This window comes from Shewanella sp. 10N.261.52.F9, assembly GCF_041471165.1.
Lineage (GTDB): Bacteria > Pseudomonadota > Gammaproteobacteria > Enterobacterales > Shewanellaceae > Shewanella > Shewanella marinintestina.
This window is the reverse complement of record NZ_JBFRNX010000005.1, coordinates 17,609-74,911: the sequence shown is the minus strand read 5'-3', so window position 1 is coordinate 74,911 and position 57,303 is coordinate 17,609. Positions and strand designations below refer to the sequence as shown.

Annotated in this window: 51 protein-coding genes and 1 tRNA gene (1 of these 52 running past the window's edge); 33 read left to right on the top strand and 19 right to left on the bottom strand. The window is 44.0% G+C overall.

What is annotated here, in order from left to right; all coding sequences use genetic code 11:
• On the top strand, positions 1-2,331 hold the 3' portion of the coding sequence (locus tag AB4298_RS04570) for a putative bifunctional diguanylate cyclase/phosphodiesterase (RefSeq protein WP_371985864.1). 249 nt of this gene lie to the left of the window's left edge; the window shows 2,331 of its 2,580 coding nt (coding positions 250-2,580); its start codon lies beyond the left edge, outside the window; it ends in the stop codon at positions 2,329-2,331.
• 124 nt (positions 2,332-2,455) lie between these two features.
• Entirely contained in the window at positions 2,456-3,259 is an 804-nt protein-coding gene (locus AB4298_RS04565) for an SDR family oxidoreductase (protein ID WP_248999447.1), read from the top strand.
• Between the two features lie 15 nt (positions 3,260-3,274).
• Here the strand turns inward: AB4298_RS04565 and AB4298_RS04560 are convergent, their stop codons facing one another.
• The 3 genes from AB4298_RS04560 to purH form a co-directional block, all read right to left on the bottom strand.
• Entirely contained in the window at positions 3,275-3,493 is a 219-nt protein-coding gene (locus AB4298_RS04560; protein WP_248999448.1) for a hypothetical protein, read from the bottom strand.
• A 498-nt stretch (positions 3,494-3,991) separates the two neighbouring features.
• Positions 3,992-5,293 carry a phosphoribosylamine--glycine ligase gene (gene purD / locus AB4298_RS04555; RefSeq protein ID WP_371985863.1) on the bottom strand — a complete coding sequence of 434 codons (1,302 nt, stop codon included), beginning with the start codon at positions 5,291-5,293 and terminating at the stop codon, positions 3,992-3,994.
• Between the two features lie 169 nt (positions 5,294-5,462).
• Entirely contained in the window at positions 5,463-7,052 is a 1,590-nt protein-coding gene (purH, locus tag AB4298_RS04550; protein ID WP_220782031.1) for a bifunctional phosphoribosylaminoimidazolecarboxamide formyltransferase/IMP cyclohydrolase, read from the bottom strand.
• 370 nt (positions 7,053-7,422) lie between these two features.
• Between purH and zntR the strand changes: the two genes are divergently transcribed.
• From zntR to selB, 10 genes are all read left to right on the top strand, one after another.
• Positions 7,423-7,899 carry a Zn(2+)-responsive transcriptional regulator gene (gene zntR, locus AB4298_RS04545; protein WP_248999451.1) on the top strand — a complete coding sequence of 159 codons (477 nt, stop codon included), beginning with the start codon at positions 7,423-7,425 and terminating at the stop codon, positions 7,897-7,899.
• Between the two features lie 102 nt (positions 7,900-8,001).
• The gene (locus AB4298_RS04540; RefSeq protein ID WP_371985862.1) at positions 8,002-9,402 is read left to right on the top strand and encodes an SO_0444 family Cu/Zn efflux transporter; all 1,401 of its coding nucleotides are present in this window, start codon (positions 8,002-8,004) and stop codon (positions 9,400-9,402) included.
• A gap of 207 nt (positions 9,403-9,609) precedes the next feature.
• Entirely contained in the window at positions 9,610-10,266 is a 657-nt protein-coding gene (locus AB4298_RS04535) for a thiol:disulfide interchange protein DsbA/DsbL (protein WP_371985861.1), read from the top strand.
• Between the two features lie 41 nt (positions 10,267-10,307).
• A complete protein-coding gene (locus AB4298_RS04530; protein ID WP_371985860.1) occupies positions 10,308-10,778 on the top strand; it encodes a thiol-disulfide oxidoreductase DCC family protein in 471 nt (156 codons plus the stop codon).
• A gap of 783 nt (positions 10,779-11,561) precedes the next feature.
• The gene (gene fdnG, locus AB4298_RS04525; RefSeq protein ID WP_371985859.1) at positions 11,562-14,582 is read left to right on the top strand and encodes a formate dehydrogenase-N subunit alpha; all 3,021 of its coding nucleotides are present in this window, start codon (positions 11,562-11,564) and stop codon (positions 14,580-14,582) included.
• Between the two features lie 2 nt (positions 14,583-14,584).
• Positions 14,585-15,487 (top strand): formate dehydrogenase subunit beta, encoded by a 903-nt coding sequence (gene fdxH, locus AB4298_RS04520; RefSeq protein ID WP_220782036.1) that lies wholly within the window; start codon positions 14,585-14,587, stop codon positions 15,485-15,487.
• Between the two features lie 5 nt (positions 15,488-15,492).
• Complete coding sequence (locus AB4298_RS04515) at positions 15,493-16,137, top strand: formate dehydrogenase subunit gamma (RefSeq protein ID WP_299808794.1); 645 nt, start codon at positions 15,493-15,495, stop codon at positions 16,135-16,137.
• Between the two features lie 2 nt (positions 16,138-16,139).
• On the top strand, positions 16,140-17,111 hold the full coding sequence (fdhE, locus tag AB4298_RS04510; protein WP_371985858.1) for a formate dehydrogenase accessory protein FdhE: 972 nt from the start codon (positions 16,140-16,142) through the stop codon (positions 17,109-17,111).
• Between the two features lie 123 nt (positions 17,112-17,234).
• Positions 17,235-18,740 (top strand): L-seryl-tRNA(Sec) selenium transferase, encoded by a 1,506-nt coding sequence (gene selA, locus AB4298_RS04505; RefSeq protein ID WP_371985857.1) that lies wholly within the window; start codon positions 17,235-17,237, stop codon positions 18,738-18,740.
• Positions 18,737-20,644 (top strand): selenocysteine-specific translation elongation factor, encoded by a 1,908-nt coding sequence (selB, locus tag AB4298_RS04500; RefSeq protein ID WP_371985856.1) that lies wholly within the window; start codon positions 18,737-18,739, stop codon positions 20,642-20,644. The genes selA and selB overlap by 4 nt, the downstream gene beginning before the upstream one ends.
• Here the strand turns inward: selB and AB4298_RS04495 are convergent.
• Positions 20,622-20,716 (bottom strand) — tRNA-Sec (locus AB4298_RS04495). The two genes, selB and AB4298_RS04495, sit on opposite strands and share 23 nt — an antisense overlap.
• Positions 20,717-21,001: 285 nt before the next feature.
• Here AB4298_RS04495 and fdhD point away from each other — a divergent pair.
• The 3 genes from fdhD (at position 21,002) to yedF (ending at position 23,582) form a co-directional block, all read left to right on the top strand.
• The gene (gene fdhD, locus AB4298_RS04490) at positions 21,002-21,865 is read left to right on the top strand and encodes a formate dehydrogenase accessory sulfurtransferase FdhD (RefSeq protein ID WP_248999461.1); all 864 of its coding nucleotides are present in this window, start codon (positions 21,002-21,004) and stop codon (positions 21,863-21,865) included.
• A 141-nt stretch (positions 21,866-22,006) separates the two neighbouring features.
• Positions 22,007-23,257: a selenium metabolism membrane protein YedE/FdhT gene (gene yedE / locus AB4298_RS04485; RefSeq protein ID WP_371985855.1), complete on the top strand. Its 1,251-nt coding sequence runs from the start codon at positions 22,007-22,009 to the stop codon at positions 23,255-23,257.
• An 88-nt stretch (positions 23,258-23,345) separates the two neighbouring features.
• Positions 23,346-23,582 (top strand): sulfurtransferase-like selenium metabolism protein YedF, encoded by a 237-nt coding sequence (gene yedF, locus AB4298_RS04480; protein ID WP_012153712.1) that lies wholly within the window; start codon positions 23,346-23,348, stop codon positions 23,580-23,582.
• A gap of 130 nt (positions 23,583-23,712) precedes the next feature.
• Here yedF and AB4298_RS04475 read toward each other — a convergent pair whose 3' ends face one another.
• Together AB4298_RS04475 and AB4298_RS04470 are read right to left on the bottom strand one after the other, a co-directional pair.
• Positions 23,713-24,441 carry a YebC/PmpR family DNA-binding transcriptional regulator gene (locus AB4298_RS04475; protein WP_220782043.1) on the bottom strand — a complete coding sequence of 243 codons (729 nt, stop codon included), beginning with the start codon at positions 24,439-24,441 and terminating at the stop codon, positions 23,713-23,715.
• 164 nt (positions 24,442-24,605) lie between these two features.
• Positions 24,606-25,538: a LysR family transcriptional regulator gene (locus AB4298_RS04470; protein WP_371985854.1), complete on the bottom strand. Its 933-nt coding sequence runs from the start codon at positions 25,536-25,538 to the stop codon at positions 24,606-24,608.
• Positions 25,539-25,682: 144 nt separating this feature from the next.
• Between AB4298_RS04470 and AB4298_RS04465 the strand changes: the two genes are divergently transcribed.
• Together AB4298_RS04465 and AB4298_RS04460 are read left to right on the top strand one after the other, a co-directional pair.
• Positions 25,683-26,048: an isochorismatase gene (locus AB4298_RS04465; RefSeq protein WP_371985853.1), complete on the top strand. Its 366-nt coding sequence runs from the start codon at positions 25,683-25,685 to the stop codon at positions 26,046-26,048.
• A 458-nt stretch (positions 26,049-26,506) separates the two neighbouring features.
• The gene (locus AB4298_RS04460; RefSeq protein ID WP_371985852.1) at positions 26,507-28,345 is read left to right on the top strand and encodes a multiheme c-type cytochrome; all 1,839 of its coding nucleotides are present in this window, start codon (positions 26,507-26,509) and stop codon (positions 28,343-28,345) included.
• Between the two features lie 77 nt (positions 28,346-28,422).
• Here AB4298_RS04460 and AB4298_RS04455 read toward each other — a convergent pair whose 3' ends face one another.
• A complete protein-coding gene (locus AB4298_RS04455) occupies positions 28,423-29,367 on the bottom strand; it encodes a LysR family transcriptional regulator (RefSeq protein WP_371985851.1) in 945 nt (314 codons plus the stop codon).
• Positions 29,368-29,461: 94 nt separating this feature from the next.
• Between AB4298_RS04455 and AB4298_RS04450 the strand changes: the two genes are divergently transcribed.
• The 3 genes from AB4298_RS04450 to AB4298_RS04440 all read left to right on the top strand — a co-directional run bounded on the left by AB4298_RS04450 (position 29,462) and on the right by AB4298_RS04440 (position 32,723).
• Complete coding sequence (locus AB4298_RS04450; RefSeq protein WP_371985850.1) at positions 29,462-30,535, top strand: HlyD family secretion protein; 1,074 nt, start codon at positions 29,462-29,464, stop codon at positions 30,533-30,535.
• Positions 30,535-32,142 (top strand): DHA2 family efflux MFS transporter permease subunit, encoded by a 1,608-nt coding sequence (locus tag AB4298_RS04445; RefSeq protein ID WP_248999468.1) that lies wholly within the window; start codon positions 30,535-30,537, stop codon positions 32,140-32,142. Before AB4298_RS04450 ends, AB4298_RS04445 begins: the two co-directional genes overlap by 1 nt.
• Positions 32,143-32,261: 119 nt before the next feature.
• Positions 32,262-32,723, top strand: coding sequence for a GNAT family N-acetyltransferase (locus AB4298_RS04440; RefSeq protein WP_248999469.1), 462 nt, complete (start codon positions 32,262-32,264; stop codon positions 32,721-32,723).
• Positions 32,724-32,802: 79 nt separating this feature from the next.
• Here AB4298_RS04440 and AB4298_RS04435 read toward each other — a convergent pair whose 3' ends face one another.
• Positions 32,803-33,066 carry a hypothetical protein gene (locus tag AB4298_RS04435; protein WP_371985849.1) on the bottom strand — a complete coding sequence of 88 codons (264 nt, stop codon included), beginning with the start codon at positions 33,064-33,066 and terminating at the stop codon, positions 32,803-32,805.
• 145 nt (positions 33,067-33,211) lie between these two features.
• On the opposite strand from AB4298_RS04435, the gene AB4298_RS04430 reads away from it, so the two are divergent.
• Complete coding sequence (locus AB4298_RS04430; protein ID WP_371985848.1) at positions 33,212-34,096, top strand: radical SAM protein; 885 nt, start codon at positions 33,212-33,214, stop codon at positions 34,094-34,096.
• A gap of 11 nt (positions 34,097-34,107) precedes the next feature.
• On the opposite strand, the gene AB4298_RS04425 is transcribed toward AB4298_RS04430, so the two are convergent.
• From AB4298_RS04425 to AB4298_RS04410, 4 genes are all read right to left on the bottom strand, one after another.
• Complete coding sequence (locus AB4298_RS04425) at positions 34,108-35,046, bottom strand: LysR family transcriptional regulator (RefSeq protein ID WP_371985847.1); 939 nt, start codon at positions 35,044-35,046, stop codon at positions 34,108-34,110.
• Positions 35,046-35,975: a LysR family transcriptional regulator gene (locus tag AB4298_RS04420; RefSeq protein WP_371985846.1), complete on the bottom strand. Its 930-nt coding sequence runs from the start codon at positions 35,973-35,975 to the stop codon at positions 35,046-35,048. Before AB4298_RS04420 ends, AB4298_RS04425 begins: the two co-directional genes overlap by 1 nt.
• Positions 35,976-36,143: 168 nt before the next feature.
• Positions 36,144-37,184, bottom strand: coding sequence for an outer membrane beta-barrel protein (locus tag AB4298_RS04415; RefSeq protein WP_371985845.1), 1,041 nt, complete (start codon positions 37,182-37,184; stop codon positions 36,144-36,146).
• A gap of 238 nt (positions 37,185-37,422) precedes the next feature.
• Positions 37,423-38,259 carry a mechanosensitive ion channel family protein gene (locus AB4298_RS04410; RefSeq protein WP_248999475.1) on the bottom strand — a complete coding sequence of 279 codons (837 nt, stop codon included), beginning with the start codon at positions 38,257-38,259 and terminating at the stop codon, positions 37,423-37,425.
• Positions 38,260-38,472: 213 nt separating this feature from the next.
• Here AB4298_RS04410 and AB4298_RS04405 point away from each other — a divergent pair, with 213 nt between their 5' ends.
• Positions 38,473-38,931, top strand: a complete 459-nt coding sequence (locus AB4298_RS04405; protein WP_248999476.1) for a hypothetical protein — start codon at positions 38,473-38,475, stop codon at positions 38,929-38,931.
• 64 nt (positions 38,932-38,995) lie between these two features.
• Here the strand turns inward: AB4298_RS04405 and AB4298_RS04400 are convergent, their stop codons facing one another.
• Positions 38,996-39,211: an HP1242/YdcH family protein gene (locus AB4298_RS04400; protein WP_248999477.1), complete on the bottom strand. Its 216-nt coding sequence runs from the start codon at positions 39,209-39,211 to the stop codon at positions 38,996-38,998.
• Positions 39,212-39,703: 492 nt separating this feature from the next.
• Between AB4298_RS04400 and udp the strand changes: the two genes are divergently transcribed.
• Entirely contained in the window at positions 39,704-40,462 is a 759-nt protein-coding gene (gene udp / locus AB4298_RS04395; RefSeq protein ID WP_248999478.1) for a uridine phosphorylase, read from the top strand.
• A 78-nt stretch (positions 40,463-40,540) separates the two neighbouring features.
• Here udp and AB4298_RS04390 read toward each other — a convergent pair whose 3' ends face one another.
• On the bottom strand, positions 40,541-41,293 hold the full coding sequence (locus AB4298_RS04390) for an outer membrane protein OmpK (protein ID WP_248999479.1): 753 nt from the start codon (positions 41,291-41,293) through the stop codon (positions 40,541-40,543).
• 395 nt (positions 41,294-41,688) lie between these two features.
• Here AB4298_RS04390 and AB4298_RS04385 point away from each other — a divergent pair, with 395 nt between their 5' ends.
• The 4 genes from AB4298_RS04385 (at position 41,689) to AB4298_RS04370 (ending at position 44,610) form a co-directional block, all read left to right on the top strand.
• Positions 41,689-42,171: an NfeD family protein gene (locus tag AB4298_RS04385; RefSeq protein ID WP_248999480.1), complete on the top strand. Its 483-nt coding sequence runs from the start codon at positions 41,689-41,691 to the stop codon at positions 42,169-42,171.
• A gap of 28 nt (positions 42,172-42,199) precedes the next feature.
• Positions 42,200-43,129 carry an SPFH domain-containing protein gene (locus AB4298_RS04380; protein ID WP_248999481.1) on the top strand — a complete coding sequence of 310 codons (930 nt, stop codon included), beginning with the start codon at positions 42,200-42,202 and terminating at the stop codon, positions 43,127-43,129.
• Positions 43,129-44,067 carry an SPFH domain-containing protein gene (locus AB4298_RS04375; RefSeq protein WP_248999482.1) on the top strand — a complete coding sequence of 313 codons (939 nt, stop codon included), beginning with the start codon at positions 43,129-43,131 and terminating at the stop codon, positions 44,065-44,067. The genes AB4298_RS04380 and AB4298_RS04375 overlap by 1 nt, the downstream gene beginning before the upstream one ends.
• A gap of 129 nt (positions 44,068-44,196) precedes the next feature.
• Positions 44,197-44,610 carry an NUDIX domain-containing protein gene (locus tag AB4298_RS04370; RefSeq protein ID WP_248999483.1) on the top strand — a complete coding sequence of 138 codons (414 nt, stop codon included), beginning with the start codon at positions 44,197-44,199 and terminating at the stop codon, positions 44,608-44,610.
• Between the two features lie 53 nt (positions 44,611-44,663).
• Here AB4298_RS04370 and AB4298_RS04365 read toward each other — a convergent pair whose 3' ends face one another.
• Together AB4298_RS04365 and AB4298_RS04360 are read right to left on the bottom strand one after the other, a co-directional pair.
• Complete coding sequence (locus tag AB4298_RS04365; RefSeq protein WP_371985844.1) at positions 44,664-46,748, bottom strand: sensor domain-containing protein; 2,085 nt, start codon at positions 46,746-46,748, stop codon at positions 44,664-44,666.
• 22 nt (positions 46,749-46,770) lie between these two features.
• Entirely contained in the window at positions 46,771-46,965 is a 195-nt protein-coding gene (locus AB4298_RS04360) for a hypothetical protein (protein ID WP_371985843.1), read from the bottom strand.
• A 215-nt stretch (positions 46,966-47,180) separates the two neighbouring features.
• Between AB4298_RS04360 and AB4298_RS04355 the strand changes: the two genes are divergently transcribed.
• The 4 genes from AB4298_RS04355 to AB4298_RS04340 all read left to right on the top strand — a co-directional run bounded on the left by AB4298_RS04355 (position 47,181) and on the right by AB4298_RS04340 (position 51,773).
• A complete protein-coding gene (locus tag AB4298_RS04355) occupies positions 47,181-47,534 on the top strand; it encodes a RidA family protein (protein WP_248999486.1) in 354 nt (117 codons plus the stop codon).
• A 115-nt stretch (positions 47,535-47,649) separates the two neighbouring features.
• A complete protein-coding gene (gene uvrD / locus AB4298_RS04350) occupies positions 47,650-49,815 on the top strand; it encodes a DNA helicase II (RefSeq protein ID WP_220780504.1) in 2,166 nt (721 codons plus the stop codon).
• A gap of 207 nt (positions 49,816-50,022) precedes the next feature.
• Entirely contained in the window at positions 50,023-50,889 is an 867-nt protein-coding gene (gene ubiA, locus AB4298_RS04345) for a 4-hydroxybenzoate octaprenyltransferase (protein ID WP_248999488.1), read from the top strand.
• A gap of 359 nt (positions 50,890-51,248) precedes the next feature.
• Positions 51,249-51,773 carry a hypothetical protein gene (locus tag AB4298_RS04340; RefSeq protein WP_371985842.1) on the top strand — a complete coding sequence of 175 codons (525 nt, stop codon included), beginning with the start codon at positions 51,249-51,251 and terminating at the stop codon, positions 51,771-51,773.
• A 40-nt stretch (positions 51,774-51,813) separates the two neighbouring features.
• Here the strand turns inward: AB4298_RS04340 and AB4298_RS04335 are convergent, their stop codons facing one another.
• Positions 51,814-52,830 (bottom strand): alpha/beta hydrolase, encoded by a 1,017-nt coding sequence (locus AB4298_RS04335; protein ID WP_371985841.1) that lies wholly within the window; start codon positions 52,828-52,830, stop codon positions 51,814-51,816.
• Positions 52,831-53,047: 217 nt separating this feature from the next.
• On the opposite strand from AB4298_RS04335, the gene AB4298_RS04330 reads away from it, so the two are divergent.
• Complete coding sequence (locus tag AB4298_RS04330) at positions 53,048-54,124, top strand: hypothetical protein (RefSeq protein WP_371985840.1); 1,077 nt, start codon at positions 53,048-53,050, stop codon at positions 54,122-54,124.
• 69 nt (positions 54,125-54,193) lie between these two features.
• Here the strand turns inward: AB4298_RS04330 and AB4298_RS04325 are convergent, their stop codons facing one another.
• Together AB4298_RS04325 and AB4298_RS04320 are read right to left on the bottom strand one after the other, a co-directional pair.
• Positions 54,194-54,772: a nucleoside triphosphate pyrophosphohydrolase family protein gene (locus AB4298_RS04325; protein WP_248999492.1), complete on the bottom strand. Its 579-nt coding sequence runs from the start codon at positions 54,770-54,772 to the stop codon at positions 54,194-54,196.
• Between the two features lie 160 nt (positions 54,773-54,932).
• On the bottom strand, positions 54,933-55,154 hold the full coding sequence (locus AB4298_RS04320; protein WP_248999493.1) for a hypothetical protein: 222 nt from the start codon (positions 55,152-55,154) through the stop codon (positions 54,933-54,935).
• A gap of 405 nt (positions 55,155-55,559) precedes the next feature.
• On the opposite strand from AB4298_RS04320, the gene nhaC reads away from it, so the two are divergent.
• Complete coding sequence (gene nhaC / locus AB4298_RS04315; RefSeq protein ID WP_371985839.1) at positions 55,560-57,086, top strand: Na+/H+ antiporter NhaC; 1,527 nt, start codon at positions 55,560-55,562, stop codon at positions 57,084-57,086.
• The last annotated feature ends 217 nt before the right edge of the window (positions 57,087-57,303 follow it).

The following is a 57,303-nucleotide window of genomic DNA, read 5'->3' as shown; positions in this document are numbered from 1 at the left end:
CTTGAAGGCACTATCTTGCCAATAGATAAGCTGGCACAAATTGGTCTAAATTTACCGGAGCCTTTGCTGTCTAGTGCCCGAGCGAGCGTGTATTTTGATGCTAAGCAGCAACAAGCTTATTTTATCAACATTAATCTAAAGACGATCGATACACAGCCAGAGACTTTGGTGCTAGTTACTCCAATAACTGATGACTATTTGGCTCATATAGGAAGTCTTGAGTTCGCAACTCAAGTTAAGGTTATTACAGGTAAAGCAAAGGCTGGTATTGTTCTGTCTGATAACGTAATCAACGCACAACTTGATGTTCCAACGCTATTTTCTCAGGCGCCGATCTATTTATCTGTGACCTTTTCAGATCAACTGTTTTCTCGAATTGGCTGGCACTTTTCCTTAGTGGTTTTAGCACTGTTTGCGGTGATGATGGGTTTATTATCATTAGCCTATATGTGGATTCGACTGGCAGTAGCAAAGCCGTTGCAGGGCTTTTTTTCTCAGCTTTCAGCTATGGAGTCTCAAGTTGAAGAGCGGAGCTGTAATAAGCTTGATGTTAAAAACTTAGCTTTAGTATCACAGGCAGGTTCTAGTGGATCTTTGAATTCTCAAGACATGGGAGTAAAGCTACTTACTGACAATATTAATCAATTACTTGCGAGTAATTACAACCAGCATCGTCAATCCAAAATGATTTTAGAGTCAATTGCTGAAGCTGTGATTATGATAGATCTCAACGGCAATGTGAGTGATATAAATCCTTACGCAGAGCGATTACTACAACAAAATTTGCAGCAAGCTCAGGGCCAACCAATACATGAGTTACTGCGGAGCTCTAAAGCATTAACGGCAAAAGTCAGTCAATTTATGCAAATTGGCTGTGTGACCCCAAAAGCAACGACATTGAAGCTTAATCTTGATACTTCAATCGTGATGACTGGGACACTAACAAACCTGTTAAATGCTAAAGGCGAGGTTATTGCCGCGTTATTGGTATTGAAAGATATCACTCGGGAGAACTCCTTAAACCAACAAGTTGAACGCCATAATCATTTCGATTGGATTACTGGGGTATTAAATCGAACAGCCTTTGAAACGCAGTTAGTCGATTATGTTAGTGCCAGCCAATCGATTGCGGTTGTATATTTTGACTTAGAACAGTTTAAATTAATTAACGACGCTTGTGGCCATAGCGTTGGCGATAAGATGCTTGCTAAAGTCGCTAAAGCAATCTCTGCTAGCATTCCCTCTGGAAGCTTACTTGGCCGCTTAGGTGGCGATGAGTTTGCTTTAGTCGTAAAAGATCTTTCAGCTCTAGATACGGTGAGATTAGTAAAAGCGGTTATTTCAAAGGTAAGTGCTCAATCAATTTTAAATAAGGGTATTTGCTATCGCGTGGGGCTAAGTGCTGGTGTCGCCCTTAGTCAGGCAAACCAAAAGATTGAAGTATTTGAGCTACTTAAAGATGCTGATATTGCCTGTGATGCCGCTAAGCGTAAAGGTAACAATCAAGTTCATCTATATGATAGCCGCGATAAAGATTTAAGTTATCAACGTAATGCGCCTAAATGGGCGGTTCGAATAGTTGAAGCGATTGAAAATAATGAACTGATTCTTTACTACCAAAAAATCGCAAAGCTATCGTCTCACGGGTATCGTCAACGAATGGAATTGCTATTACGCATTCAAGATCCTAGTGGGCGTCTTTTATCTCCTGCACAATTTATTGCTGCAGCAGAACGTTTCAAGCTAATTGTTGAAGTCGATAAAGAGGTTATTAGAAAGGCTTTCTTGTGGCTGTCACTTAATCAGCAAGTTTGGGAAGACCATTGTTTGTCGATTAACTTGTCAGGTAATAGCTTAGGTGCAGAGGGCATGGTTAATTATATTCTGCGTCAACAAGAGCGCTTTGCTATTCCAAGTTGTTGTATTTGTTTTGAGATAACAGAGACTAGTGCGATACAAAATCATAGCCGAGCAATGAAGATGCTAACAACATTGCGTAAGCGTGGCTTTTCTTTTGCTCTGGATGATTTTGGCAGTGGATTTGCGTCTTATGGTTACTTAAAAGAGATGCCTGTCGACTATGTGAAAATCGATGGCTGCTTTGTAAAAAATATTGCTAATAATGCTAAAGATTACGCTATCGTTAAGTCGGTTAATGATGTTTGCCGTGTTATGGGAATTGAAACCGTTGCTGAGTTTGTCGAAAACCAAGAGATTATCGATAAGCTTGAAATCATAGGGGTTAACTATGCCCAAGGTTATGCAATCGGGCGGCCACAGGCTTTAGACACGTACAAAGTAGAGCCTAGAAATACTCAGCGCACAGCGTAATTGTTAGGGTTTACTAATGGCTGCCTGCAGCTATGCCTATACTGTAACGGTTTAATATTTGCGATGGTTGCATTTATATGTGAGTTTAACTAACACATTCAAATAGTTTGATGAGTTAGATGCTATGGGACTCTTTAACGATAAAGTCATTATCATTACCGGTGCGTCAGAAGGGATCGGGCGTGCATTAGCGTTAAAGCTAGCGGCTCATAAGTGCCGGTTGGTGATTAGTGGACGTAACATGCAGCGTTTACAGAGCCTAAGCTCTGAACTTACAGATCTTGGTTGTGAGGCAATCGTGCATGTTGCTGATATCGCTAATCAAACTGAATGTACTGGGCTTGTTGAAGTGTGTGTCGAGCACTATGGGCGACTTGATATCTTAATCAATAATGCCGGTATGACCATGTGGTCGCGCTTTGATGAGCTTGAAGACTTAAGTGTTTTATCGCAAATCATGCAGGTTAACTATTTAGGTCCAGCCTATCTTACTCACGCCGCTATTCCTTACCTTAAGCAGACCCAAGGCCAAATCGTAGCAGTAGCCTCATTAACAGGTATGACAGGTGTACCAACTCGCTCTGGATACGCAGCGTCTAAACATGCAGTGATTGGTTTTTTTGATTCACTACGGATTGAACTTAGTGATGACAATGTAGCGGTAACCGTTATTTGTCCAGACTTTGTGGTGACTCAAACTCACAAGCGGGCTCTGAATGCACAAGGAAAGCCTTTAGGCGAAACTCCCATGCAAGAAAGTAAAATAATGACTGCTGAGGAATGTGCACAGATGATGTTACCTGTAATCGCTAAGCGGCAGCGCTTATTAGTTACTTCATTACGAGGGCGAGTTGGGCGTTGGTTTAAGATTATCGCCCCCGGCTTAATTGATAAGATAGCGCGTAGGGCGATAGATTCTGGCCGTTAACCTATAAGTTATCGACTATTTATTTAGGTGTTTGACGATAGTTTCTGCGGCTTCAGCTTTAGTGGCTTTTTCTGCCGATGGCTCAATATGTGCAGTCGCACTATGGCCCGTCATATCTTCGGCGATATGTAGCCAATCAGGATGCCAGTAAAAAGATGAGCCCGATAGTGTGTCCCAGTTATGTACACCAGATGTCTCGCCTTGGTAGATAAGATCGCTTACTGAATATTTCATTGTCTAACCCCAGTTTGTTAAGTTTAATTCTTGGCAATTTATCGATCCACTCTGTTTAATATTTATCTTTTTAATTTGCGTGGATCTATTGCTGCTGGATTCAGCATGCACTTTCAAGTCACGCTTTTGTGCTACATAGATCACAAAAAACATGATTGCTTGATATTGGTTTACAAGCTGAAGGCACAAACCAGAGGTTATAAATGAAAAATCGCAGTCACAACCTCAGCTGCTTGATGTATGAGTATGTGACTTGAGGCCAATTGACAGGCATAAAAAGCTCGGAGTTAACTAAGCTTTTTAAACTAGAACTAATTTTGTTTAACCTGTGGGGGTTTCACGGACACATATTACACGGTAAGTGATGTCATTACGGCTAAGTAATAACCCTTGTTATACCAATATTTTTTTATGGATTAGCCTATAAGTTAATATAGTAGGCATAAAAAAGCCCTGAATTAACAGGGCTTCTAGATTAACTCGCTAATAAAGAGTCATTTAGCCTTCGCCATTTTCACGAGCGATTGCGCGGTAAGCAATATCGGTTCTAAAGTAGACGTCATCCCAATGGATAGCATCAACTAGACCGTAAGCTGCTTGCTGTGCTTCGGTAACAGTATTGCCAAGTGCAGTAGCGCATAATACGCGGCCGCCGTTAGTCACCACATGGCCATCTTGCATGCTAGTTCCTGCATGGAACACTTTCGCGTTGTTATCACCAAGAGACAGACCGTCAATCACATCGTGTTTACGATACGCCTCTGGATAACCGCCTGCAGCTAGAACCACGCCTACAGCAGCGCGTGCATCAAACTCAGCTGTCACTTGGTCTAGTTCACCACGAGTCGATGCTAGGCATAGCTCAACCAGATCAGACTGAAGACGCATCATAATAGGTTGAGTCTCTGGGTCACCAAAGCGGCAGTTGTACTCAAGTACTTTGGCGCTGCCATCTGGTGAAATCATCAAGCCTGCGTATAAGAAGCCTGTGTAAACATTGCCTTCAGCAGCCATGCCATCAACGGTTGGACGAATAACATGTTCAATAGTCCAGTCGTGAACTGCTTGGGTTACAACTGGCGCTGGCGAGTAGGCACCCATACCGCCAGTGTTTGGACCATGATCGCCGTTATCACGCGCTTTATGATCTTGGCTAGTGGCCATAGCAAGAATGTTCTTACCATCTACCATGACAATGAAGCTGGCTTCTTCGCCAGTAAGGAACTCTTCGACAACCACGCGAGAGCCCGCTTCACCAAACTTGTTGCCCGCCAGCATATCTTCAATCGCTGCATCAGCTTCGCTTTGATCTGCCGCGATAATCACGCCTTTACCCGCCGCTAAGCCGTCGGCTTTAATGACGATAGGGAAACCCGTTAAGCCAGTCACTTGCTTAACATAAGCTTTAGCAGGCTCAATCTCAGTAAAGTTTGAGTAAGCAGCAGTAGGAATGTCGTGACGAGCTAAAAAGTCTTTAGTGAAAGCTTTAGAAGACTCTAACTGCGCAGCGCCTTTGGTTGGACCAAAGATAGGCAGGCCTGCTTCATTAAACGCATCAACTACGCCCAACGCTAATGGCACTTCTGGGCCTACGATGGTGATAGCCACTTTTTGCTCTTCGGCAAATGCCACTAACGCTGAGATCTCTTCAACATTAATCGCCACGTTTTCAAGCTTTGGTTCTAGTGCTGTACCAGCATTACCTGGAGCCACAAAAACCGTTTCAACTTGCGCCGATTGCGCCGCTTTCCACGCCAATGCATGTTCGCGACCGCCGCCACCTATAATCAATACTCTCATATCTTTACCTTTTATAGCTGCGCCATTCTTCCTATCTCTGCATCAAGTATGCTCACGTATTGGCATACGCTGCGCGTGCTTTCTTTGACCTAGAAAAAATGGCTTGCTCTAAACGTTAAATATTAATTTTGTTAATGCGCGAATAAAGCCCTTTATTCGCGCAAACCAATTAATGACGGAAGTGACGCATACCGGTAAATACCATTGCCATGCCGTGCTCGTCTGCCGCTGCAATGATCTCTTCATCGCGGATAGAGCCGCCTGGCTGGATGATACAACTGATGCCAGCAGCTGCGGCAGCGTCGATACCATCACGGAATGGGAAGAATGCATCTGATGCCATGACAGAGTCTTGTACTTCTAGACCTTCGTCTGCGGCTTTAATGCCAGCAACTTTAGCACTGTAAACGCGGCTCATCTGGCCTGCGCCTACACCGATAGTCATGCTGTTCTTGGCGTAAACAATCGCGTTTGATTTAACAAACTTGGCTACTTTCCAGCAGAACATTAAGTCTTTCATCTCTTCAGCTGTTGGCTGACGCTTAGAAACAACTTTTACGTCTTCAAGACCAACCATGCCTTGGTCGCGATCTTGCAGTAATAAGCCGCCGTTTACGCGCTTGTAATCTAGGCTGGTGGTCTTAGCTGCCCACTCACCACATTCAAGTAAGCGTACGTTAGCTTTAGCGGCAACAATATCGCGGGCTGCTTGGCTAACTTTAGGGGCAATGATCACTTCAACAAACTGGCGTTCAACAATCGCGCTTGCCGTTGCAGCATCTAATTCGCCGTTAAAGGCGATGATGCCGCCAAAAGCTGACGTTGGGTCAGTTTGGAATGCACGGTTATAAGCTTCAAGTAAGTTTTCACCAATCGCTACGCCACATGGGTTAGCGTGCTTCACGATGACACAAGCTGGCTCGTCGAACTCTTTAACGCACTCAAGTGCAGAGTCAGTATCGGCGATGTTGTTGTATGACAGTGCCTTACCTTGCAGCTGGACAGCTGTAGCAACAGAGGCTTCATCAAGGTTAGTGTCAACGTAGAAAGCAGCTGTCTGATGGCTGTTTTCGCCATAGCGCAGGTCTTGCTTCTTAACTAGTTGGGTATTGTAAGTACGTGGGAACTTAGAATCTGCATGACACTCATCTTTGCTATGTGCAGGCACTTTAGTACCGAAGTAGTTAGCAATCATGCCATCGTAAGCAGCTGTGTGCTCAAATGCGGCAATTGCTAAATCAAAACGAGTTTCAAGGGTAGTGCTACCTTCGTTCGCTTGCATCTCGGCAATTACGCGGCCGTAGTCGTTAGCGTTAACGATGATAGTAGTGTCTTTGTGGTTTTTAGCAGTAGAGCGCACCATAGTTGGGCCGCCGATATCGATGTTTTCGATAGCGTCTGCAAGGGTGCAACCTTCTTGAGCGACAGTTGCAGCGAATGGGTACAAGTTAACAGCTACCAAGTCGATAGGCTTGATATTGTTTTGTTCCATTACGATTTCGTCTATACCACGACGCGCTAAAATGCCGCCATGCACTTTAGGGTGCAGGGTTTTAACGCGACCATCCATGATCTCTGGGTGGCCAGTATAGTCTGACACTTCAATGACAGGCACACCATTATCAGCCAGAAGGCGTGCGGTGCCACCAGTAGAAAGTAGTTCAACACCTTGAGCATGCAACGCTTGTGCAAACTCTAGGATTCCGGTTTTATCTGAAACGCTTAACAGCGCGCGACGAATAGGTCTGGCATTATTCATTGTAGGTACAGGGTCCAGTAGTTATTTTTAAGGATCTTTCGGAAAACAGAACAGTCTCACGCGATAAACGTCTACACTGCTTTCCAAAAGTCCCTCAAGTTTTTTACTCTCCCGTCACGGCGCGCATATTTTACCGTAAATTTACCTCTGGCGGTGTTTTTTTCTGCGCGATTTCACAATACGTTCAGCAGAACAAGCTTTGTTATCCATTTAGGTGCAGAATAACTCTTGACCTTGGATACAACTCCAAGGTTTATACTCTCATCATTACAGTGGCAAAATCCTGTTGTTTTTGTCGGTTTTACCACTGGCTAATGTTTGAGTTTAAAACTGAATAGTAAACAGAATTTAGATTGATTGGGAGCTAGGCATGTATCGAATTGGTGAACTTGCAAAGCAGTGTGAGGTAAAGGCTGACACCCTAAGGTTTTATGAAAAACATGGGTTGCTAGCGCCATCTTCACGTACCGATTCCGGTTACCGCATTTATACCGAGGCTGACGCTGAACGCTTGCGCTTTATTCTGCGCGCCAAAGCGGTGGGGTTTACGCTTGCTGAGATCACCGAGCTGTTGTCGATTGAGCTTGATAAATCCAATTGGGCCTGCGCCGATGTCAAAGGCATGGTTGATGATAAGTTGGCGCACGTCGAAGCGAAAATCGCCGAGTTAAATCATTTTCAGTTGTCTCTGCAGCGCCTGTCTCAAGCTTGTTGTGGCGGCCCAGAAAGTGCTGAACATTGCTCGATTCTCGAAGCATTAGAATCAAATACTGACAGCATTCGCTGTGAAAATGATAAGCATAGTTACGGTGAACACGAGTTCACTAAAGCCTGCACAGATAAATAGCAAGTTAAGCTCGAGAGCAAGATCGGTTACAGGATCGGGATCTGAATCGAGAGCTGGATCAAAAACGAATTAGATACTTAAGAATAGACGTGAGAAGTCGCTATGTTATTAGAAAACTTTATTGAGTTGTTTCTAGAGTCAGCCCCCTGGCTTCTGCTTGGCTTAGTGCTGGCAGGTATGTTGAAAATGTTTGTGCCTATGGCTTGGATGCAAAAGCAGTTAGGCGGTCACGGTGTTAAAACAGTGGTCAAAGCGGCGGTACTAGGTGCACCTTTACCCTTGTGTTCTTGCGGTGTAATTCCGGCAGCAGTGGGGCTGCGTCGTAGTGGTGCCTCTAAAGCAGCGACGACCTCATTCTTAGTTTCGACTCCTGAAACTGGTGTTGACTCAGTAACTGTGTCTTATGTATTGCTTGGTCCTTTTATGGCGATTGTCAGACCGATAGCAGCGGTGATGAGTGCGATTGTGGCGGGTTTATTAGTCGGTCGTGATGACGATGACGGCAAGCCTGCTGTTAGCGAGCAAGCTAAGTCTGCTTCAGAAGGCAAACCTGAGCCCGTTGCGTCTTGTTGTAGCAGTAAGAAATCAGCACCCAAAGTTGAGCCGCTAGCTTCTTGTTGTAGCAGTAAAAAATCTGCACCTAAAGTAGAGCCTAAGGCTGAAAAGTCTTGCTGTTCAAGCAATAAGGCGACAGATGTGAGCATGAAACCTGTAGCTGATACGAGCGTTATGGCGATGAAAGCACCTGAAGTAGCGGTAAAACCTGCATCTTCTAGCTGCTGCTCAACTAACAAAGAAGTCCTTGCTGAAAAGTCAGCATCTTGCTGCAGCAGTAAAAAAACGACAACTTCTGGCCATGTTCATGCAGACGGTGAAGCTGAAAGTTGCTGTGAGTCGACCAAAGATGTGGCGACTGAATTAAAAGGTACCTCTATTATTAGCCGTATTGGCAAAGGCCTACACTACGCAGCGACAGATTTAGTCCGTGATACCACCATTTGGTTGTTGATTGGTTTGTTCTTTGCCGCACTGGTACAAACCTATGTGCCAGCCGATTTTATGGCTAAGTGGGGCGATGGTATTTTGGCCATGTTAGTCATGGTGCTTATCTCAATCCCTATGTACATCTGCGCCACGGCATCTACGCCAATAGCTGCAGGTTTACTATTAGCGGGTGTATCACCGGGGGCGGTATTGGTGTTTATGCTGGCAGGACCAGCAACAAACATCGCCACCTTAGGCGTAGTGACTAAAGAGCTCGGTAAGCGCGCCTTGTATGGTTATTTAGGTGGCGTGTTAGGTGTGGCGTTAGTGTCGGGCATCTTGGTTAACTATCTCGTTGATACCTTCGGTTTTGTGGTTATGCCGCAAATTGGTGAGCAGCATGAGCTATTACCAGCGAGTATCGTTTACACCTCAGGTGTGGTGCTTGCAATATTAATGGCTAAAGTTTTCTTAGATAAACTCCCTAAAAACTGGTGGCGTCGAGATTGCTGCTCTTAAGCTCTAGCTTGGTAGGACTTAGCTTTTACAGCTAGCTTCTAGCAAATTTAAAGGCACTCATCTGAGTGCCTTTTTTATTTTTAGCGTGTAATACTCTATAACTAATATGAAGTTAGTTAGGCTTAGTTGAGTTGTTGCTGTACTTTAGTTGGAAAATTTCTAACTCTAATTACTGCAGATTAATAATGACAAAAAAAGGGACCTGTCATGAAAAAAATCCTCGCTATATTGTGTTTTACGCTGGCCGTTGCTGGTTGCTCTGACTCCTTCAATTTGGATGCTGATGGAAACTATGTCGAAGGTGTGCATTACCGTGAACTCGCTGCGCCTATTGCTGCTAGCAGTAACAATATTTCTGTGACAGAGTTCTTTTGGTATGGCTGCCCACACTGTGAGTTGTTTGAAAAGCCATTACACAAATGGCAGCAAACCTTAACTGATGGCGTAGTGCTAGTGCAGTCTCCAGCGGTGTGGAATGAAGCGATGAAACTGCATGCTAAGGTATTTTTTATTGCGCAGCAGATGCCGGATAAGCAAAAAATCCATGCGGCATTGTTCCAAGAAATTATTGGGTTACGGGAAATAACCGACCTTAATATCCAGCAAGCTAAGCTGGCAGAGTTTTTAGCGGACTACGGCCTAAGTGAGCAAGAGTTTAACGACAAGCTTAACTCCGCCGATATTATCTCTAAGCTTAAGCAAGCCATGTTGCTTATGTCGTCGGCAGAGATCCAAGGCACGCCAACTCTATTAGTTAATGGTCGCTATATTATTCTCAATGAGTCAGCCAGTTCGGTTGAGCAGGTAATGGATATCGCAAGCTATTTGGTTGAGTTAGAAAAGACTAGATTATCGAATCCATAGGGCTCTCCAATTAGCGATTTTTCTTTATATGAGGATGGTTAATGTCTGATATGCAAGCGGTAGTGATATTTGATGGTGCTTGTAACTTATGTGATGGCGCAGTGAGTGTTATTACAAGGCATGATCAGCATAACGAATTTGAGCTAGTGGCGTTGCAATCGTTACAAGGACAAAGCTTATTAAGGCAATATCAGTTAACCGATATTGCCTTGGATAGCGTGATCCTGATTAAGTCGGGTCGCTATTATTTACGCAGCGATGCAGTGATAGAGATTGCCAAGTCATTGAGCTCACCTGCTAGCGGGTTACGATACTTGGCTTACTTGCCTAAAGCGCTGCGTAACAGTGGTTATAACCTGGTTGCAAAATATCGTTATCGTTTGTTTGGCCAAAAGGCCCTATGCCGCCTACCTGAACACAAAGTCCAGCATCAAACTGGCACTGAAGCTCGTTCCAGCGCAAATTCCAATTCCAGCTCTAATTCGAAGAGCAAACCAAAACCTCACGGCTAAATAACGTACCCATTTCAAATACCAATACTGCTCACTTTATTGAGTTGTAATTAAGGGGACGATTAGGCTTATTTGATGCAAATCTCATCGATATCTTTGTTTGATGCTAGGACATATTGGTCGCAAATGGCTTAGTGGTCTATTTTGGTACAACGGCAAATCATTCTATTTTTAGGCTGTGAAGAGCTTTGCAAGATGATTGTTCAGCGTTCTGATGTGCCATATTGTCTAAAGCCCTGTGCTCTAACATCGCTAAAGTCATAGCGTTAAGCAGCGGTTAAATGTTCTTATGGGCTGTAAACGCATGGCTGGCTTGCTATCAAGCTCCTTGTAACTTGCCATTCTCACTTTCTCCTACGATACATTTAACATCTTACCTCTAATGTTTTTGCGACATAATGTCCTTTCTATGTTGGTCATAAAGTCCTTTTGGTGTTATCGCGGCTACTTTGGTGTTTTAATCTTCGCTATTGCTATTTTTATTGTTTTTATTCTTCCGCTTACGCTACTTTGCGCGCTCAATTGGTTTTTTATTCTGTTGTGGTTTTAGTGTGATTTAGATCGTATGTTATAAATTGTTCGTTTAGCTGACTTTGGGGATAATCGTTTCGCGTTAATTAGTCTTTGTTTAGGTCATTTGCTGTAGGTCATCTTGGTTGCAATAAACATGATGAGCTCCTTTTAATGATCACAATGTGAGATTCGATTATCGAAAACCAAAACTACGGCGCCGAGATGAGAAAGTCGGTTCTAAGTAGAAAATACTAATTGTGTGAGGGTGATATGGACAGACGACAGTTTTTTAAACTGTGTGCCTGCGGAGCGACCACATCGGCAATATCAGCGTTGGGATTAATGCCCGGCACTGCGATGGCTGCGCCTCGTGAGTATAAGTTGTTGAAAGCAAAAGAAACCCGCAATAACTGCTGTTATTGCTCTGTGGGTTGTGGCTTGTTGATGTACAGCCATGGCAGCAACGGTAAAAACGCTGAAAAAGCGATTTTCCACATTGAAGGCGACGCTGACCATCCGGTTAACCGCGGCGCATTGTGTCCTAAAGGTGCCGGTCTAGTTGACTATGTAAATAGCCCTAACCGTAACCATTTCCCTGAAGTACGCGAGCCAGGCACTAACGAGTGGAAGCGTATCAGTTGGAACGACGCATTTAGTCGTATCGCCCGTCTGATGAAAGACGATCGCGATGAAAACTTTATTGAAAAAAATAGTGATGGCACCACAGTAAACCGTTGGTTGAGTACCGGCATGATGACTTCATCTGCACAGCCAAACGAAGGTGGTTTTATCACTCACAAGTTTGCTCGTTCTCTTGGCCTAGTGGCCATCGACACTATTGCGCGTAACTGACACTCCCCAACGGTAGCAAGTCTTGCTCCAACATTTGGGCGCGGTGCCATGACCAACCACTGGATCGATATTAAGAACTCTAATGTCGTGGTGATCATGGGCGGTAATGCCGCTGAAGCACATCCTGTCGGTTTCGGTTGGGTAACGGAGGCTATGGAACACAATAACGCCAAGTTGGTAGTTGTGGATCCACGCTTTAACCGCAGTGCAGCATTAGCTGACTGCTATGCACCACTTCGTAGTGGTACTGATATCGCATTCCTTTTAGGTCTAAGTCGATACCTCATTGAGACTAAACAAGTTAACTACGAGTATGTCAAAGCGTACACCAACGCTAGCTACATTATTCGTGAAGATTTCGAATTCAATGAAGGCCTATTTAGTGGTTTTGATGACAAGAGTCGTACTTACGACAAGGATTCTTGGTACTACGAATTAGATGAAGATGGTTATGCCAAAGTCGATGAAACTTATGAGCACCCACGTTGTGTGTGGAACTTATTAAAGCATCACGTTGACCGTTACGACTTTGAAACCGTAAGCAATATTACCGGAACGCCAGTTGAAGATTATGAAAAAGTTTGTGCGCTTATTGGTAGCACACACGTTCATGATAAAGCGGCGACTTTCATGTATGCATTGGGCTGGACTCACCACACTAAAGGCGCACAGAACATCCGTTCTATGGCATTAGTGCAGTTGCTACTGGGTAATATCGGCGTATTGGGTGGTGGTGTTAACGCACTACGTGGTCACTCAAACGTACAGGGCGCAACCGATATGGGTCTGCTATGTCAGAACCTACCGGGTTACTTAAAGCTACCAAATGATAACGATACAGATTTAAGCACATATTTAGACAACTATACGCCTAAGGCATTGCGTCCGGGCCAAACTAACTATTGGTCAAATTACCCTAAGTTCTTTATCTCACAGATGAAGAGTTTCTGGGGAGAGAACGCAACTGCGGCTAATAGCTTTGGTTATGACTGGTTACCTAAGTGGGACTTACAGTACGACTTCACCAAGCACATCGACATGATGTACAAGGGCCAAGTTAACGGTTATTTCGTGCAAGGGGTTAACGCAATTAACTCTATGCCAAACCGTAACAAGACTTTAGCGGCATTATGCAAGTTGAAGTACCTAGTGGTGATGGACCCGTTAGCGACAGAAACATCAGTATTCTGGCAAAAAGCCGGTGAGTTTAACGACGTGCAACCAAGCGACATTCAAACAGAAGTGTTCCGTTTACCGACAACATTATTTGCTGAAGAAGAAGGCTGTATTGTTAACTCAGGTCGCTGGATGCAGTGGCACTGGAAGGGCGCGAATCCACCAGGTGAGTCTAAGCCAGATGCAGAGATCCTATCTGGGATCTTAATGAAGTTACGTGAGCTGTATAAAGCTGAAGGTGGCGTGCTGCCTGAGCCGATTGAAGCAGTTAACTGGGCTGGCTACCACAATCCATACTTCCCACATGGTGAAGAAGTGGCAAAAGAGCTTAACGGTATCGATCTTAAAACCGGCAAACAGCTTGATAGCTTTAGCCAGCTAAAAGATGACGGCAGTACGTCATGTGGTTGCTGGATCTACTCTGGTAGCTGGACCGAAGACGGCAACATGATGGCGCGTCGTGATAACTCTGATACGTCAGGTAAAGGTATCACTCCAGGTTGGGCATTCTCGTGGCCACAAAACCGCCGCGTACTATACAACCGCGCATCGTGTGACGTTAACGGTAAGCCATGGGATCCAAAACGTGTAATCGTTGAGTGGAACCACGGTAAGTGGCACGGCATCGATGTGGGTGACTTCAATATGACGTTACCACCAAAAGAGTCGGCGCATCCGTTCATTATGCAGCCTGAAGGTGTGGGTCGTTTCTTCTCGCTAAAACTACTGGCAGAAGGTCCGTTCCCTGAGCATTACGAGCCGATGGAGTCACCAATTGGAACTAACCCATTACACCCTAATGTGATTAGTAACCCTGCGGTACGTTTGTTAGAGGGCGTGGAAGAGACATTGGGTTCACATACTGAATTCCCATATGTGTGTACCACTTACTCGCTAACCGAGCACTTTAACTTCTGGACGATTCATTGTCGTTTAGCAGCGATTTCTATGCCGGAAACTTTCGTTGAATTAGACGAAATTCTTGCAGAGAAGAAAGGCATTGCGAATGGCGATTGGGTCAAGGTGAGTTCTAAGCGCGGTAGCTTGTTAACTAAAGCGTTAGTGACTAAGCGTCTGCAGCCACTGAAAGTTCACGGCCAGATGGTACACACAGTGGGCTTACCACGTCATGGTGGCCATAACGGTCTTACACGTAGAAGTTATAGCTGTAACGTACTGACCACGGAAGTGGGCGATGCGAATACCCAGGTACCTGAATTTAAGGCGTTCCTAGTGGATATCGCTAAGGCTGAGGGAGTTTAATCATGTCTGCTCAAGATATCATTTTAAGCTCTGGCACATCAGAGCTCACTCCTGCAGCGCAGGTACGACGTAAGTTAAGTAAGGTGGCTAAGTTATTCGACGCCACTAAGTGTAATGGCTGTAAAGCATGTCAGGTGTCGTGTTCTGAATGGAACGACCTGCGCGCACCAGTGGGTAGCTTCCAAGGTTCTTACCAGAACCCAATGGACTTGTCTTCTGAGTGTTGGACGCTGATGAAGTACCAAGAAGTTGAGCGAGATAACAAGCTAAATTGGCGTTTTGCCCATAGCGCATGTATGCACTGTGACGATCCAGCTTGTTTAACCGCTTGTTCGACTAAAGGTGCCATTGTGCAGCGTGCAAATGGTGTGGTGGATTTTGATTCTGATAAGTGTACTGGTTGTGGCTACTGCGTGTCGGCTTGTCCGTTCGATGTACCAAGGCTCGATCCTATCGATCAAAAAGCTTACAAGTGCACCATGTGTTCAGACCGGATCCAAGTCGGCCAAGAGCCAGCTTGTGTGAAGTCTTGTATCACAGGCGCACTGAAGTACGGCACCCGTGAAGACATGCTGTTTATTGCCGACTTACGGATTAAAGAACTGCGTAAGCGTGGCTATGTTAATGCAGGCCTATACAACCCAGAAGGTGTGGGTGGTACAGGCATGATCATGATTTTGCATGACATTAATAAGCCGCAAGACTATGGCTTACCAGCGGATCCGAAAACGAGTGTGCCAGTTAAGTTATGGCAAGACGTGGTTAAACCATTGGGTGCGGCGGGCATCATGGCAACAGTTGCTGTTGCGTGTTTACACCGTATCACAGTGGGTCGCAACCTTGTTGAAGAGGACGAGCCTGCACAGTTCGACCACACTCACTCAGATAAGTCAGATAAGGAGTAACGCTCATGCATAAGCAGAATATGATTTTGCGCCATAAGTTGTTCGACCGCATCTGTCACTGGTTTGTGGTCGCAGCAGGTTTGGTGACATTCCTCACCGGCTTTGCTTTCTTCTTCCCATCATTTCAATGGTTGGGATCGATTGCAGGTACGCCACAGATGGCGCGCTTTGTTCACCCAATTGCCGGCTTGCTGATGTGTCTGCCGTTAATGGTGATGCTAGTTCGCTATTACCACCATAACAAGTGGGAAAAGAATGACCTGACATGGATGTTAGCTATCAAGGATGTGATGTTCGAAAACGAGGACAAGATCCCCGCTATCGGCCATTACAACCCAGGTCAAAAAGTGCTGTTCCGTACCTTCGTGGTGACCTCAATCGCATTGACGATTACCGGCATCATGATGTGGCAGCCTTACTTTGCCCCTTACTTTGAAGCAATTGCTATTCAGTGGGCCATTTTGATCCACGCAATCTGCGCCGTGATCATGTTGATCTTCGTGATTGTGCACTTTTGGATGGCAACGTGGGTAGAAGGATCGGTTGCTGGCATGTTGTACGGCTATGTGTCGCGGGCTTGGTGCAAGAAGCATCACCCTAACATGCTAAACGATCCTGAATTAAAGACTAATAAGCAGGAAAAACACTAATTATGAGCACAGCAATACTCGACGCTGAAAAGATCCCTGGTCAGTCATTGGACATTAAAACCGTGATCGCAGCTGATCCAAAAGCCGTTTATCAATTTCGCGCTAAGCGACTTGCAGAGCTTGCCGAAGAATCTGGATTAGCAGAATACTTTGGCCTACTTGAGCAATTAGTTGGCGCGCAAGAAAAGGTATCGGCTCTATATGGTGAGGCGGCAAAGAGCTGCTTTGGCCCTCAGCCAAAGTTAGATCTAAGCCAAAGCCAGCCGATGGCGCAGCAGCATTTTGAGTGGGGCAATTATTGGCAGTCGGTATTGCTGGAGCTGATTAGTGAGCTTATGCCTAAAGTCAGTACAGACTTGCATGTAGTACTAAAGGAACTGGCTAAAGCCAAGGCTGATGTACTGCAAGGTTATGCCCAGTCTATGCTTGGCGGCCGCTTTGCCGAAGTCCCTGCACAGTACAGCCTGTTTATTTGGGCGGCGCTGTCAGTGTACTGGTCACATTGGGCGGTTGATGTTGCACAGGCTTTGGCTGATAAGGCAGAGGCACATAAGCGCTTATGCCCAGTGTGTGGCAGCCACCCAGTAGGGAGCGTGATCAAGGAAGAGCCACGTGTTGGCCTGCGCTACTTACATTGCAGCTTGTGTGAAACCGAGTGGCATGAAGTGCGCGCGGAGTGTACATCATGCGGCGAAAGCAAGGGCGTGTTCTTGTGGGCTGAAACCGAAACTAATGCCGCGATTCGGGTAGAAAGCTGTGACACCTGTCAGGGTTATACCAAGATGTTCTTTACCGACATCAACCCAAGACTAGAAGTAGCAGCCGACGACTTGGCGACCTTAGTGATGGACAGCCATTTGGTTGAGCAAGGATATAGCGCAACTACGGTGAACCCATTGCTACTTGCTCATGAGCAAGAAGTAGAGCCTCAGCTAAGTAAAGAGCCTCAGGTAAAAGTTGGTGATATCCACTAGCCAGCGGTAATCAACAGGCACGAAGCAACTTTTAAGTTTATTAGTAAGCAAGAGCCGCATTTCGCTGCGGCTCTTTTATTAACCTTAATTTCCAAAATTACTCAAACAATTAGACGAAGACTTATGACTCAAGCTATCAACTCCACTCAAGCCCTATACCGTTGTTTACCAGCAATGGACAGCTTGCTGCTGATACCTCAAGTGATAGGTTTTATCGACCAACAGGGTAAGCCCTGGATTAAATCCTTATTGGCGCAAATGCTTGACGATGCACGTCAGCAAATCGCTGAGCGACAAAGCTTGCCAAGCTGGTGCTTAGATATAAGCAATATTACAACCGAGTTAGCCAGCCGTATTAGCAAAGCTCAGCGTCAAAGCATGACGCCAGTGATTAACTTAACAGGCACCATATTGCACACCAACCTCGGGCGCTCGCAGATGTGTGAGGCCGCAATCGATGCGGTTACCCAAGTAATGCGCAGCCCTGTGCCACTTGAGTTCGATATGGGCCAAGGTAAACGTGGCCACCGTGACAGCGCCATATCGACACTTATTCATGAGCTAACCGGTGCAGACAGTTGCTGCATCGTCAATAACAACGCCGCCGCAGTTTTATTGATGCTGGCCGCCACTTCTGCCGGTAAAGAGGTGATAGTTTCTCGCGGTGAGCTGGTGGAGATTGGCGGCGCGTTTCGTATCCCAGATATTATGGCGCAGGCGGGTTGTAAGCTGGTGGAAGTAGGCTGCACTAACCGGACTCATCTTAAAGATTACGCCGCCGCGATTACTGACAACACCGCGGCAATTATGAAGGTGCACACCAGTAATTATCATATTAGTGGTTTTACTAAGGTCACCGAAGAGGCTGAGCTTGGGGCTTTATGTAAAGACAAAGGCATCGCACTGATCTCCGATCTTGGCAGCGGCGCGCTCACCGACTTGTCTCGCTTTGGTTTATCAAAAGAACCCATGCCGCAGCAGATGCTAAAAGATGGCGTTAATCTGGTGAGTTTTTCTGGCGACAAACTGCTCGGCGGTCCGCAAGCAGGTTTAGTGGTTGGTGATGCGGAGCTGATTGCTAAGCTACAAGCGCATCCACTAAAGCGGGCACTGCGCTGCGATAAAATGACGCTAGCGGCGCTTGAAGCAACCTTGATGCAGTATCGTAATCCCGAGGCGTTAGATGGCCAATTACCTATCTTTAGAAAGCTGTCTCGTCCCTTAGCAGAGCTAGAGCAGCTTGCACAAACACTGCAGCAGAAATTAGCCGATAGCGTCAATAGCAGCCTATTTGATGTAACAATTCAAGCTTGCCAAACCCAAGTGGGTAGCGGCTCGCAACCTGATGTGCTGCTTGATTCTGTCGCGCTGTGTTTTGCTGTTAATACTAACGCTAGCAAACATAAGAACTCTCCAAGCGTGTTGCAGTTGGATAAGCATTTTACAGCTGCCAGCTTGCCAATTATTGGCCGGATTACCGCTAATCAGTTGTGGTTAGATTTGCGCGGCGCTGACAGTGACAGCCAGCTTATCGAAGTACTGACAACAAGCCTACTTAGCTTTCATAGAAAAATTGGCTTTCATAGAGAGATTGGCTTTGAGGTGAAAACCGTGGAGGCCGCATCATGATTATTGTTACCGCAGGTCATGTGGATCACGGCAAAACCAGCCTTATTCAAGCACTAACAGGTACCGATGCCGACCGTTTACCGGAAGAAAAACAGCGCGGCATGACTATCGAGCTGGGTTACGCCTTTATGGATTTAACGGATGGCGAGCGCCTAGCCTTTGTCGATGTGCCGGGCCACAGCAAGTTTATTAATACCATGTTGGCTGGGGTGAGCTGTGCCAAACATGCACTATTGATTATCGCCTGTGATGACGGGGTGATGCCGCAAACTCATGAACATTTAGGGATTCTGCAACTGCTAAATCTAGAGCACTTAATTGTGGTGCTCACCAAGCAAGATAAAGTCGATGCTGTCAGGGTCGATGAAGTTAAAGAGCAAGTGAGTGAGCTATTGGCGCAGCACCAAAGGCAAAGCCAAATCTTTGTGGTGTCGGCGCAAACAGGCCTTGGTATCGACGGATTAAAGCAGGCGATTACAGAACTTGCGCAGTCGCAGATCCAAGCGTTAAGTAAGAACGCTGAGCAAGCCAGCTTTCGCATGGCAATCGACCGCACCTTTAGCGTAAAAGGTGCGGGTCTAGTGGTGACAGGTACCGTGATTAGCGGCCAAGTCAGTCAAGGGCAAAGTCTGTATTTATCCGGCCAACGTAAACCGGTAAAAGTGAGAACCTTACATAGCCAAGGCCGAGTGAGTGAGCGCGCACAACATTGTCAGCGGGTGGCGCTCAACATTACCGGGGTCGATCAACATCGCGGCGCTGAGCGCGGTGATTGGCTAACAGCTCTGGAGCCTGCGGCTGAAGCGCCCAAAGTGATTAGTGGGGTATTTGAATCTTGCCTGCCGTTTAAGCACTGGCAAAGTGTGCAGCTGCATTTAGGTAATCGTCACACCACGGCGCGCTTAGGATTACTGCAGACATTAGCCGATGGCACAGCCTTAGTTGAGCTGCAGAGTGAGCAATCACTTGGTTGCGTGGAGCAAGACAGAATCATCGTGCGCGATGCCGCGGCGAAAACCACACTGGGTGCGCTGCGAGTATTAGATATTAACCCACCGAAACGCGCAAAACGGAGCGCCGAGCGTTTAGCTTATTTAGAGAGGCTAAAGCAGTGCCGATCACTGGAAGCGATTTTACAAGCACAAGCGCAAACTCATTGTGTTGAAAAGTCGGCCTTTATGTGGGCCAATCAGTTAACTGAGCCCGCTGCAATATTGGTGAGTGAGCAAGTGTTAACGCTCGATGGTTACTTAGTCTCTTCGGAGCTGAAAAGTCAGATACAAGCACAGCTATTAAGCTTAATCGAGGAGTATCACCAAGCCTCGCCAGAGCTGTTAGGTCTAAGCATTAATCGTCTGCAGCGAATGACCCACAACCAATATCCACTAACCGTATTGCTTAAACTCACTGATAGCCTCAGAGAACAAAAGCAACTACAAAGCACGCGCGGTTTATTGCACCTTCCAAGACATAGTCTTGCGCTATCGGATACTGAGCAGCAGCTGTGGTCACAGATAAAGCAGCAAATGCTTAGCGCTAATTGCCCATTATGGTCGTCAGACTTAGCTCAAGCGCTCAACCTTGAGCTGACAGTCGTTCGCGCCTTGTGCCGTAAGCTGATTCAGCTAGGGTATCTATCGGCGATTATTAAAGACCGCTTTATGCTCACCGAAAGCCTGTATTTCTATGCCGATGTGATCCGCAAACAGATCGATGTGACGGGTGAGATAAAGACAGCAGATTTTAATTCGATTATTAAATTAGGCCGTAAAGCGAGTATTCAGTTATTGGAGTTTTATGACCGCAGTGGGCTGACGTGGCGTAAGAAGAAAGATAACTCGAGAGTGATACGCGACAGCAGTATTTTTATCGCAAGTGATTTGGCGGAAGAACATAGGAGTTGAACCTACCCGGGACTGCTGGCAGCCCCACCTGGATTTGAAATCCAGACGTTTCACCGGAAACGACGTTCTTCCGTATCACTTGCGGCGAATAATAGGTAATTGTATTTGGCTAAACAATAGCAGTAATAAGCAAACTTTATTAACTGTGAGTCTACATGTCATTTATCGATATTAATTCCTGTGAGTGGGACATTATTTACCAGATGTAAACAATACGCTGATGATTAAACCATGAATTTAAAACGATATTAATCGACTTATATGTTTATTAAGTGTGAATTCTATTTACCTTTATCCACTTTTCGATATTGAATCCTTGAGTGGGACATTATTTACCATTAGAAATGGAACTGATATATGACGGAACTTGTGTGTGGCTTAAATAATATTACTGAGCAAACTTCAGTCACGTGTTTTCGTAATGATAGAGAGCAGGCATTAATAGAAACAGTCGCAAAAGAAGTTAGAGTTGCGCTGATTTATAATGGTATTTCTCATGTGGTAATGATGGCCTGCCCAACGGCATTAAAAGAGTTTGCTATCGGCTTTAGTTTGTCTGAGTCGATTATTGAAAGCGTACGCGATATCCGTTCGATTGAGATAGAAACTATCGCTACTGGAGTCTTGGTGCATATTGAGGTTTCTCAGCGCTGCTTTATGCAGTTAAAAGAGCATCGCCGCAGCCTAGCGGGGCGCACAGGCTGTGGCCTTTGTGGTGTAGAGCAGATAGAGCAAACGGTTAAACCGATTGTAAAAGTCACAGATACTGCAAAGTTCGATTTAAATAGCTTGAAGTTGGCATTATCTAACCTACACAAGCATCAAAATGCATTTAATTTGACCGGTGCCACACATGCTGCTGCCATGTTGTCAGTAGAAGGTGATATTATGTGCTGCTTCGAAGATGTGGGTCGTCATGTCGCACTCGATAAGTTAATTGGTCATATCAGCTGTGAGAATCAGGTTCGCCATTCGGCGTTGTTATTAACCAGTCGAGCCAGTTTTGAAATGGTGCAAAAAGCAGCTGTTGCAAATATTAGTATTATATTTGCAATCTCTTCAGCCACTTCGTTAGCGATTGATATCGCAAACAAATCGAATATTACCTTGGTGGGATTTTGTCGCGAGAATAGAGTAACAATCTATACCCATCCTGAAAGGTTGTATTTATGTAATAAAACGCTAGGTGATGTTGAAAATAATAACTTAGCTGTAATGTAACTAGGTTTATCTTTTTAGACTGAAAAGTTAGTTTCTAGATTTAAGCCTTAATTTTAGTTCTTAACCTAAGCCTTGATGAGTTTGAACTATTCACTCAAAGGTTTAGTTTAAGTATTTAATGAGAGTTGGTAAGTTTTAAATATGTGGTTAACGTTTAAAAATCAGTTTTTTATTAAATTCTGGTCGCCTTTTGCTGCCGTTATTGCGGCGGGAATATTGTCGACCTATTTTTTTGGTCTTACCGGTTCACTTTGGGCGGTAACCGGCGAATTTACGCGCTGGGGTGGCCATGTATTGCAGTGGTTCGGCGCTGAGCCGGAAACCTGGCAGTACTTTAAAATCATTGGCCTTAATGGCACACCGCTGGACCGTGTTGGTGGCGTGATGATTATTGGTATGTTTGGTGGTTGTATGGCGGCGGTGCTGTGGGCAAACAACCTAAAGCTGCGTATGCCGAGTTCTAAAAAGCGTATTGCACAGGCACTGATTGGCGGCATGATTGCCGGCTTTGGTGCGCGTCTTGCTATGGGCTGTAACTTGGCGGCTTTCTTTACCGGTATTCCGCAGTTTACCTTGCATGCGTGGATCTTCGCCTTTGCTGCTGCGGCAGGTACTTATATCGGCGCTAAGATCACCTTGTTACCGTTTTTCCGTTCAACTGCCACGCTAAAAGCAGGCGGCTTGAAAAAAATCGCTAAACCTAATCCGAATCAAGTGCAAAACCGTTTTCGCCTAGGCTGGGTGGTATTTGCGGCTATGATTGGCTTGTCGCTGTATGTGATGCAAAGCTCGACTAAGCTTGGTATCGCCATGTTTATGGGGATGATGTTTGGTCTATTGATTGAGCGTGCGCAGATCTGCTTTACCTCAGCGTTTAGAGATATGTGGATCACTGGCCGTACTCATATGGCTAAGGCGATTATCTTAGGTATGGCGGTTAGCGTGATCGGCATTTATAGCTATGTGCAGCTAGGTATGACACCGAAAACCCTATGGGCTGGCCCGAATGCGGTGATTGGCGGCTTACTGTTTGGTATCGGTATCGTTATCGCGGGTGGCTGTGAGACTGGCTGGATGTACCGCGCATTAGAAGGCCAAGTACATTTTTGGTGGGTCGGCATTGGTAATATCATTGGCGCGACAATTTTAGCCTATTACTGGGACGTGATTGCTGAGCCTATGGCGACAAGTTGGGATAAAGTGAACCTATTGGATGTATTTGGCCCACTTGGCGGAGTCGGTGTCACTTATCTACTGCTGGGTTTATCTTTTGTACTGATTTTAATGTGGGAACAGCACTTTTTTAAAAAGCAAAAGGCTGAGCAGCAACAACTCGCGGCAAAGCTTGCTGAATTAAAAGTTGCTCCAGCGGCTACAGCAACACAAGCTTAAAGACCTGTTGTTAGAAGTAACGAATTGATTTATATGTTTTGTATTCGGCTCAAGCGATTTGAGCCAATTTATTGCTGAGGAGCAGTTTATGCCAGCATCTATCGTACCAGATTACAATTTAGAGATTTACGGTGAGCCTTGTCCATACCCAGCGGTTGCCACGCTTGAAGCGATGCAGTCACTGAAAGCGGGTGAAGTGTTGGAAGTGATTACCGACTGCTCGCAGTCGATTAACAACATCCCTAATGATGCTAAGAACCATGGCTACGAGGTTTTAGATATCAGCCAGCAAGGCGTGATGCTGCGTTATTTGCTTAAGAAGTGATTTAAGAAATAGTTGAATAAGTGATTTAACAAATAAGCTCGTTAACGAGCAATAAAAAAGGCACTCAATGAGTGCCTTTTTACTGACTTGCGATGAGCAAGTCAGAAGTCGTTTATCGAAGAACGATTAATTACTGTGGTAGCTCAGCGTTGTGGTAAACGTTCTGAACGTCATCACAATCTTCAAGCGCAGCAAGGAACTTCTCGAATTGCTCAATCTCTTCTGCGTCTGTAAGCTCTGTCATTGTTTGTGGTAAGAAAGTGATTTCTTCCATAACGTAGTCAGTGTCTTCTGGTAGTTCAGCAGCTAATGCCGTCTTCACTTTGAAGAACTCAGTGTGCGGTGCGTAAACGCTGATCATACCGTCTTCTAGCTCAACGTCAGATACATCAACGTCAGCCATCATTAGCATTTCAAGGATTGCATCTTCGTCGTCGCCAGCGAATACGAATACCGCTTGGTGATCGAACATATGGCCAACAGTACCTGGACCGCCTAGCTTGGCATCGTTCTTAACGAATGCTTGACGAACTTCAGTGAAAGTACGTTTTACGTTGTCAGTTAAGCAGTCTGCAATAACCATGCAGCCGCCAGGACCAAAACCTTCATAGCGTGCTGTTTCGTAGTCTTCACCACCGCCGCCACGAGCTTTCTCAATTGCACGTTCAATAACGTGTGCTGGTACCTGGTCTTTCTTTGCCTTGGCAATCATGGTGCGAAGCGCAAGGTTGCCTTCTGGGTCGAAGCCACCATTCTTGGCACAAACGTACAACTCTTTCCCGTAACGAGAATAAATTCTAGTTTTTTGCCCAGCCGTTTTCGCCATGGATTCTTTTTTGTTTTGGTATGCTCTGCCCATCTTGATCTTTCTCACTAAGCCTAAAAAATTGCCAGCAATGTTAGCAGCTTTATCGAAATAAATCAGGTACAGGCCTTTAAAAATGCTAAACGTAGCGATTAATTTTGTTTAATAGCAGCAACTAAAGCCCCGCATTCCTGTGCATAGAGCTTTTGGTTTGCTACTCATGCTTGAAATTGAAAAGACTCAAGCAGCGCATCGATAGTTTTTTTTATAAGAAGTGGTGGTGTATGGCCAAAATCATGTACGGCATAAACGCTATTTAATGGGCATTGGTGAGAGGGGATAAGCTCAATCAGCGATGGCTCTTTTGCAAACATGAACTCAGGTAGTAACGCCACGCCTAAGCCAGCCTTCGCCAGTGACAATACCGCTGACGAGGTGTCGGCGTAACGGTTTGCGTTAAAATGTACGGTTAACTCGTCAGGCAGTTTTACATTCTTATTAGTCGTATGACTAACATTACGAATTGCAGAGCCTTTTATTTGCAGTGAATGCTGCAGGCTTTGGCCTTGCCAAGAGTTAGCTATGTAATCGAGTGCAAGCCAATCATTTGCCTGGATCAAAGCACTGTTTTGGTCAATAAAGACCTGGCTGGCACAAAGCACATCTCTAAATTGTCCCACTTTTCGCTGCATAAGATTACTGGATGCTAGCTTACCGACACGCACGGCGATATCGATATCTTGCCCGAGCAGATCGATACGGCGATCTTGCACTTGAATGTGTGGTCTTATCATCGAGTTGTTAGCGCAAAGCTCAGCGATAGCAGGTGCAATAAAGCTGCCGACCAAGGCGTGAGGGGAGCTTATTTTAATTGGCCCTGCGAGTTTATCAGCGGCTTCTCTTGCTTGCTGCCAAGCAAGGTTAGATATATCGCCAAGTTCACGGCAGCGTTGATAAAAGTCTTTACCTGCAGGTGTGAGTTGTTGCCTGCGAGTGGTTCTATGCAGTAGCTGTACACCTACTGCAAGCTCTAAAGATTTTAGATGGTGACTGACCACAGACTTAGACAGATCGAGTTTGTCTGCAGCCGCGCTTATCGAGCCGCTATCGACGATTTGTTTAAATATGGCCATATGCCGTAGATGATCCATAGCCGTATGCCTCGGTGAATTAATTCTTTATTGTTCTGTTTAATCGAACAGTAATTATTGTTTTACCTAGATTATCAATGTCAATAGTCACTGTAAACTGAGTCTATATTGAGATATTGATTAACAACAAATATGGAGCAAAACATGTCAGATAAATTACTCGATGCGGTAAAGCTAGCTAGCGCCACTTGGATGCAAGGTTTTAACACTCAAAATGCAGCACAGTGCGCGGCACAGTATGCCGCCGATGCACCTATGTTAGCGCGTCCATTTGGTGAGTTTATCGGCACTGAAGCGATACAAGCCTTCTGGCAAAATCTTATCGACCAAGGTTATTGTGATGTTGAATACACTAGCCCTGACTTTAAAGTGCTGGATGAAAAATCGGTATTGCTGACCACTGCCTGGAAAATGAATAAAGCCCATGGTGTGGTACATAAAGAGATTTGGGTATTGCAAGATGATGGTACTGCCAAGCTAGTAGATGATGAGTTTGAAGTATTAGGTTAGGCGGCATCGCTGCTGTTATAACTACAAGCAAATATTGATATGTATAAGTTCAAGTAAGCGAGCTTGCTTGAACTTATATCAATCAGTATAAAGATTTGATTTACACCCTATTATTTCAGCATTTTATCTTTTGTTTCCTTATCGATTTTTACCGCATACCACTCGCTTAATTTTTCATTAATTTGTGATTTATCCTTAGCCATTAAGATTACCATTTATTAAGTTTTTCTCTTCGTTAGCTATTGTTTATAAAACTATTTCTTCGATGGCCTCTCTCAGGTTGTAATTAATTGAATCTTAAATTGTTTTTAGGCAGTTTTTGTTTTTTTATTTATGTGATCTATACCTCTAAAGAAGTATATTGATGAGAATTTAGTCACATAAAAGCCCTAGTTGAAACTTTAAGGTATTGACGGGGGAGTAAAAGGTCACGACTTAATAAAAATTATGGAGTGATGATGAGAAAATTTAATAAATGCAGTGTGGCGTTAATCGTCGCCACCGCTTTCGGTCTAGCAGCCTGTAGCGATGGTAAAGACGGTAATGATGGTGAAGATGGCACTAGCCCGCTACCACCGGTCGTTGAAGTGACCGAAACCACTAATGTTGAAATGCTAAGTCATACCTTAGAAGAAGGTGCGGTGCGCTTTACGTTTGAAGTCACTAATGAAGAAGGCCTGCTGGTGGGGGGGCTTGAAAAAGTGAGTGCAGAAGTCGCTGAACTTACTGATAAAGGTATTGCTCGTAGCCGCCCAGATTTTGAAGGGACGATTGCGGGTGGTAGCGCTTCGAATGAAACCGAAGGCGCGAGTCTGACGATGACTGAAGATGGTCGCTATGAGTTCTTAGCGCCTATGCCTGCGGTTAATGCTGGTACAGAGGGAATTATTCGCATCGCTGTTGGTGGCAGCGAAAAAATTGCTAAGTCTGCCTACATTATTGTCGATAAAACAGAAGGTTTACACACAACCTCAACTGCAACCTGTCATGGTTGTCACGTTGATTACGCTGAATCTAGCCTCAAACATCCTAGTTATACTGCGATAAATACAGACGGTGAAACTGACTTAGTTGCCGGCTGTATGATGTGTCACGGTAACGTGGTGCGTGACGAGGGTGGATACGCACGTAATTCCATGCAAAAGATTGGTCACATCAACCATCAGAAGTTTGAGAAAGACTTTGAGCCTGCTAATTGTTACACCTGTCATGCTGAGCCGATCACTAAAGTGAACTCTATGCAGACGTGTACCGATTGTCATGACGCTGCTGGTGTCGGTTCGACCGCAGTTGCAATGACATACAGTGGCTTTAGTGAGTCTGATGATGTGCGTCTATTCCATAAGAAAGTTGCTGAAAAAACCACGGTACGTGATGAGCATACATCAACGGTATCAGCACCTTATATGAATACGGATGCGGGTTACTGTACTGACATTGCGCTATTTAAAGGCGAAGAACAGCTTAATATTGAAAGCTTACTAGCTGACGGTACGTTGTCTTATCTTGGCGCTTACTTACATGGCTATGATAACGGTTCAATTGTTGGTCGCGCTGCGCAAACTGCTACTACAACAACATTTGACACTAACGGCACGGCAGCTCTGTGTTTTGAAACCTTAAGTGCAACCTTCCCAGAGTTAATGGCTAGCTCGCGCATTACCTTTAATTTCGGTGATGACGCAGGCTATGACGGTGTCACCTTACATGGTTACTCTGACATGATGTCAGGTACGCTATATGAGCGTCGCCATAGCGTAACAATGGATAGCTGTAGCACTTGTCACAATAACGAGACCAATTACCACAAAAACGGCAGTTATGCCGATGGTGGTTTAGGTTGTGTTGCTTGTCATAACAACGGCCAAGATCGTAGCTCGAAGAACTCAGCGCCAGGCTTTGGCCCTATGGTTCACAGCATGCACTGGGGCGTAGGTAGCTCAGCAATTACTGGTGAGCCTAACTCTGCGACTAAGCTCAATGCTGAAAACTGTGTCGCGTGTCATGCTGAAGGTATCGACCTAAATGCTGTACCTAATCAGTACATGCTTTCGAAAGCATTTAACGGTGGACAATCAGGTGTTGCATCAAGCCCGGTAACGGCTAACTGTTTTGCTTGTCACGATAGCGACCAAGCACTGAATCACATGAAGTCAAATGGCGGCGAAATCAATACTCCGGTTGACCATACTGGCGATTGGTTCAGCCAAGGCACTTCAGAGTCGTGTGCAACCTGTCATGCTGAAGGTCGTTCGTACGGTATTGAGAAGTACCATGTGTTTGACCGTAAAGAATAAAAAGTAACGGTTAGCTGCTCCCTGCAACTGGCTAACCGGCCACTTTTTTAGGGCTCTATAATAGAGCCCTTTTTTAGCTACTCATCAAAATCAGGTCGCTGGATAAAATCCGGTACATCTAATACTCGGTTTTGCCAATTATCAAATAGCGCTTGATAGAGAAACTCAATAAAGACTTGGTAACGTCTTGGTAAATAGACTCGCTGAGGAATACTCATTGTCACTAAGCTTTGTTTCATCGGAAAGTCATCTAATATTGTGACTAACTCTTGCCTCTCTAACGCATCATGAGCAATAACCAACGGAATCGCAGCGATGCCCAACCCTTCAATTGCCGCTTCACGCATTAAAGTAATGTTATTCGTTTCCAGCCGAGATTGCGGCTCTACAGTGAGCCACTTTTTACCATTAAACAGCGTCCAGTTACCGTCTATATGTGGTGAACCTAGACGGATACATTGATGTTCAACTAATTGCTCAGGCGTGCTTGGTTCGCCATATTTCTCAATGTACTTAGGGCTAGCCATTAAAATCTTAGGCGTATTAATCAAGGCGTAAGTTTTTAAGCGTTCATCAGTTTGTTCGGTAATTTGAAACAGCATATCTATACCTTCACCAACCACATCTACTTGGCGATTAGTGAGTTCTGCTTCAATGGTTATATCAGGATACAAGGCCAAAAAACGTGCGAAAATACGTCCGAAATACAGCTGACCCATTTCGATAGGGCAGACAATTTTTAAGTGGCCCTTAATGGTTTGCTGCCTAGCACTTAGTTGGTCTTCTGCGTTGGTGAGATCCACAAGAATACGATTGACTCGATGGTAGTAATCAGCGCCTGCCTCGGTGAGTTTGAGTGCGCGGGTTGTGCGATACAGTAGTTGTACGCCAGCATCGGCTTCTAGCTCTGCTACTTTACGGCTTACTGTGGCTTTGGTTAGCCCTAGCACATTAGCAGCTTTAGTGAAGCTACCTTGTTCGACCACTTGAACAAACATTTGGATGCGGTTGAGATCTATCATTGTTACACCTGTGAAACAGTGGGTAATATTTTAGCTATCTAATAACTATGTTGAGACAGTAGTAAACTATGACCCACTAATCAAGGAGTCATTCATGTCAAAAACTAAGTTATATTTCGGGATTCCTGTTGTTCTTATTGCGTTAGTCGCTGGTGGTTACTACTGGTGGAGCCAAGTACGTAATTTTGAATCTACCGATAACGCCTATGTAGAAGCCGATATTTCTCATATTAGCGTTAAAGTCCCGGGTTATGTAACGGCCACATTTGTTACAGATAATCAGCATGTTAAGCAAGGTCAGTTATTGGCTCAGCTTGAAGATAGCCAGTTTGCCGCTAAAGTCGCGCAAAGTCAGGCATCACTGTCTAGCGCCAAGGCGCAAGGGCAAACATTAAATGCGCAAGTTGATCTGCAACAGGCGTTAATTTCACAGGCCAAAGCCAGTGTAGTGGCCGCAGAAGCAGAGCAAGTGCGTAGCCAGCAGCAATTAAGTCGCGCATCTAAGCTAAAAGTTAAAAACTACAGCTCGCAAGATGCGGTTGATGAAGCGCAAGCAGGGTTTGAGTCCGCTAGCGCCCATGTTGATGAAGCTAAAGCGGCGCTCGTTGCTAAGCAGCGTGAGCTAAAAGTGCTAACGGCGCAATTAGTTGAGGCGGATTCCAGTGTTGAGCAAGCAAAAGCGGGTTTGGCATTGGCGAAAATTCAACTCGCCGACACGCGAATTACCGCGCCGTTTAGCGGCATTATAGGTAAACGTGGTGCTCAGCAAGGTCAATATGTACAGCCGGGGCAGGCTATTTACAGCTTAGTGCCAGATGAAGCTGTGTGGATCACTGCTAACTTTAAGGAAACCCAAATTGCCCACATGCATGCTGGTCAGCCAGTTGCGATTGAGCTAGATGCTTTTTCTGGCAAGCATTTTACTGGGGTAATTGATAGCTTAGCACCCGCTTCTGGCGCTAAATTTAGTTTATTACCTGCTGAAAATGCGACCGGTAACTTTACCAAAATTGTGCAACGGATCCCTGTGCGTATCCGGCTTGATAGCTACTCGGCGACTAAACTTGAGCACGGCAAAATCGTACCAGGGCTGAGTGCATTGGTGAAGGTGGATACTGCGAGTGATGCGCTGAGCACTGATGTTGTTGCTAACAGAGCGCAATACTAATGTCTGTGGTTAATACAGACCTCAAAGGCACAGATAATTACACGCCACTCAATACGTTTGAGGGAGTGGAGCCCGGTAGCCGTCGTGCTTGGATAGCTGTTTTTGGCGGACTTATCGGCGCATTTATGGCGATTTTGGATATCCAAATCACTAACGCCTCGATGAAAGAGATCCAAGGTGGCTTAGGTGCAACGCTAGAGGAAGGCTCTTGGATCGCGACTGCATATCTCGTCGCAGAGATGATTGCCATTCCACTATCAGGCTGGTTGAGCAAAGGGCTCGATATTCGCCGTTATATGCTGTGGAATTGCGCGATATTTATATTGGCGTCATTGCTTTGTTCAGTTGCTTGGAACCTTGAATCTATGATCGCCTTTAGGGCGATGCAGGGCTTTTTTGGTGGTGCACTCATCCCCATGGCCTTTAGGCTTATTTTAGAATATTTACCCGATAGCAAACGTGCCGTCGGTATGGCGTTATTTGGTATTACAGCAACCTTTGCGCCATCAATAGGCCCTACATTAGGCGGTTGGCTCACTGAGCAATTTAGTTGGCACTATCTGTTTTACATCAATGTGCCACCAGGGCTCGTGGTGATGTCGATGCTGGCCTATGGTTTAGTTAAAAAGCCAATTAATTGGCCAGAGCTTAAAAATGTTGATGTGACCAGTGTGGTGACGATGGCTCTTGGCATGGGCTGCCTAGAAGTGGTGCTTGAAGAGGGTAACCGTAAAGACTGGTTTGGCTCAGATCTTATCCGTAATCTAGCGATTGTAGCGGCGGTAAATATTGCGATTTTCGTTTATCTGCAATTTAAGAAAAAAGATCCATTGGTGAACTTGCGACTACTAGCAAATCGCGACTTTAGCTTATCGACTATTGCGTATTTCTTACTGGGATTAGCACTGTTTTCGTCGATTTATATGGTGCCGCTTTATCTGTCGCAGATCCAAAATTATAACTCATTAGAAATTGGCGAGGTGTTAATGTGGCTTGGCTTTCCGCAGCTACTCATCTTGCCTTTTATGCCTAAGTTAATGCAGCGTTTTGATAATCGTTATTTAGCTGGCTTTGGCTTTTTTATGTTTGGCGTGAGTTATTACATGAACTGCCATATGACAGCAGACTTTGCCGGTCCGCAATTGATAGCCTCTATGGTTGTTCGAGCCATTGGCCAGCCGTTTATTATGGTGCCAATCGGTATGTTGGCGACCTCAAGACTATTAAAATCTGAAAATGCGTCAGCGTCGACGGTATTAAACGTAGTGCGTAACCTCGGTGGTGCAGTGGGTATCGCTTTAGTGTCGACTTTGACCGACAACTTAGGTCGAGTGCATTTAGCGCAGATGAAAGAAACCTTACCGGCAGTTAGCCCGCTTGCTAATGGCTATTTACAGCAAACCGCGGGCATGTTGCAAGCGGCGGGATCGGATCCAATAACCGCAAGCCAACAAGCATCAGCTTTGCTTGGGCAAACCATGCAGCAGCAAGCTATGGTGCAAGCATACAATGATGTATTTTTTATTATGGCAGCTTTGCTGATGGTGGCAGTGGTGTCGGTTTTGTCTATCCGCAAACCTATCGCTCAAGCGTCAGTAAGTCACTAATTGATAAAGTTGCTAAATCTAAATTCAATTTACTCTACTGAGTTTACGATTTAGCGCCTGTTTTTATCATAGTGAAATGCTAGACTGCTGCTCTACTAAGTTGTTTTGGAGCGTTTCCTATGCTTTGGAAATCCTTGTCTTTTTCTGAACTTTCATTGAATGAATTGTACGACCTACTGAAACTACGAGTGGACGTGTTTGTGGTTGAACAAAACTGTCCGTATCCAGAGCTCGATAATAAAGATCGTCACAGCCAGACCCAGCATCTTTTAGGCATCGATGAGCAAGGCGTTATCCAAGCTTATGCGCGTGTGCTAGCGCCCGGTGTGAGTTATCCAGATGCCAGTATTGGCCGTGTTATTGTGGCTGAAGCGGTGCGTGGCGGTGGCGTGGCACATACCTTGATGCAAAAAGCGATTGCGATTTCTAACAAGCGCTGGCCTGAGCATAATATTCAATTAGGCGGTCAAGAGCACTTAAAAGGCTTTTATCAGCAGCAGGGATTTGAGCCGGTGTCAGAGATGTATTTAGAAGACGGTATTCCGCATGTAGACATGCTCTTAACCATCAGCAGGTCTTAATTCAACGTCAAATTCAGCGCGCGAATGTGCGCTTTTTTGTATTTTGCGCATCTCTATTCATATTCCTCATAAATCAAACTTAAGCGAGTAATCGAGTGCTAGAGGTTTGTCTCGTTAGGACTTCTGGGGAATAGTTAACATCACCATTCTTGCTAATGGTTGCCAAGGTATTATGTTGTTTCACAAATGCTTGTGGTCCACTAGGTAGCTGCCTAACGAATAACAAAATAAAGCCAAATTTATTTAAATCATATAGGGCTATTTTCTGCTCGGCAGTCATATTATTCCAGTGTTGCTCATTGCTGCGAACTTGCCTATTCGTCGCAGTTGAAACTATTGGCATCGGTTCATCCTCTTGATATTCGTAGATTACTAATCTAGCGATCTTTTACGCTAAAAAGTGTATTTAGGTTCATCAAATATTTATTTTTATCGTGAAAAATGCTCAACTTGTCTTTCTGTAAGTTCGGCTTGCTTAGGAGTCTGTTGTGCTCAATTATATTGAACCCGTGTTTCGTCCACCGTCAGAGTGGAAATCTCTGATCCTGCAAGTCACTAATGGTTGCAGCTGGAATCAATGTAGCTTTTGCGACATGTACACCGAGCCACAAAAACGCTTTCGAGCGCAAAAGGCCGATAAGATTGAGCAAGATCTTATGGCGGTGGCTAACTCTAAAGCGTATATCAGCCGAGTATTTTTGGCTGACGGTGATGCGATGACCCTGCCTTTTGCACGCTTAGAAGCCATCTGTTTGTTGATAAAGCAATACCTACCTAACGTGACCCGCATTAGCAGTTATTGCTTACCACGTAACATCAATAACAAAACGCCACAGCAGCTGCAGCGCTTAAGAGAGCTAGGTCTAAGCTTGCTGTATATCGGTTGTGAAAGTGGCGATGATGAAGTGCTAGCCCGCATTAAAAAGGGGGAAACCTACGCTTCTTCTCTGGCAGCGCTGCAAAAAATTAAAGCTGCGGGTATTAAAGCGTCGGTGATGATATTAAATGGTTTAGGTGGGGTTGAGTTATCTAAGCAGCATGCTGAAAACTCTGCCAAGTTAATGAATGCAGCCCAGCCAGAATACTTGTCGACCTTAGTGGTGACTCTGCCTTTAGGTACCGAGCGTATGGACGCCGCTTTTGACGGTTATTTTCAGTTACCAAATCAAGCGCAGTTATTTACTGAGATGCATACCTTGTTGACCCATCTAGAGTTAGATAAAACCGTGTTTCGCTCGGATCACGCATCTAATTATTTAGTACTTAAAGGCATACTAGGTAGGGATAAAGCGACGCTAGTCGCCCAAGTTGAAGCGGCAATGCACACCCCTGAGCGGATTGATTTACGTCAAGAGTGGCAAAGAGGCTTGTAGAGCTAAATCGTTTAAACCAGAACGGTTTGCTGTTTTAGTTGGTTAACAATCGCCAGGCACTCGTCCTTAAACCATTGTATAAGTGGATCTTTATGCACTCTTGCGTGCCAGTATAAAGTACTTTCAAACGGCACTAACTCTTTAATCTGTACCCCTTTGAGTTTTGATTGCCATATTGGTGAATTGAGCGTTCGCTGGGGCACAAATCCCACGTGTTTACCGGCGAGTAAGCCTTGTAACATGACTTGGAACGAGCCGCTAGAAAAGGTTATTTTACGTTGTAAGTTATGCTGTAGTGCCAGTTGAGTCACTTCTAATTCAACTAAATTAGACGCTGAATATTCAGCGGTATTATAGGCAAATATTTGCGCCAGGTTAGGATGTTTAAGTTTAGCCAACGGGTGGTCCACACTATAGGCGGCGCAGTAATGGGTACGAGAAATATGTCGTCCATGGATATTTGCGGGAGGGGTGTCTGTTCCGGCTGCAGCGAGATCTATCTCTCCCGACTCTAATAATACAAAAACATCTTTAGGCTTATGCACAAACTCAAGCTCGATATTGGGAGCCAACAACAGGATTTTGTCTAAAATCATTGGGATCATGGATTGGGTTAGATCATCCATGAAGGCAACTCGTATCACCCCATGACTCTCCATCGGATCGAATGTGGTTTGCGAAATTAAGCGATCACTAAGATAGAGCCACTCAGTTAATGAGTTATATAGACCCAGAGCCTTACTTGTTGCCTTAATTCCTTGGCCATGCTTTACAAACAATGGATCGTTAAACATTAGCCGGAGCTTCTTTAAGTTTTGACTCATGGCTGGCTGAGAGATATCGAGTCTTTCAGCGCTTTTAGAAACACTTTGCTCTTCAATCAAAATGCACAAACTGAGCAGTAAGTTAAGATCGCATTGCTGGATAATTTTTAAGTCGGTTAAATTCATTACGCTTTTTCTAAAAGTAAATGCTGATGCAGCAGTCTTGTTAGCTGATGTCTAAACCATTGTTGCAACTCAGGAGTTCTATGGTGGCGGTCCCAGCAGAGTTTGAGATCAAGGTTAATCGGTGTGCCCAGCCAATCAAACTCTTTGGTTTCATGCTCAGGCAAAATCCTTAAGGCAAAATGAGGTAACAAGGTCGCAGTATTATTGGTTTGAAGCGCATACAGCAAAGCACTTAGCGAGGCAGTGGTGAGTGCGTAGGCGGCATCTAAGGCATTGATTGGCTCTAATGACGCAATTGAATGCAGTTGGTTATGCTCCTGAAACTGGTAGCGTAATAATTTAATCGTGTCTTTATCTAAATTGCTTGGCTGACTATTACTGCTTCTATGAGTCACCATTTGCCAAGGGGCTTGCCCTATGACTTCACTTAATAGTGACGTGGGAATATCATCGTAAAAGCCGATGACCATATCGACTTGACCGCGTCTGAGTAGCTGAAAGCCATTACCGCTTTGGGAAATATATTCAAGTTCAATATTAGGTGCTTGCTCACTCATTAAAGCAATAAGTGGAGTAATAATCAGTTGGGCTGTGATATCACTCATGATAATACGGATCCGCCCTTGAGCCGTTTTTGGGGTGAAATGGTCAGCCTCTAAAATGCGAGCTGTTTTATCGAGTAACGGGGTCAGTTCGAGCGCAATCGCTTGGGCTTTATTGGTAAGCGTCATGCCATTATTGCTTTTAAGCAGTAATGGGTCGGCAAACATTAAGCGTAAGCGCTTCAGCATTTGGCTCATGGCTGATTGAGATAGGCCTAACTGCTTAGCAGCGTTAGAGACATGTGCCTCATTGAGTAACACAGCTAAAGCAAGTAATAGATTTAAATCGCAATTCTTTAGGCGTTCAAGGTTGAGCTGGGTCAGCATTACCTACTCCTTTTTAAGAGACTGACTATAAGCGATAAAAATTTTCTTGAATAGGTCTGAGCAGACGTAAAGCCATCCTTGGCTCACTTTATCCTAGTGTATCGTTTCGCTATCCTAGCGGTTTCGGGTCCTTATACTGATTGATACCAGTAGTGATACATTTATACGTTATTGACTCACTAATACTTGCTCTTGGCTAGTCAAAGTCACAACCACTCGGCGCTCAAGAGCACGGTCTTGACGAGTATTTGCTTGTGCATTTTGATCACCTACAGCTTCAGTATCGATACGCTGTACTTCAACACCGTGGTCTTCTAAGTAAGCTTCTACTTGTTTTACGCGCTTTGCAGAAAGCTTAAGGTTGTATTCGCTGTTACCTTGGTTATCTGACTGACCGCTAAGTAGAAGTACATCTTGTTGTTGCTGCTTAGAAAGGCTAATGACTTCATCAAGTTTGGTTTTCGCATCGCTGTTTAGAGCGACAGAGTCGAAGCCAAATAGTACTGCTACACTGTTGGTTTCAGTGATGATTTCATAGACAGGTTCAGGCTGTGGTTCAGGGCGAGGCATTGGCTTAGTTTGCTTTTCGATAACGGCTGGCAGCACGACGGCCGTAGCTTTTGGCTTAACACCAAAGCGGTAAGTCAGTTGCAGACCGACCGTTTGCGCGTCCATATTAGCTGTGTTCCATGCTGTTTCATCAATGTTAGCGAAGCGGCGGTATTTAGCTGAAATAGCTAAAGAGTCAGTGATGTTGTAGCCAATACCAGCACCAAAATAAGGAGCGGTATCGGTAGCGCTGACATATTTACTAGCGTTCATCTGGTGTGATAGGTGATATTGATAAGCACCGGCTTCACCAGTTAAGAACCACTTTTCATTAAGAGGTAGTGTTCCCACAACGCCAAGAGTAAAACCGTCGACATCGATAGATTGACTGCCGTCTAGACCGCCCCACATATGAGTATCGTCATCAGTGCCGAGATCTTGCCAGCCAGCTTCAAATGCAAGGTATTTGTTTAGTTGATAACCGACTAGCGCGTTCCAGGCTAGATCGCTATCATCGCCTAGGTGGCTAGCGGCAGAAACTGACTCATAATTGCTCTGACCTGCGCCAGCACCAATGTACCAAGTATTATCTATGTCGGCAGCACTGGCATAACCACATGTACCAATTAATGCCAATGCAATTAATGTTTTGTTCATCATGTTATCTCCATTGAGTGTTCATTAGTTTCCTATTTCAATGGAGCGCATTTTGCGGCAACATCTAAATTAGAGCGATAGAGTAAACGCAATAATGATTATTTGATTTGCTTATGAATTATGTTTATTTATGTTCAGAAAATCGCTAAAACCCGCGGTTACAGGCTTTTGATATAAGTGATTTGGATGATGAAAAAAACGAATACTTAGCGCTAATAGAAGCCGCTAAGTATCAAACACACTAGTGCTCTTGGATATGGATCTGTTTTACTGGACACGGAATGTCAATATTCGCCTGCTTTAGTGCTTTAAACAGCTCGGCATTGGTTTGGTACTTATCTTGGAAGTAGCTGTCGGTCGGCACCCAGTAGCGAATGCCTATTTCAATACCTATACTGTTAAAGTCGTTTATACCAACCTGAGCTTTATCACCTTCAAATACTCTTGGGCTGTCGGCTAGCACTTTAGTTAGCAAGGCGACGACTTCATCAGTGTTAGCCTGATAGCTGATATTAAACTTGGTTTCGACCAGTTTATTGGCAAATGAATTGTGTAAGATCTCACCGACAATATGTTTATTGGGGATATTAATCTCTTCGCCTTCTTCGTTGGTCAGCACCGTCATGCCTAAATGGATGTCCTTTACTAATCCACCTACGCCTTTGATCTCGATGGTATTGCCGACAATAAAAGGTCGAGTCACAATAATGGTTATACCTGCTGCGTAGTTAGCAAGCATGCCTTGTAGGGCTAAACCTGCACCTAATGAAGCTGCACCGATGGCGGCTACCATAGGCGTGACGCTAATGCCTAACTTACCAAGGGCGATAACACCGACCATGACAATAACTAAGATACGAACAAAGTTACTTGTGAAGTTACTCAGAGTGATGTCGATTTGGTGTTTTTCAAAAATTCTCGTGACTAAGTTAGCGGCTTTAGCGGCAATCCATAAGCCAATCAAAAAGATAATTACGGCCCCAAGAATGCTAAAACTGTACTGCACTAAAAACTCAGTAATAGCAGTATAGGCATTTTGTAATTGTGCGATTTCTTGGTCTAATCCTTGCTCTTCCATTTTTGTATCCCTTTTAACAACGTCTACTAACTAGCTTACTGAATACACTCTACTTTTGTAACTTACAATTTATATATGTATAGCGGAAGACTTGATTCATTTATTACTGAAAAACCTTTGCGTGAAGGGGATCATGCTTTGTCGCTAAGTTTACTGTGACCCTATCAATAATAGGTTATTCTTTCCGCTAATTCTAATTTGTCGAGTCCAATTATGAGAGCACTTATTTTCGCTTTATGTAGCCTGTTTACCACATCTGTTTTGGCTAATACTTATCAGGTTGGCGACCAAATAGCAGAGATTAAATTACAAGATCAGCATGAAGTTACCTACCAAGTTGATAGCAACACCAAACGAGTGCTTTTTAGCCGGAGTATGGATGGTGGGACTTTAATTCAAGAAGCGCTAGAAGCTGAGCCTGAATTAACAAGCGATGCTAGTTTAATCTACGTGGCTGATATCAGTGGTATGCCATCATTGATTGCTCGTTTTGTTGCTTTACCGCAGTTTAAAAAGTTTCCTTATAGAGTTGCGTTAGATAGTGAAGGTGAGCAGACCTTGCCACTGCCGGCGCAAAAAGATCAGGCTACTTTGATAGAACTAGACAATAACAAGGTGACCAATATTTTGTTTTTTGAGACAACAGAAGACTTGTTAGCTGTGTTGAAGTAATTATCAGGCAATAAAAAAAGGACCCTTATGCGTCCTTTTTTATTTTTAGCAGATATAGGTAGGGTTAAGCTGAATGACCTTTGAGAATATCGTAGATTTCTTCTTTTAAATGTAGTTTTTGAACCTTAAGTTCATGCACCTCTGAGGTGTAATCGCTAGCATTACTCTTTTCCAGGTTTTTTATCTCCTCATCGAGTTCATTATGCTTATTAAACTTCTTTTGAAAATGTGTGTCAGATGTTTTTAGTTGGCTGATAAGTTCTCTGTACTCTGGAAACATGCAGGCGTCCTTTTGGCTGTTTTATTGCGGATGGTTCATTTGCTTCAGTTCTAAATTAGCGCGATTCTTAGCCGCTAAATGTGATGTTGATCGAATAATGAACGATTGAATTGAGATGACAGGCCGGAGTTATTTCGCTAGGACTACTTAGCTAAGATGAGGAGATTAATTGGCATACTTTTAGCTAAAAGTTTTAATGTGTTACAAGGTTAATTTTGTTGTTAAGTTACTGCTAATATTGGTTTTATACTTCTTTTCTGTAAGCTCAAAATCTGTTGTGTACATCGCCTTAATGCAATATTGAGTGTGGCAGTATAGGTTGTGGCTGCTATATTTGAGCTCAAATATTTTGATTGCTTTAGTAACTATATTACGACAATTCATTTACTCTAGGCGGGTAAAGTGTGATCGGTGTAACCTTTTTACGGTCAATACTAGGTTACAGTCGACTTAAATAGATTTTTAAATTCAAAAATGAAAGGGGTTTTCACGATGTCTGATGTATTTCATTTAGGCTTAACTAAAGAGATGTTAGATGGTGCTAGCTTAGCGATCGTTCCAGGCGATCCAGAGCGTGTTAAACGAATTGCAGAGCTAATGGAAAACGCAACATTCTTAGCTAGTCATCGTGAATATACCAGTTATCTAGCTTATATCGATGGTAAGCCTGTTGTCGTTTGTTCTACTGGTATTGGCGGCCCTTCAACATCGATTGCAATTGAAGAGCTGGCACAATTAGGCGTGCGTACTTTCTTACGTGTTGGTACCACTGGTGCGATTCAGCCACATGTTAACGTGGGTGATGTGATTGTGACTCAAGCGTCTGTGCGTTTAGATGGCGCAAGTCTGCACTTTGCACCAATGGAATACCCGGCAGTAGCTAACTTTGATTGTACAACGGCTATGGTTGCCGCAAGTCGTGATGCAGGTTTAGAACCGCACATTGGTATTACTGCGTCGTCAGATACTTTCTATCCAGGCCAAGAGCGTTATGACACTGTGTCTGGCCGTGTAACACGTCAGTTCAAGGGTTCGATGCAAGAATGGCAAGACTTAGGCGTACTTAACTACGAAATGGAGTCTTCGACGCTATTTACTATGTGTGCCTCACAAGGTTGGCGCGCTGCATGTGTTGCGGGTGTGATTGTTAACCGTACCCAGCAAGAGATCCCTGATGAAGCGACAATGAAAAAGACCGAAGTGAGTGCGGTTTCTATCGTGGTTGCAGCAGCAAAAAAACTATTGGCCTAACTTTTGGTATTCGTATAGTTTTAACCACAAAAAAGGCGCTCTTAGCGCCTTTTTTAATGCTCAATTATTTACTCGAATTTAGAAGTGGTATTTAGCAATAACGGAGTAGGTGTTTTGGTCTATGCCATCAACGCCGTACTTGTTCTGCCAATAATCGTATTCGATACCAACAAACAGCTTGTTCTTCTTATGTTCGCCAAACACCACTGCACCTAAGTCATATTTAAGTTGTGGATTGAAGTGGAAGTTTGTTTCATAAGCAGAGTTGTCGCTGGCAAATATCCAATCAATAAAGCCATCAAATACGATGTTAGAATTACCTACTGGGAAATCCATTCTAAATGAGGGGGTTAACTGCCAACCATCGCTAATATTGTCACTGCTCAATGCGTGTCTGCGGTAAGTGTTTAGCTGAAAGTAGCTAAAGTAAGGTACGTTAATATCCATACCTACACCGTATAAAAAGGTTTTGACTGGGCCTTCACCTTCCTCTAGCGTCAAGGCTAGCGATAGGTCGGTTACTGGACCAAAGCCAACTGACTTACCTAAAATCTTACCGGCACTTAGACGTGTTGAGATCTCGCCGTAAGTCGTATTGTTTTTGCCAGCGTTTGAACCATTGAAGTAAGTAACATCTTGGAATGCAAACCAGTCGCCGTACTTCCAGTCGCCTGCCGTTTCAAAGGTAAGTGTGGTTTGTTTATCTGATGGGGCTAAATCGTAGTTGTCACCGTAAAGCGCAGTAACGCTAGCATCCCACCAATTAATCATATCGTCAGCTAGTGCTTGTGGGCTAATTAACAGGGCAATACAAAGTAGTTGCTTGTTCATGGTCAAACCTTTTATTTTTAAGAGTCGGTAGCTACTGCAAGTGAAAGTAAAAACTTAAACATGCGTTTCAATGGCGGGAATATAATCGTTATAAAAACAATGTCAAAGTGTTTGTAAGTTTTTATTAAATGCTTATCACGTTGAAATTAAGCAATTGCTTGATTTAGTTTGTTATTACTAATATTTATATTTGTGGTTATTATTTCCTCATGCAAACTATCGATTATTGGTGGTTAACTTTTTACTCAAGGTTAAGGTCATGGTAGGGTTGCGGTTAAGCACTTTTGGATAGTTTTGCTTACACTTATTGCGTGATTAACTTTGACATAATATGTCGCGCTAAACAGTCTCTACTGATATAGTCATTACTTGACTCTTACATTTCAGGGGGAAATATGGAGTTTTCAAATCCCATTCTAATTTGGGCATGCATCGGCATTATTCTTATGCTGGCTGAAATCATTTTACCTGGAGGTATTGTGATTCTGTTAGGTGCTGCCTGCCTCGTAGTTGCAGGTGCTTTGACGATAGGTTTGGTTGAAGGTATTAGCCAAAGTCTAACACTTTGGTTTATTGCATCTATGGTTCTTTTACTGGCATTTCGTCAGGTCACACAAAAGCTGGTTGGTGGCGATGCTCATGTCGACAACACCGATGAAGAGCTCGATATTTATAATCAACTAGCAACAGTCAAACAAACTATTGGTCCAGCGCAAGAGCTCGGGCGAATAGAATTTCAAGGCAGTGAATGGCCTGCTTTGGGGGACGGTAGTGAAATTGCTGCTGGCACTCAAGTGAGGATAATTTGCCGCGATAATATTGCCTTAGTGGTTGAGCCAGTGCTGTCTGACGCTGAAGCATTTACCACAGAAAAGTAATTGATTTAAACTAGGAAGGGATCTCAATATGTTTGCATTTACACTCTTTGTCTTATTTGTATTTTTTATTCTCTATAAGTTACTGTTAATTGTGCCCATGCGAGAGGTCAATGTGATCGAACGCCTTGGTAAATTTCGCACTGTATTGCAGCCCGGCTTTCATTTTCTTATTCCATTTTTCGACCGTGTCGCTTATAAGCACGAAATCCGTGAGCAGGTACTCGATGTACCACCACAAAGCTGTATTTCTAAAGATAATACTCAGCTAGAAGTCGATGGTTTAGTGTACCTAAAAGTAATGGACGGTAAGCTTGCCAGTTACGGTATTGAAGATTACCGCCGTGCGGCAGTTAACCTTGCACAAACTACGATGCGCTCAGAGATAGGTAAGCTCAGTCTTAGCCAAACATTTTCAGAGCGAGACAGCCTGAATGAATCGATAGTTCGTGAAATCGACAAGGCTTCGGATCCTTGGGGGATAAAGGTGCTACGTTACGAGATTAAGAATATCACCCCATCACGTAAAGTCATTCATACCCTAGAGAAACAGATGGAAGCTGAGCGCAGTAAACGTGCGGAAATCACCTTAGCCAATGCTGAAAAAGCGGCGATGATTAACCTTTCTGAAGGTGAACGCCAAGAAGCTATTAACTTGTCTGAAGGTGAAAAGCAGCGTCGTATTAACGAAGCGAAAGGTACTGCACAGGAAATTGCAATTATTGCTCGCGCCAAAGCAGAAGGCATGGAATTAGTCTCAGCCGCTTTGGCTAAAGATGGTGGTAATGAAGCAATGAATATGCAGCTAAAAGAGCAGTTTATTGCACAAGTCGGTAAGATCCTTGAGGAAGCTGATGTATCAGTTGTTCCGGCTGAACTGGCTAAAATAGAAGGCTTTTTCGAAGGCATGGAACAAGTCACTAGCGCAGTGGCATCTAATTCAGTGAAAGGAGCACGCTAATGATTGCAGGCATTAATACTGACATGATTGTTATGGCCATTTGGGGCCTTATTTTTGCAATTTTCGTCATTAAACTATTTCAGTCTATTCGCTTAGTGCCAACTAAATCTGCCTATATCGTAGAGCGTTTAGGTAAGTATCACTCGACCTTAGATGCAGGCTTCCATGCTTTAGTGCCTTTTGTCGATAAAGTGGCATATATCCATGACCTAAAGGAAGAGACGATTGATGTGCCACCGCAAGAATGCTTTTCTTGTGATGAGGTTAATGTAGAAGTCGATGGGGTTATCTATATTTCAGTTATTGACCCAGTTAAGGCGAGTTACGGCGTAACTGATTACCGTTATGCAGCAATTCAGTTGGCACAAACTACCACTCGCAGTGTAATTGGTACGTTGGACTTAGACCGTACTTTTGAAGAGCGTGATGTGATTAGTGCTAAGGTGGTTGAAGTGCTGGATCAAGCTGGCGCCATGTGGGGCATTCGCGTACACCGTTACGAGATTAAAAACATCACCCCACCAGAAACGGTTAAAAACGCCATGGAAATGCAGGTAAATGCTGAGCGAGAGCGCCGAGCATTACTGGCCAAAAGTGAGGGTGACAAGCAAAGTAAGATTAATCGTTCTGAAGGTATTAAGGCCGAAACGATTAACCACTCAGAAGGTGAAATGCAGCGCCGTATTAACGAGGCTGAAGGTAAGGGCGAAGAGATTTTAACTATTGCTCGAGCGACGGCTGAGTCAATTGAGCGTATGGCAACCGTGATTGCCGCCCCTGGTGGCAAGAACGTGGTGCGCATGCAGTTGGGTGCGCAGTATCTGAAGCAGCTTGATGGTGTGAGTTCAGGCCAAAGTAAGGTCATTTTGCCAGGCAATATGATGGACTTTGAGTATTGGATGAATAGTATTGGCCTTGAAGAAACGCCAAAACCATAGGTAATCTTAGGTAGGATGCTTATAGTAAACAGCTTGGAAAATGCTAGCAGCGGATGTGCTAGCATTTTTTTTACTTATTGGCTAAGCAAATAGCAGCGTAAGACTAATTAGTACCAACAAGGTGGAACAATGGCATTTGACGATAAATTTCGCTTAAGCAGCCATGCTGTAATTATTAGGCAAGGTGTTACAGGGCCATGTGTGTTGCTACTTAAAGCAACCTATGGTGATTGCGCTTGGGGTTTACCAGGTGGCGCATTAGAGCCTGGAGAAACCATACATGAAGCTTTGCAGCGTGAGTGCATAGAAGAACTAGGTGTTGTAGTGAAGGTAAGCTATTTAACTGGGGTTTATTATCATCAAACTTATGACTCACAAGCTTTTATTTTTTTGTGTGAACTCGAAAATGAAGCTGCTATTAGGCTCAGCGATGAGCATAGTGATTATCAATTTGTGCCACTAGAATCACTTAGCTCTGTACAAAAACAAAGAGTGCAGGATTGCTTAAATTATGACGGGATAGTGTTAAGCCGTAAATTTTAATCCAAAAGCTCTAGAGTATTTAACGTGGAAATAGTCGCGTGAATGTGTCGATGCTAAATCACTGGCACACTATCGGATTCAGCTTTTGCTGCCAGCTTTTGGTGTAGCTCTTTATAGTTTTCGCCAATTAGCAGAAGCTCTTCAAAAGGGGCAGGTTTACTGATTAAAAAGCCTTGGGCGTAATCGCACATCATAAAGCTCAATTCATCCAACTGCTCTTGAGTTTCAACACCTTCAGCAATGACTTGGATCCCAAGTGCATGCGCCATTTCAATCGTCGCAATAATCAACTCATTACTTTTATCGTCTTTGTTCATATCATTGATAAAGCTGCGGTCAATTTTAAGGATTTTGAAAGGGTAAGTGCGTAAGTAGCTTAGAGACGAATAACCAGTACCAAAATCATCCATAGAGATGCAAAAGCCTGCTTTGCTCAGCTGCATGAGTGCATCTAAGGTATAAGCGTGTCCGCTTAGTAGCACGCCTTCGGTGATCTCAAGTTCTAAATCAGCAGGCTTCATACCTAGTTCTTGTACTTGGTCTTTAATTGATTGGACTAAATTGGGGTTTCTAAATTGTCTTGGTGATAGGTTAATCGCCACTCTAAAGTGTTCGTCGAAAGTTTTTTGCCAGCTTTGAGCAGCTTCAAGAGCACGTTTTAAAATAAACGCTCCCATGGGCTCAATCACCCCAGTTTGCTCAGCAATAGGAATAAACTCAGCAGGTGAGACACTGCCTAAAGTAGGATTATCCCAACGTAATAGTGCTTCTGCCCCCATAATGCTGCCATCGCGAATATCTAACTGAATTTGATAATGCACCGTTAGCTCATTACGCTCTAAAGCTCCGTGAATTTGCTCTTCAATCGCTAAGCGGCGTGACACCTCTTTGTTCATGGCGTGGGTAAAGTAAGAATAGGTGTTACGTCCAATACTTTTGGTGTGGTACATGGCAGAGTCAGCGTTACGCAGTAACTCAGATGGGGTTTTACCATCATTAGGGTAAATCGCGATGCCAATGCTGGCGGTCAAAATAAGTTGGCGATTATCGATATAAAACGGTTTTCTAAAGCCTGCGATCAGATTCTCAGCGAGTGGTTGAGCATCATTGGCGCTAGAGAGACCATCAAGCAGGATGATAAATTCATCTCCACCTAAGCGGCCCACAGTATCTTCAGCTCTGGTGGCTTTGAGTAAGCGCTCTGATGCGGTGATAAGTAGTTGATCACCAGCTTCGTGCCCAAGTGAATCATTAATCTTTTTAAAGTCATCTAAATCTAGAAAAATCACCGCAATCTTGTTGCCGTTTCTTTCACTGGAGTCAACCAGTTGCTCTAAGCGCTTTAAAGCTAAAAATCGGTTCGGTAAGTCGGTCAGGGTGTCGTAATGAGCTTGGTGACGAATAAGCGCTTCGGCTTCTAAACGTTCACTATTATCGTAAAAAGAGATCACCGCCCCCTTGTCTTGATTGGGGAGGTTTAGTGGCTGTGACTTGTATTCAACAGGAAAACTAGTGCCGTCAGCACGCCAAAAAATATCTTCTTTAATATCGTGTACGGTGAGATCAATATTGCTGGTAGCAGCGTTCTTATCAATTAACTGCTTTAGATTAGAGTTGAGCAGCATCGAAGGGTTAGCGTAGCCCAATAAATAGGCGCATTGCGGATTAGCATAGATACATTTTCCGCGGCTATCTACAGCGTAAACCGCCACAGCTGCGGCGTCTAAAATACTCGATACCAAAGGGCTATTCTCTATGGGCGGTTCTTGTGAGTAAGATGCTGGGATTTCTTTAGTTAAATGCTCGCTGAGTAACTGAAGTTTAGTCTCGAGTTTAGCTAGGGGGTCGTACTTATGAGCGGATTTTTCCGTAGTGGTTTTGTGGCTTGTTGGCTGCACGAAGCTTGAGGCTATATGGCTGACCAAATTAGCCAATCGAGATGATTGATTGCGAAAGTTAAACCAAACAAGGCTAGATATAACAATGTTGACGAGCAAAAATATCGGCAGCACCATTTCTACAGAGGGTTGTTTGGCAAAGTGACCCAGTAACCAAAAAATACCAGTAACGAGACTGAGTAAAATAGTGATCAGGCAAAGGTGCCCAGGAGTAATTGAAAAATTTTTGCTAACTTGCATCTTGTGGCTCCTAAAATACTGACTAGATTTTTGTTACCGCAAAAGATGGCAATATTCGCTGCTGAGCCAGTTGACGATAAATGGGCTGTACGTAAGCTACCGAAAAGTGCTGCAGGTTAATAACTAAAAGGTAAATGCGCTGAACATGAGGCACAAGATGAGTAATTGGCTTAAAGTGAGTAAATAGAAGACCGAAGAAGAGGTTGAGATGAATCATATTTAGTCCTTTAAATATTGAGATATCAAATCCGTTGATAACCTATTTGAGTTAAGTATAGGACTTAAATAGGAAAATAGTAAATCATGCTAAGGTATACAAAACATCCATTTGAATCATAAGAATATTTTCACTGGTAAAATATATTTTGCTAGTTAGACTCTTGGCTGAAAAGGTTATTCAGCCAGATTATTCACCAAGTTTAAGAGCATAATATGACCATAGAGAGAATTGAAACCGCAGCACGTATGAGCAGAATAGTTAAGCATAACGGCACTATCTATTTATGCGGTCAGGTGGCGAAAGATGCCGAGCAAGATATTACTGAGCAAACACGGACCATGCTTGAAAAAGTTGATGCTCTACTAGAGCAAGCTGGCAGTGATAGGGAGCATATCTTGTCGGCAACTATCTATATAAAAGACATGCAGTATTTTGCTGAAATGAATGCCGTTTGGGATGCATGGGTACCAACAGGTTTTGCGCCTGCTCGTGCTTGCGTTGCAGCAAAAATGGCTCGTGAAGCGCTATTAGTTGAGATTTCAGTAGTAGCGGCTGAGAAAGTATAATTTCTGCTTGCTGTACAGATAAGAGGTAGCGAACTAAGCGTTATCTCTTTGGCTTATTCTACCCTCTCTTTCTTTGCATCTGTTATACTGCCCGCCTGATTTTTTGGAGGCAATAATGGACGTATCTTCTTTACTCGACGGCCTAAATGATAAGCAGCGCGAAGCTGTTGGTGCACCGCAATCTAGCATGTTAGTGCTGGCAGGTGCGGGTAGTGGTAAAACTCGAGTGTTAACCCACAGAATCGCGTGGTTAATGCAGGTTGAACAGCAAAGCCCATATGCCATTTTGGCGGTAACCTTTACCAATAAAGCGGCAAAGGAGATGCGCGAGCGTGTTGAGAAAGTGGCAGGTGGTAATATGAGCCGCATGTGGATAGGGACTTTCCACGGTTTAGCCCATCGTTTGCTACGCACTCACTATAAAGATGCTAATCTGCCTGAAAGCTTCCAAATTTTAGACTCTGATGATCAGCTGCGTCTAATCAAGCGTATTTTAAAAAGCCTTAACTTGGACGAAAAGCAATATCCTCCAAGACAAGCGCAAGGCTACATCAATGGTAAGAAAGACTTAGGGCTACGCCCATCACATATTGATGCTGGCGGGTTTCCTATTGAGCAAAATTTACTGAAGATTTATCAAATCTATCAAGATTCATGTGACCGCGCTGGTCTAGTGGATTTTGCTGAGATTTTGCTTCGAGCCCATGAACTGTGGCTTAACAAACCGCATATTCTGGATCATTACCAAGACAGATTTAAGCATATCTTGGTGGACGAGTTCCAAGATACCAACGCCATTCAGTATGCGTGGATCCGAGTACTTGCTGGCTCAACAGCCAATGTGATGATTGTTGGTGATGATGACCAGTCTATTTACGGCTGGCGTGGTGCACAGGTAGAGAATTTGCATAAGTTTTTAGCCGACTTCCCAGCAGCACAAACTATTAGACTAGAGCAGAACTACCGCTCTAGCGGCAATATTCTAAATGCCTCAAATGAGCTGATTGCTAATAACCCAGACCGTATGGGTAAAAAGCTGTGGACCGACGATAAAGACGGTGAGCCAATTGGTCTTTACTGTGCCTTTAATGAGATGGATGAAGCACGCTTTATCGTTGGCCGTATCACCGACTGGCAAGATGAAGGTGGCAAGTTAGAAGATTGCGCTATTTTATATCGTTCTAACGCGCAGTCACGTGTACTGGAAGAAGCCCTATTACATAAAGGTATCGCTTACCGCATCTATGGCGGTCTACGCTTCTTCGAACGCCAAGAGATTAAAGATGCAATGGGTTATTTGCGTCTAATCAATAACAAGAATGACGATGCGGCTTTTGAGCGTGTGGTGAATACCCCAACCCGTGGTATTGGCGATCGTACCTTAGACATCATTCGCACAACGGCGCGTCAGCAAGAGATGACTTTGTGGGAAGCGAGTGTTCGCTTACTCGAAGAGAAAGTCCTCGCAGGTCGTGCTGCAAACGCTGTACGTGGCTTTATGGATTTGATTATTGCCATGCGTATGGATACTGATGAGCAATCTCTGCACCGCATGACAGATCATGTGATCCAAACGTCAGGTCTAAAGGCCATGTACGAAGCGGAGAAGAGCGAAAAGGCGCGCGCTCGTGTAGAGAACTTAGAAGAGTTAGTGACCGCTGCACGTAGCTTTGTGATGCCAGAAGAAATTGAGGATATGGGCGAGCTGAATGCTTTCTTGTCTCATGCAGCATTAGAAGCCGGCGAAGGTCAGGCGGATGAGTTTACTGATGCGGTACAGCTAATGACACTGCACTCGGCAAAGGGCCTTGAGTTCCCAATGGTATTTATGGCTGGCGTCGAAGAAGGGTTATTCCCAAGCCAAATGGCCATAGATGAAGGTGATCGCCTCGATGAAGAGCGTCGCCTTTGTTATGTGGGTATGACTCGAGCGATGCAAAAGCTGTATATCACTTATGCTGAATCGCGTCGTATCTATGGCCGTGAAAGCTTTGCTAGACCATCGCGTTTTGTTAAAGAGATCCCAGAGCAGTATGTGCAAGAGATCCGTATGCGTACTCAGGTTTCTGCGCCTGCAGTGAGTAGTCGCTTTAGCAAACAAGATGATGCTTTTAATGATTCAGGCTTTAAGATTGGCCAACGTGTGATGCATCCTAAGTTTGGTGAAGGTACTGTGACTAATTACGAAGGCAGCGGTGCACAGGCGCGTATTCAGGTTAACTTTTTCGATGTCGGTAGTAAGTGGTTAGTGATCGCTTACGCTCGCTTAGAAAAAGTGTAACTTGGCTAAGCAGATATAGATAACCGCTTGGGTATTATCTGATTAACCCCCTTCAATTTAAGGCTGAGCACTATGCTCGGCCTTATTTTTTAGCACATAAAGCAAGCAGTAATTTTATTTATCTCAATACTGGTTGAATACTGTTACAGCTCAGTCATAATGCGGTTACAAAACTAAAGGCCGAAGACGTTGTAGGAGAGCCTAATCATGAATTTAAGGGATAAACTAGACGTTTATATGCGACTTGCGCGTATGGACCGTCCCATTGGTACCTTGTTATTAATGTGGCCATGTTTGATGGCGCTAACTTTTGCCGCTGGTGGCTTGCCTGATCTTAAAGTGTTTATTATTTTTGTTATCGGCGTATTTGCGATGCGAGCTTGCGGCTGCATTATTAACGACTATGCAGATAGAGATCTTGACGCCCACGTAGAGCGCACTAAAGCCCGGCCGCTAGCTAGCGGTGAGATCTCCAGTAAAGAAGCCTTATTACTGTTTTTAGTTGTCGCCTTGTTTTCATTTGGCCTAGTGCTGATGCTGAACCCGCTAGTGGTACAGTTGTCGGTTGTTGGTATTATTCTTACTATTATTTACCCTTTCACCAAACGCTATACCAATATGCCGCAGATGTTTTTAGGCACAGTATGGAGTTGGTCAATCCCTATGGCTTATGCGGCGCAAACTGGTACTGTTCCGGTTGAGGCTTGGTGGCTATTTGCGGCTAACTGGTGTTGGACGGTGGCGTACGACACCATGTACGCCATGGTTGATAGAGACGATGATTTAAAGGTGGGGATTAAGTCTACTGCGATTCTATTTGGCCGATATGACAGACATATCATCGGCGCATTTCAGCTAGCTGCGTTAGGCTGCTTAATTGCAGCGGGTCTAGTGGCGGGCAGAGGTGAAATTTATGGTTTAGGTATTTTGGCCTTTATCGGTTTCGCTTTGTACCAACAAAAACTCATTTTTTCTAGAGAGAGAGCGGCCTGTTTTAAGGCCTTTCTCAATAATAATTGGGCCGGCTTTGTTTTATTTAGCGCGCTAACTTTAGATTACTTGCTCTTAGGCTAACTTTAAATAATTAGCAGTGAAGTTTGGTTATAAAATACTGAGCCCATTAATTAATTTTTTGAAATAATGCTCAAAAAATAAATATAAAACGCCTTCATTGAGAGGCGTTTTTTTTATGCCTGCTGCAGTACTTTCGCTTCACATTGTCTGGCGCTCACTCCCGCTTTTATATTCCTGACTATACTTAGTACGACTTAACTTTTTTGCTAACCGTTATTGCTATGAAGGATCATGGAAATGACATCTTGGTTAGTTAGTTTATTAAGTATAAGTACCGAAAGGCTGAAGCAAACGCGTCGATTATTGGTCGATAGAGCTTCTATAAGCAACAAATGGATTTGGTCGCTGCGGAGGGATTTATGTCATCATGGAATACGGCTTTTGAAGCCGGACAATGGGCAGATTACGAGTTAGCTTTATTGCTAATGACCACTGCCATCTTACTTATTTGGTTACTAATTTGTCGCTTTAAGCCCCAGGGTTTTATTCGTTGTAGTGTTGCGGTTATCTGCTGCGTGGTGCTAAGTGGTTTGTGTTTAACGAGTCGGGTCGATGCATTGCAATTAAGCTCCATATTGAGCAAGGGGCAGAATATTGAAGTGCTAGACGGTCACTACCGCTATGGCGAGTATCACTTTCCTCATAACTCGGCGCACGGCGTAGATTTTCGTGAAATACACATAGGTAAGCGGATGCTAAAGCTCTACCATAGTGGTTATTTGCAGCATAGCCGATGTTATCGCGATTTTTATAACAGCAACCACTTTGGTGACAATGTTCAATTGCGTTTATACATACATTGGTATGAACACGAATTCGAGCATAGGAGTAACAAGGTCGTGATTAAAACTCCCTGTATATTAAAAATTGAGCAGGCAGTTTAAGCCGTCAGCTGAGTGCCATTTAAGATTAAATAATCCAGATTTAAAACTTTTCCATCGTAGAGCGTGCTTGTTCGGTACGCTTGCTGTTTTGTTTACTATGACTATTCAGACTAATCGTTTTTGGCTGGCTCTTGCCTCTTTGCGTGTTGAATAGCCAGTCCATGCCATGAATTGCTGTAGTGGCAAATGCTGTGGCATGATGAGCTTCATTAATCAGCAAAATCTTACTGTTCAAAGTGCCTGTTTGAGCCTGAGTTAAGCTGTTCAGCAGCGAAGAAAACCGCTGCGCATCCCCAACCATATCAAACTCAGAACTGCCGCCTCTGCCGTTGTGCTCTAATGCGCCAATACCTACAAATACATTGGCATTTAGTTTTGCTAGCTGCTGCTTATTATTTTCAAACTGTTCGAGCAACACCTGTTGCTGCCACCAAAAAGAGGGGCTTCCAAGCAGGTAGTTGGTAAATAATGTCGGTTGCTTTAATAAAACATAGGCACCAAAAAGTCCGCCTAACGAGTTGCCTACATAGGTACGTTGAGAGGGATCAGTTCGGTAGTTTTGCTCAATATAAGGGATAACTTTATTTTGTAGAAAACCGAGATGTCTGTCGGCACCACCGGTTACTTTATGCCAACGTTTGTCTACTGTCGGTGTGTAATCTCTCACACGGCTGCTGTCACCTTGCATACCTAATTCCCAAGATATCCCGACAATAATGGTGGGGGCCATCTGTTTTGAGTTCATTGGGAAACGCGTCACTCCTGACATTATCTGAAAGGTATACATCGCATCCGTAAGGTACACTACTGGGTAATCAGTCTCGCGATTAGCAGAAGATTTATAGCCTTTAGGAAGTTTGATATACAGCTTATAAGTGCGCTCATTATCCTTGATTTTTACGGTATGACTACGAGGGATATGGAACGGACTATTGTGCTGCACAGTCGCTTCGATAATGTGTTTATTTGCCATGCTTTTGGTAGGAAAAAAGCTTGCCAATAAGATGGTGCAAAGCATGACTTTTAGTAAAGAGGCACAGTAATTAAGAGATGTCATAGTCGGCTCTACTTATCCATAAGTTATGGAGATATTTTAACCTTAGCTAGGGAGTGATTCCCATATATTTAGTTGCAAAAGCAATCATGTTTTGAATTAAAGTTAGTTGGTTGTCTGCACCACTAACGGCTAAATTTTAGCCGTAGGGCTTGTTTTGTACCTGTAAGGTCACTATATCTGTTGTTACATAAGTTTAACAAGTCTCAAGGATCAGAGAATGCGCCGTAGTGTTAAATATCGATTATTGTTTCTACTCAGTGCCATAGTCATTTATTGCATAGGTTTTCAATGGTTACCTGAATCAATGCAAGGAGCCAATGCACTAGGGTTAACCATAGCGATAGCCGCTAGTTACTTTGTGCTGCTGCCAGCTATGTACGCATATTGCATCATTTATGTGGGTCAGCAGCACTGGTGGAAGATGCTAGTGGTGTTTAGTTTGAGCAGCTTGATGGCTCGCTTTAGCTTTCCGGCTGAACTCGCCAGTTATTTTGAGTTTATTGCCTGGCTGCGTTATCCGATTATCGCAGTGCTATTACTGTTGCAAGTGACCTTGGTATATCGGGTGATAAAGTCCCTATGGCAGGGGCGTAAGTTACCCGGCGATCCACGATTGCATATTCATGATGCTGTGCAGGGCAAAGTATTATCGGAAAAAGCTTTGCAAGCCCATGGTGTGGCAATGACGTTGGCAATGGAGGTGGTGAACTGGTTTTATGCGCTCAACCATTTAACTCGGCAGCACCCGCAATCATTATGCAAGTTACAGCTTTTATCGGCATCACCTTGGCATTACCTGTTGGCTAACATAGTCATTATATCTTCGGCCGTATTTAGTTATTGGTTGTTGGCATCGTGGAGCATGATTGCCGCTATTTTAGTCTCAAGCTATATTGGTTACTGCTTGGTGATGGCGCGGGCTAACTACCGATTGGCGCGCTATTACAGCGTGTATATACATCAACAATACTTAGTGGTTAACGCCGGAGTCTGGGGCTTTACCATGTTGCCATTGAGCGATATTGAAGAGGTCAATGTTGGGAATTATGGGCGAAATAAGGCTGTGACTAATAAGCACTCCAAAGAGCAGATTAACAATATCCACAAAACTGAAAGTAATAATGAGCAACTGCATTTAGGGCGAGGCGAGAGTAATGTGCAGATAAAGCTTAAATCATCGCAGCGCTATTATGGTGCCATGAGTATGTTGCCAGAGGATATTAAGCAGCTGTACTTACATGTTGATAAGCCAGAGGCTATATCACAGTTAATTAGCGTGAAAGAAGCTGCCTAGTAATAATTAAGTTAAACCAATACAGCAGAGGTGACTTGTTGTATTGGTTTAATCTCAGCGGATATAGGCTTAAGCTTTTACCAACTTTTCTAAATCAGCTGGGCGGTAATAAACAGACTTTAATACCTTACCTTGACGAACAACCTTACCCGCCATTTCAACATCTTTAGCACATTTCGCAATAATGAACTCGCCCTTAGTACTACCGACAATTTCAACGCCTTGTTTAGCGTAGAATTCGATAGTTTCCTTAAGCTCCTGCTCGTTGCGGCATACCTTGCTCATGTTGCTTGAATGTACTTCATCCCAACAGGTAACAAAGTCGATTTCACGGTTTTTGGCTACATGTAACAATAAATCGATAACGTAGCTAATCTCAAGATGGTCATTAACTTGAGTAGCACCTAAATGCACTAGGCGGCCCATTAAAACATAAACAGAATCAACAATAGCGTCAGCTTGTTCTACACGGCTGTCAGCTTCTGCAAGTTCGGTTAGCTCTTCAATGGCTAACGAAGTATGCAGCGTATCGGCTTTATCATCCAAAGTGCGGATATCTTCAATCGGCAAATCAAAAGTTGCGCGGAACTCTCGAATGTCGCGATATAAATGATCGTATAGTGGTTGATCCAAAGCGGATAGTTTCATGGTTAATAGGCCTTTGCAGCTAAATAGGTTTAAGAGTCGACATACTAAAGAAACCGACCGCTAAATAAAAGCTTCACGCTAAAATGGTGATAACAAATAACCTAATACTCTGCGGTGTTAGGCAAGTAATGTCTGGGCAGACTATTGAATTATGTTTACTTTATATAGATAAGTGGGCGGTAACTTCTGCCTCTAACTGTTTAATCATTTTTTGGCTATTAGGGTGATAGATATCAAGCTCCACCCAACCATCACTACCCATGATCTCAAGCTGGGACACTGTTATACGGTGTTGGTTAGTTTGTTCATTAAGGCTGCTAGTACCTTTAAGCTTTACTATGCCAAGGCTAGTGTTTAATCGACTAATGCTAAAGTCATTCATTGCATCTCCCTAATCTCCGCTATGGTGTGGCGGTTGATTCAATATTAAAGCCATACCAACTATCCTAGCTAAATTATGCCTTTGTCGAACAACTTGCAATTAGATTTGATTTGTTGCTTTTTTGTGCCAACCCCCTCGTGTCGATGAAATTTTATCATCGGATTTTGGCTATCGGTTTAATCTACATTTACTGCATATTCACCCATTTTATTAGGTGATTGTTGAATGACTAATCGGTTGTGGTTTGTTCGGGTGAATGCTTTCTTATGCTTAGGCATGAGCTCGGCTAGACGTTGTTGTTAATTTTATGTAAGGATGTCGCTCCAGCCTAACGCGGTAAAGCCTGTTCCTAGCTTTTGATTACCGACGAAAGAATAGGTAATAAGAAAAATAAAAGGACCTAGCATGAGCGAAAATAACCACTCCGAACAGTCAGAGCCGATAGCATTTGAATCATTAGAAGATGACAAGCACACTCCGGCGTCTTTACTCGATGCACTTACTCCTATTATTGCGTTAGTACTAATGCTAACTACGGCTGTTTATCTGTTTTCTTCTGACAGCTCCTATGGTGCTAACCAGATTGCGCTGATCATGGCGGGCTGCATTGCATTAATCATTGGATGGAAAAATGGTTACAGCTGGGCCGAGATGGAGCAGGGGATTGTACGTAGTATTGGCTTTGCCACTGGCGCACTATTGATTCTATTTACCGTTGGTTCGTTAATTGGCACTTGGGTGTTATCCGGAACAGTGCCGACGATGATCTATTACGGCATGCTAGTGCTTAATCCTGAGTATTTTTATGCCGCTTGTTGTTTATTGTGTGCGGTCGTTGCCATCAGTATTGGTAGTTCATGGACTGTGGCGGGGACTTTAGGTATCGCGCTGGTCGGTGTGGCATCAGCTATGGGATTAAATGTTGAAATTACCGCAGGTGCGATTATAAGTGGCGCTTATTTTGGCGACAAGATGTCACCTATGTCAGACACAACTAACTTAGCACCTGCAGTGGCAGGAACGGACATTTTTAGCCATATAAGGCACATGGTTTGGACAACCGCTCCGAGCATTATCATCGCCATGATAGGCTTTTTAATTTTGGGATTTAATAGCCAAGTTACCGTCGATAATAATAATTTTGAAACCACACTGTCTTTAATCGATACCCAGTTCAATCCAGGTGTTCACCTGTTACTGCCACTGCTAGTTGTGCTGGTTTTAGCTTATAAAAAAATGCCAGCCTTTCCGACTGTGATTATAGGAACGATAGCTGGCGCGGTATGTGCAGCATTGTTCCAGTTTGATAACGTGGTTAAGTTTGCTAATGACGACAGCTTAATGCCAATCGTTGCACTGGTTAAAGGCATTTGGGTTGCTATGTTTAATGGTTACACGGCAACTACAGGTGATGAGGTATTAGATAATCTACTGAGCCGTGGCGGTATGAGCAGCATGATGAATACGGTATGGTTGATTCTGTGTGCCATGACTTTTGGTGGCATCATGGAGGTCACTGGTCTGCTAAAGCGTATACTGCAAAGCATTCTTGGTTTGGTGAAATCCAGCGGCAGTTTAATTTTAACTACACTGGCAAGCGGTATTGGCGCTAATTTGATTACCGCTGATCAGTTTATCGCCATTGTACTACCTGGGCGCATGCTCAAAGTTGAGTATGCAAAACGCGGCCTTGCACCAGTTAATTTAAGCCGAGCGTTGGAAGACTCTGCCACCATTACCAGCCCACTTATTCCTTGGAATACTTGTGGTGCCTATATGGCCAGTACCTTAGGTGTCGCTACAATCGCTTACCTACCTTATGCTTTCTTTAATTTAGTGTGTCCGCTAATTAGTGCAGCTTACGCAAAATATGACTTTAAAATCGAGCGTATAGAGCCAGTTGAAGACAAGCCTGCCGCTGCGATAGGTTAGTAAGCGTTAGGCAAAAAAAAGCCTTGTCGGTCAGGGAAGGACAAGGCGTTTGGCGTAGTTATTAATTTTGTTATCGATTAGCAATAAACAGCGTAATCAATAGCGTTACCAATAAGCCAAATATCACCATGGAGAAGGTGAAAGTTTTAACCCACCGAAATGGGTGTTTAGCGAGGAAAGCAAGATTAAAATTATTTCAGAACCTAGAACCTAGAAC

What these genes read in the sequence shown, in the direction of transcription:
- AB4298_RS04565 (WP_248999447.1), top strand. Translation starts at nt 2,456, where the DNA reads ATGGGACTCTTTAACGATAAAGTCATTATCATTACCGGTGCGTCAGAA.
- AB4298_RS04560 (WP_248999448.1), bottom strand. Translation starts at nt 3,493, where the DNA reads ATGAAATATTCAGTAAGCGATCTTATCTACCAAGGCGAGACATCTGGT.
- purD (WP_371985863.1), bottom strand. Translation starts at nt 5,293, where the DNA reads ATGAGAGTATTGATTATAGGTGGCGGCGGTCGCGAACATGCATTGGCG.
- purH (WP_220782031.1), bottom strand. Translation starts at nt 7,052, where the DNA reads ATGAATAATGCCAGACCTATTCGTCGCGCGCTGTTAAGCGTTTCAGAT.
- zntR (WP_248999451.1), top strand. Translation starts at nt 7,423, where the DNA reads ATGTATCGAATTGGTGAACTTGCAAAGCAGTGTGAGGTAAAGGCTGAC.
- AB4298_RS04540 (WP_371985862.1), top strand. Translation starts at nt 8,002, where the DNA reads ATGTTATTAGAAAACTTTATTGAGTTGTTTCTAGAGTCAGCCCCCTGG.
- AB4298_RS04535 (WP_371985861.1), top strand. Translation starts at nt 9,610, where the DNA reads ATGAAAAAAATCCTCGCTATATTGTGTTTTACGCTGGCCGTTGCTGGT.
- AB4298_RS04530 (WP_371985860.1), top strand. Translation starts at nt 10,308, where the DNA reads ATGTCTGATATGCAAGCGGTAGTGATATTTGATGGTGCTTGTAACTTA.
- fdxH (WP_220782036.1), top strand. Translation starts at nt 14,585, where the DNA reads ATGTCTGCTCAAGATATCATTTTAAGCTCTGGCACATCAGAGCTCACT.
- AB4298_RS04515 (WP_299808794.1), top strand. Translation starts at nt 15,493, where the DNA reads ATGCATAAGCAGAATATGATTTTGCGCCATAAGTTGTTCGACCGCATC.
- fdhE (WP_371985858.1), top strand. Translation starts at nt 16,140, where the DNA reads ATGAGCACAGCAATACTCGACGCTGAAAAGATCCCTGGTCAGTCATTG.
- selA (WP_371985857.1), top strand. Translation starts at nt 17,235, where the DNA reads ATGACTCAAGCTATCAACTCCACTCAAGCCCTATACCGTTGTTTACCA.
- selB (WP_371985856.1), top strand. Translation starts at nt 18,737, where the DNA reads ATGATTATTGTTACCGCAGGTCATGTGGATCACGGCAAAACCAGCCTT.
- fdhD (WP_248999461.1), top strand. Translation starts at nt 21,002, where the DNA reads ATGACGGAACTTGTGTGTGGCTTAAATAATATTACTGAGCAAACTTCA.
- yedE (WP_371985855.1), top strand. Translation starts at nt 22,007, where the DNA reads ATGTGGTTAACGTTTAAAAATCAGTTTTTTATTAAATTCTGGTCGCCT.
- yedF (WP_012153712.1), top strand. Translation starts at nt 23,346, where the DNA reads ATGCCAGCATCTATCGTACCAGATTACAATTTAGAGATTTACGGTGAG.
- AB4298_RS04475 (WP_220782043.1), bottom strand. Translation starts at nt 24,441, where the DNA reads ATGGGCAGAGCATACCAAAACAAAAAAGAATCCATGGCGAAAACGGCT.
- AB4298_RS04470 (WP_371985854.1), bottom strand. Translation starts at nt 25,538, where the DNA reads ATGGATCATCTACGGCATATGGCCATATTTAAACAAATCGTCGATAGC.
- AB4298_RS04465 (WP_371985853.1), top strand. Translation starts at nt 25,683, where the DNA reads ATGTCAGATAAATTACTCGATGCGGTAAAGCTAGCTAGCGCCACTTGG.
- AB4298_RS04460 (WP_371985852.1), top strand. Translation starts at nt 26,507, where the DNA reads ATGAGAAAATTTAATAAATGCAGTGTGGCGTTAATCGTCGCCACCGCT.
- AB4298_RS04455 (WP_371985851.1), bottom strand. Translation starts at nt 29,367, where the DNA reads ATGATAGATCTCAACCGCATCCAAATGTTTGTTCAAGTGGTCGAACAA.
- AB4298_RS04450 (WP_371985850.1), top strand. Translation starts at nt 29,462, where the DNA reads ATGTCAAAAACTAAGTTATATTTCGGGATTCCTGTTGTTCTTATTGCG.
- AB4298_RS04445 (WP_248999468.1), top strand. Translation starts at nt 30,535, where the DNA reads ATGTCTGTGGTTAATACAGACCTCAAAGGCACAGATAATTACACGCCA.
- AB4298_RS04440 (WP_248999469.1), top strand. Translation starts at nt 32,262, where the DNA reads ATGCTTTGGAAATCCTTGTCTTTTTCTGAACTTTCATTGAATGAATTG.
- AB4298_RS04435 (WP_371985849.1), bottom strand. Translation starts at nt 33,066, where the DNA reads ATGCCAATAGTTTCAACTGCGACGAATAGGCAAGTTCGCAGCAATGAG.
- AB4298_RS04425 (WP_371985847.1), bottom strand. Translation starts at nt 35,046, where the DNA reads ATGAATTTAACCGACTTAAAAATTATCCAGCAATGCGATCTTAACTTA.
- AB4298_RS04420 (WP_371985846.1), bottom strand. Translation starts at nt 35,975, where the DNA reads ATGCTGACCCAGCTCAACCTTGAACGCCTAAAGAATTGCGATTTAAAT.
- AB4298_RS04415 (WP_371985845.1), bottom strand. Translation starts at nt 37,184, where the DNA reads ATGATGAACAAAACATTAATTGCATTGGCATTAATTGGTACATGTGGT.
- AB4298_RS04410 (WP_248999475.1), bottom strand. Translation starts at nt 38,259, where the DNA reads ATGGAAGAGCAAGGATTAGACCAAGAAATCGCACAATTACAAAATGCC.
- AB4298_RS04405 (WP_248999476.1), top strand. Translation starts at nt 38,473, where the DNA reads ATGAGAGCACTTATTTTCGCTTTATGTAGCCTGTTTACCACATCTGTT.
- AB4298_RS04400 (WP_248999477.1), bottom strand. Translation starts at nt 39,211, where the DNA reads ATGTTTCCAGAGTACAGAGAACTTATCAGCCAACTAAAAACATCTGAC.
- udp (WP_248999478.1), top strand. Translation starts at nt 39,704, where the DNA reads ATGTCTGATGTATTTCATTTAGGCTTAACTAAAGAGATGTTAGATGGT.
- AB4298_RS04390 (WP_248999479.1), bottom strand. Translation starts at nt 41,293, where the DNA reads ATGAACAAGCAACTACTTTGTATTGCCCTGTTAATTAGCCCACAAGCA.
- AB4298_RS04385 (WP_248999480.1), top strand. Translation starts at nt 41,689, where the DNA reads ATGGAGTTTTCAAATCCCATTCTAATTTGGGCATGCATCGGCATTATT.
- AB4298_RS04380 (WP_248999481.1), top strand. Translation starts at nt 42,200, where the DNA reads ATGTTTGCATTTACACTCTTTGTCTTATTTGTATTTTTTATTCTCTAT.
- AB4298_RS04375 (WP_248999482.1), top strand. Translation starts at nt 43,129, where the DNA reads ATGATTGCAGGCATTAATACTGACATGATTGTTATGGCCATTTGGGGC.
- AB4298_RS04370 (WP_248999483.1), top strand. Translation starts at nt 44,197, where the DNA reads ATGGCATTTGACGATAAATTTCGCTTAAGCAGCCATGCTGTAATTATT.
- AB4298_RS04365 (WP_371985844.1), bottom strand. Translation starts at nt 46,748, where the DNA reads ATGCAAGTTAGCAAAAATTTTTCAATTACTCCTGGGCACCTTTGCCTG.
- AB4298_RS04360 (WP_371985843.1), bottom strand. Translation starts at nt 46,965, where the DNA reads ATGATTCATCTCAACCTCTTCTTCGGTCTTCTATTTACTCACTTTAAG.
- AB4298_RS04355 (WP_248999486.1), top strand. Translation starts at nt 47,181, where the DNA reads ATGACCATAGAGAGAATTGAAACCGCAGCACGTATGAGCAGAATAGTT.
- uvrD (WP_220780504.1), top strand. Translation starts at nt 47,650, where the DNA reads ATGGACGTATCTTCTTTACTCGACGGCCTAAATGATAAGCAGCGCGAA.
- ubiA (WP_248999488.1), top strand. Translation starts at nt 50,023, where the DNA reads ATGAATTTAAGGGATAAACTAGACGTTTATATGCGACTTGCGCGTATG.
- AB4298_RS04340 (WP_371985842.1), top strand. Translation starts at nt 51,249, where the DNA reads ATGTCATCATGGAATACGGCTTTTGAAGCCGGACAATGGGCAGATTAC.
- AB4298_RS04335 (WP_371985841.1), bottom strand. Translation starts at nt 52,830, where the DNA reads ATGACATCTCTTAATTACTGTGCCTCTTTACTAAAAGTCATGCTTTGC.
- AB4298_RS04330 (WP_371985840.1), top strand. Translation starts at nt 53,048, where the DNA reads ATGCGCCGTAGTGTTAAATATCGATTATTGTTTCTACTCAGTGCCATA.
- AB4298_RS04325 (WP_248999492.1), bottom strand. Translation starts at nt 54,772, where the DNA reads ATGAAACTATCCGCTTTGGATCAACCACTATACGATCATTTATATCGC.
- AB4298_RS04320 (WP_248999493.1), bottom strand. Translation starts at nt 55,154, where the DNA reads ATGAATGACTTTAGCATTAGTCGATTAAACACTAGCCTTGGCATAGTA.
- nhaC (WP_371985839.1), top strand. Translation starts at nt 55,560, where the DNA reads ATGAGCGAAAATAACCACTCCGAACAGTCAGAGCCGATAGCATTTGAA.